Origin of the sequence: Enterobacter chinensis (genome assembly GCF_034008295.1) — a bacterium.
Lineage (GTDB): Bacteria > Pseudomonadota > Gammaproteobacteria > Enterobacterales > Enterobacteriaceae > Enterobacter > Enterobacter chinensis.
In genome coordinates this window covers 344,131-401,801 of the sequence record NZ_JARDVI010000004.1, presented here as the reverse complement: position 1 = coordinate 401,801, position 57,671 = coordinate 344,131, and the positions used below count along the sequence as shown (strand labels likewise).

The window sequence follows — 57,671 nt, the reverse complement described above, 5'->3', positions numbered from 1 at the left end:
GCGAAGAACAAGGCAGGAAAAGATGCGCTGGTGGTCGGCTGGAACGTGCACGATACCACCCGCCTGTGGCTGGAAGCGTGGATTGCGACCCAAAAGGGCTGGCGCGTGGATGTCCTTGCGCACTCGCTGGCGCAGCTTAAGCCTGAGTTTTTTGACGGCCAGACCCTGCTGGTCTGGTGTGGCGAAGTGCCGTCCGCCTCACAGCAACAGCTGCTGGCACAATGGCGTGAGAATGGTTATCCGGTTTATTCCCTTGGGCCGGATGAGCCATAACGGCATTTAATAGTTCATTAACAGCTGCGCTTCACCGTATAATTGCTCCGTTAACAACAGGAGCACATGATGAAGGCAACCAAACTGGCCATTATTACCCTTTTCGTCCTGATGGCCGTGAGCGGTATCGGCGGCGTAATGCTGGCAGGGTACTCGTTTATTGTTCGCGGCGGTGTCGGCTGAGGTACAGTGCCAGCCGCTCAAAAAGGCGATCGACGACGATTGCCGCCAGCGCGACCAGCACAGCCCCCTGCACAATGTAAGCCGTATTAAACCCGCTCAGGCCGATAATAATCGGCGTTCCCAGCGTATTAGCACCGACCGTAGACGCAATGGCTGCCGTTCCGATGTTAACGATCACCGACGTGCGGATCCCGGCAATGATAACCGGTGCCGCAAGCGGCAGTTCAACCTTGCGCAGCCGCTGCCCGCGGCTCATCCCCATCCCTTCTGCCACGCTCAGCACTGAGGCAGGTACCGCCGCGAGACCCGCCAGCGTGCCCTGCAGCACCGGCAATACGCCATACAGAATCAGCGCAATAATGGCAGGCTGCTGGCCAAAGCCCATCACCGGAACCGCTATCGCCAGTACCGCCACCGGCGGAAACGTCTGTCCAATGGCCGCAATTGTCTCTACCAGCGGACGAAACTCCCGGCCCGCCGGCCGCGTGACCGCGATGCCAGCACCTGTGCCCAGCACAACCGCAATGGCGCTTGAGAGCGCCACCAGCCAGAGATGCGCCAGGGCGAGATTAATAAAGCTCTCCTGCTGATACACCGGCCGCGGCAGCCCCGGGAAAAGGGCGTTAAACAGCGCCGCGCTGTGCGGCATCAGAAACAGTAAGGCGATAAAGAGCGCTACCAGCCAGAGGAGCGGATCACGCAGTGCCTTCACGCGTCACCTCCCCTGCCAGCAGATCGCGAAAATGTAAGGTTCCGCACGGCGTCCCGCGGGCGTCCGAAACGGGCAATACCTCGCACTGGCGCGCGACAAACGCGGAGAGGGCATCCCGCAGGCTCATTTGCTCCTGCAACGGCTCACCGCTGCTCACCTGCACCGTCTCCCGACGCATATAATCGCCGACCGTCCGCAGAGAGAGCAGCCTGACGCCCAGCTCGCTGCGGCCAAAAAACTCACGCACAAAGTCGTTCTTCGGCCATGTTAACAGCTCAAGCGGCGAGCCCTGCTGCACCACTTCGCCATGATCCATCAGCACCAGATGGTCGGCCAGGCGCAGAGCTTCATCAATATCGTGCGTCACGAGAACGATCGTGCGTCCAAGAATGCGGTGAATGCGGGTCATCTCCGCCTGAAGCGCCCCGCGCGTAACCGGGTCCAGCGCGCCGAAGGGTTCATCCATCAGCAGCACCTGCGGGTTGGCCGCCAGCGCGCGCGCCACGCCCACTCGCTGCTGTTGGCCACCGGAAAGCTGGTGCGGATAGCGGTCACGCAACGCGGGCTCCAGCCCCAGCAGAGACATCAGTTCATCAACACGGTCAGTGATTTTAGCCCGCGACCATTTCTCCAGCTGCAGCACGGTGGCAATGTTCTGCGCCACCGTCCAGTGCGGAAACAGGCCGATAGACTGAATGGCATACCCCATCCGGCGACGCAGCTCCAGCACCGGCAGGCTGCGGATCTCTTCTCCGGCAAAGCGAATCAGGCCGCTGTCATGCTCAACCAGACGGTTGATCATCTTCAGCGTGGTGGATTTTCCCGACCCGGAGGTGCCAATCAGCACGGAAAACGCGCCCTCGGCAAAGTTCAGGTTCAGATGGCTCGCCGCCGGGCGGCCGGCAAAGGTTTTACTGACATCATGAAATTCAATCATTGGCTCTTCTCCTGAGCAGCGCGAGCCATAAGGCAAACAGCGCGTCGACGACAACCGCCAGCGCAATAGTGGGAACCACGCCTAATAACACCAGATCCAGGGCGCTGCTCAGCAGCCCCTGGAACACCAGCGCGCCAAAGCCACCCGCGCCAATCAGCGCCGCGATTACCGCCATGCCAACGGTTTGTACCGCCACCACCCGCAGGCTGCGCAGCAGCAGGGGCAGCGCCAGCGGCAGCTGAATCTTCCAGAAACACTGCCGCGCGCTCATGCCCATCGCATGGGCGCTTTCCAGCACATCCGGCGCGACCTGGCTTAGGCCCGCGACCACGCCGCGCACCAGCGGCAACAGCGCGTACAGCACCAGCGCGATAAGAGCAGGCGTTAACCCCGTCCCGGCTATTCCCAGCACTCCCAGGACAGGAAACGACTTCACCAGCCCGGCAAGGGGCGCAATCAGCAGACCAAACAGAGCGACGGAAGGAATGGTCTGGATAACGTTGAGCACGGCGAAGACCCCGCCCTGACGTGAAGGATGGCGATAGCACCACATGCCCAGGGGTATCCCGAGCAGAAGCGCCGGAACGAGCGTGCCGAAGAGGATCGTCAGGTGTTGCGCCAGGGCATCATCAAACACCTCCTGACGGTTGGCATACTCTTTTAACAGCGAGAGATTGTTCAGCTCACCGCTGAACAGCAGGAACAATGGAATACACCATATCTGTGCGTTGAGCACCCAGCGCCAGACGGCGCTGGAGATGAGTCGACGAATGGCATCGCTGCAGGCCAGCAGACACAGCGCCAGCCACAGCCAGAGGCCGCTGCCCACCGTGGTTCTCGCCAGCGGGCTTTCCGCCGACACCATATGCGTCGCCGCCTGCCCGGCCCCCCAGAACAGGATGATAAACAGCCCTTCAGCGAGGAGCAGCGTCAGCCACTGCGCCGTGCGGCCTTGCCAGAGCGTTAGCGCGACCCACGCGCCCAGCACCGCCGCCAGACACCACGGCGTAAACGCCCACACTTCCCAGAGAGAGCGTCCTTCCCCTGACATCAGGCGGTTAGGGGCGACATTTACAAACGGCAGCGCGACTGCCGCGATGGCCACGCAGGCCAACAGCAGCAGTACGCGGTTATGACATTTTATTGGCACAGCCCTTTCCCGTTACTTCACAAGCCCTTGTTGTTTCAGGAAGTCGGCGGCCACTTTTTTGGCATCCAGCCCCTCGACGGCAATGCTGGCATTCAGCTGTTGCAGCGTTTTTTCATCCAGCTTCTCGAAGACCGGCTTAAGCCAGTCGGCAATCTGCGGATACGCTTTCAGCACCGCCTCACGCACAACCGGAGCTGGGGCGTAAATCGGCTGTACGCCTTTTGGATCGGTCAGGGTTTGCAGGCCAAGCGCCGCCACCGGGCCGTCGGTACCGTAGGCCATGGCCGCGTTAACGCCAGAGGTTTGCTGCGCCGCCGCTTTGATGGTCACCGCGGTATCCCCACCCGCCAGAGAGAGCAACTGCGGCTGATCGAGCTTGAAGCCGTAGGCTTTTTCAAACGCGGGCAGTGCGTCAGGACGCTCGATAAATTCCGCGGACGCTGCAAGCTTAAAGTCGCCCTTCTCTTTCAGATAGCGGCTGAGATCCGCAAGCGAGGTCAGCTTCCCTTTCTCCGCCACGTCCTTGCGCACCGCGATAGTCCAGGTATTGTTGGCCGGGGCCGGGGTCAGCCAGACCAGTTTGTTCTGCTCCGCGTCGAGTTTTTTGACTTTCTCATACCCGGCTTTGGCATTTTTCCATGCCGGATCGTTTTCCTGTTTGAAGAAGAACGCGCCGTTGCCGGTGTATTCCGGGTAGATATCCAGCTCGCCGGAGGTAATCGCGCCGCGCACGACAGGCGTGGTGCCGAGCTGGACTTTATTGACGGTTTTCACACCGTGGCTTTCCAGCACCTGCAAAATAATATTGCCGAGCAGCGCGCCTTCGGTATCGATCTTTGAGCCCACTTTTACCGGCTCCGCCGCCTGTAGCGGCAGACTCAGCGCCGCCAGCAGCACCGCAGATCCCAACATCCCCTTTGCAATCGTCATTCCACTATCCTCATTTTTTTTGCTGCCTTTTTCAGAGGCTTGAGAGAAAAGCGTAGCTTAAAACGGCGGAATTAACCGTCAAAATGCCTTTTTAGCATAAGGTAAGACGCCTCCCCGCAGGACGGGGGAGGCAAAGGAAGGAAAGGTTACAGCAGCTCGAACTCGCCTTTATTCACGCGGGCGGAATCCACGCCGATAAAGACGTTAAACTTGCCCGGTTCCGCATCGTATTTCATCTGCTGGTTCCAGAACTTCAGCGCATCCACGTCAATCGGGAAGCTGATGGTTTTGGTTTCGCCAGGTTTCAGAGTGACCTTCTCAAAGCCGCGCAGCTGTTTCACCGGACGGCTCATGGAGGCAGTCACATCCTGAACGTACATCTGGATAACCGTCGCCCCTTCGCGCTTGCCGGTGTTGGTCACCTCGACGCTGGCGGTGACGTTGCCATCACGCTTCAGGGTTGGCGCAGACATTTTCACCTCAGAGACCTTAAAGGTGGTGTAGCTCAGGCCGTAACCAAACGGATACAGCGGGCCGTTGGCTTCGTCGAAGTAGCGCGAGGTGTACTTGTTCGGCTTGTCGGCGTTGTACGGACGACCGGTGTTCAGGTGGCTGTAGTAGACCGGGATCTGTCCGACGGAGCGCGGGAAGGACATCGGCAGCTTGCCCGACGGGTTGTAATCACCAAACAGCACGTCGGCGATGGCGTTACCGCCTTCGGTACCGGCAAACCAGGTTTCCAGAATAGCGTCAGCCTGCTGATCTTCTTTCACCAGCGCCAGCGGACGACCGTTCATCAGCACCAGCACCAGCGGCTTGCCGGTCGCTTTCAGGGCGGCGATCAGATCGCGCTGGCTCTGCGGAATTGTAATATCGGTACGGCTGGAGGCTTCGTGCGCCATCCCCTGCGCTTCACCCACGACCGCGACAACGACGTCAGACTGTTTCGCGGTATTCACCGCCTCGTCGATCATCTCCTTCGAAGTGCGCGGATCGACCTTCACCGCTTCCTCGTACTGGTTGAGGAAAGTCACGATGTCTTTATCGTTGGTGACGTTCGCGCCTTTGGCATACAGCACTTTGGCGTTTTCACCGACCGCACTCTTGATACCGGTCAGCACGGTCACGGACTGGTCAGCCACGCCTGCGGCAGACCAGCTGCCCATGACATCGCGCTTGCTGTCGGCCAGCGGGCCCACCACGGCAATGGTGCCGGATTTTTTCAGCGGCAGCGTGTCGAGGCGGTTCTTCAGCAGCACCAGACTTTCGCGCGCCACGTCACGGGCCTCTTTACGGTGCAGACGGGTTTCGGCATTGGTATCTGCCGGGTCAGAATCTTTCGGGCCCAGATGGCTGTACGGATCGTTAAACAGACCCATGTCGTATTTCACGTTCAGCACGTGGCGCGCGGCATCGTCCAGCTCCGCCATGGTCACCTTGCCGCTCTTCACCAGCCCCGGCAGGTATTTGCTGTAGTACTCGTCGCTCATGCTCATGTTAATGCCGGACTTGAGCGCGACGCGCACCGCGTCTTCCGGGTCGGAAGCCGTGCCGTGTTTGATCAGCTCTTTAATCGCCCCGTGGTCAGAAACGGTAATGCCCTTGAAGCCCCACCGATCGCGCAGCACGTCTTTCAGCAGCCAGGAATCAGAGGTCGCAGGCGTGCCGTTCAGCGAGTTCAGCGCCACCATCACCGCGCCGCTGCCCGCATCCAGCCCTGCCTTGTACGGCGGCATGTAGTCGTTAAACAGGCGCTGCGGGCTCATGTCGACGGTGTTGTACTCTTTACCGCCTTCAACCGCGCCGTAGGCCGCAAAGTGCTTAACGCTGGTCATCACCGAGTAGCGTTCCGCCGGGCTTTTGCCCTGCATCGCTTCCACCATGGTTTTACCCATCATGGAGGTTAAAAAGGTGTCTTCACCAAAGCCTTCCGATGCACGCCCCCAGCGCGGATCGCGCGAGACGTCCACCATTGGTGCCCAGGTCATGTTCAGGCCATCGTCCGCGGCTTCATAAGCAGACACACGCCCGACGGTTTTCACCGCGTCGAGGTTAAAGGAGGAGGCTAAGCCGAGGCTGATGGGGAAAACGGTACGCTGGCCGTGCACCACATCATAGGCGAAGAACAGAGGAATTTTCAGACGGCTGAGATCCATCGCCTGATCCTGCATCTTGCGGATATCCTGGCGGGTGACGGTATTAAAGATGGCCCCTACCTGCCCGTCTTTGATCATCTCGCGGATGGCCTCTTTCGGGTTATCCGGGCCGACGCTGATAAGACGCAGCTGGCCGATCTTCTCATCGACCGTCATTTTCTTGAGCAATTCCGTGACAAACGCGTCCCGTGCTTCAGGCGTGAGCGGGTGATTGCCAAACAAATCCTCTGCCAGCGCAGGTTGCAGTGCCAGGCTGACGGCGACACCTACAGAACATAGCCATTTCATGTCGTTTTACTCTCTCATCAATAACCGCCGGAAGATCTCGGCCAAACCGTGCGAAAAGCGCAGTGTGCCATAAACCCTCGGAACGTTGCAGGGTTATTCTCTGATTTTTCTCTGATTATCTTCGTGAATACTCGACCGCTTAACAGTTAATCGCGCTATGCTTTACAGCGAGAAATTTGCCCCACCACAAGGAGTGGAAGATGTCTTCTGTTCGAACAAACGATAACACGACTTTTATTAACGAACTGTCGCGCCTGGTTGGCTCCTCTCACCTGCTTACCGACCCGGCCAAAACCGCCCGCTACCGCAAGGGCTTCCGCTCCGGCCAGGGCGAGGCGCTGGCGGTGGTTTTCCCCGGCACGCTCCTGGAACTGTGGCGCGTGCTAAGCGCCTGCGTCGCCGCAGACAAGATTATTTTAATGCAGGCGGCCAACACCGGCCTGACCGAAGGTTCAACGCCGAACGGCAACGATTACGATCGTGACATCGTGATCATCAGCACCCTGCGCCTCGACAAGCTGCACCTGCTGGATAAAGGCGAGCAGGTGCTCGCGTTCCCCGGCACGACGCTCTACTCCCTGGAAAAAGCGCTTAAGCCGCTGGGCCGTGAACCGCACTCGGTGATCGGTTCCTCCTGCATTGGCGCCTCGGTGGTTGGTGGGATCTGCAATAACTCCGGCGGCTCGCTGGTGCAGCGCGGCCCGGCCTACACCGAGATGTCGCTGTTTGCCCGTATTGATGAAAACGGCAAGCTGACGCTGGTTAACCATCTGGGCATCGATCTGGGCGTGACGCCGGAACAGATCCTCAGCAAGCTCGACGACGATCGCGTGAAGGATGAAGACGTTCAGCACGACGGGCGTCATGCGCACGATCACGATTACGTGACCCGCGTACGGAATATCGAAGCCGATACGCCGGCGCGTTACAACGCCGATCCGGATCGCCTGTTTGAAGCCTCCGGCTGCGCGGGCAAGCTGGCCGTTTTTGCGGTGCGTCTCGACACCTTCCCGGCAGAGAAAAAACAGCAGGTGTTTTACATCGGTACCAATCAGCCTGAGGTCCTGACGGAGATCCGCCGTCATATTCTGGGCGAATTCACCCACCTGCCGGTGGCGGGTGAGTACATGCACCGGGACATTTACGACATCGCCGAGCGCTACGGCAAAGATACCTTCCTGATGATCGACAAGCTCGGCACCGACAAAATGCCGTTCTTCTTCACCATGAAGGGCCGTACCGATGCGATGCTGGAGAAAGTGTCGCTGTTTAAGCCCCACTTCACCGACCGCTTTATGCAGAAGCTGGGTAACGTTTTCCCGGCGCATTTACCCCAGAGAATGAAAACCTGGCGCGATAAATATGAGCATCATCTGCTGCTGAAAATGGCCGGGGACGGCATTGCCGAAGCGCAGACCTGGCTGAGCGAATTCTTCAAAACCGCCGAAGGGGATTTCTTTGCCTGTACGCCTGAAGAAGGCAGCAAAGCGTTCCTGCACCGTTTTGCCGCCGCTGGAGCCGCCATTCGTTATCAGGCGGTACATTCAGAAGAGGTGGAAGATATTCTGGCGCTGGATATCGCCCTGCGACGTAACGACACCGAGTGGTTTGAACACCTGCCGCCGGAAATCGACAGCAAGCTGGTGCACAAACTCTATTACGGCCACTTTATGTGTTACGTCTTCCATCAGGACTACATTGTCAAAAAAGGGGTCGATGCGCACGCGCTGAAGGAGCAGATGCTCGCCCTGTTGCGTGAACGTGGCGCACAATATCCTGCGGAACACAACGTCGGGCATCTTTATAAAGCCCCTGACGCACTTAAGCAGTTTTATCGCGAGAATGACCCTACAAACAGCATGAATCCCGGCATTGGTAAAACAACGCGGAATAAATACTGGAAAGAGAGTGCCGATACGGAGCAGCAGATTACGCAAGCGTCTGATTAATTCCTACAGCCAAATTTGAGAGATTGTTAAGCGCTCCTTAATCGTAATAGAGTAACTGTCTGTCGCCGGAGAAACGTTTCTCCGGCTTTCTATAACGAGGAGCAGGCACATCATGTCGGCTGTTGATGTTTTATCCGAGACCGAACTGGAAGTGCGCGATGCCCTTCCCGATGATGTGCATGCCATCGCCGCCATCTATGCCTGGCATGTGCTTCACGGACGCGCGTCATTTGAAGAGGTCCCCCCCACCGTCGATGAAATGCGTCATCGTATGAAAAGCGTGGCTGAGAACGGTTTACCGTGGCTTATCGCGCTGTATCGCGGCATTGTCGTGGGCTATTGCTACGCCACCCCGTACCGTCCGCGACAGGCCTACCGCTATACCCTTGAAGAGTCTATTTACGTGGATGCCAGCATTACCGGGCGCGGTTTTGGCTCGGCATTAATGTCTGCGCTGATTGAACGCTGCGAACAAGGCCCGTGGCGCCAGATGGTTGCCGTGGTGGGAGATGGCAATAATAATGCCGGCTCGTTGCGGCTGCATAAAAAACACGGCTTCGAGATTGTCGGCCAGATGCGCAGCGTGGGATATAAGAAAGGCGACTGGCGGGATACGGTGATTATGCAGCGCCCGCTCAACGATGGAGACTGGACGCTGCCAGAGTAGGCGCTTTCGCCCGGTGGCGCTTCGCTTACCGGGCCTACGTATCGAGGTCTTTGTAGGCCGGGTAAGGCGAAGCCGCCACCCGGCACTGACAGATGGCTCAGTCGTTCTGCGCCGTTGCCATCTGTTCCGCTTTTTGCTTTTTATACGTCAATGCCGCAGCCGGGACTGGCTGCACTTTCCCTGTCTCAATCCAGGTGCGCAGACGGCTGGCATCGGCAAAGTGGGTATATTTGCCAAAGGCATCCATCACCACCAGCGCCACGGGCTTACCGTTAAATACCGTGCGCATCACCAGACAGTGTCCTGCCGCGTTGGTAAAGCCAGTTTTCGTTAACTGAATATTCCAGTTATCCCGGTAAACCAGATGGTTAGTATTGCGGAACGGCAGCGTGTAGGCCGGGTTCGCAAAGGTCGCCATCTCTTCACGGGTGGTACTGAGCTGTCCAATCAGCGGGTACTGTTTGCTGGCGATCAGCAGTTTCGTCAGATCGCGGGCCGTGGAGACGTTGCTGATCGACAGACCCGTCGGCTCAACATAATGCGTATTGGTCATCCCCAGTGATTTGGCTTTTGCGTTCATCGCGCGAATAAACGCGTCGTAGCCGCCCGGATAGTGGTGCGCCAGGCTCGCCGCAGCGCGGTTTTCAGACGACATCAGCGCCAGCAGCAGCATATTCTTACGGCTGATTTCACTGTTCAGTCGCACGCGGGAGTAGATCCCTTTCATCTCCGGCGTGTGGCTGATATCCACTTTCAGCTTTTCGTCCAGCGGCAGACGGGCATCAAGCACCACCATCGCGGTCATTAATTTGGTAATCGAGGCGATCGGGCGCACCAGGTCCGGATGGCTGGCGTAAATCACCTTATTGGTGTTGAGATCAACAATCATCGCGCTGCCGGACGCAATTTGCGGCTGGGCAGCAGCGGCGGTCACCGCGGGCGTTTTGGCGACGGCTGGCACGGCAGCGGACGCGCCCAGCAGCAGCGCCAGGCTAAGTAAAGAAACTCGGAATTTCAGCATGGTGAGACTTCTGATAATTATTCACGCACGTTATGACGTACACCGCCTGCGTCGACGGATAAACACAGGCTGGCTTCGGCATCATAGCGGTCACCGGGCGTTGTCGCCAGCGGATAATCGTGAACAGATGCTGCATTGCTGGCATTTACGCCAGCAATGCAGTGAGCTTAGAAGAGACGGTATCCATAACCCCAAAGGATGACCGTCAGCGCCAGTAGCGCCTCCAGGACCAGCACGCCGATGGCGAGCGTTGAGCTGGAGAAGCTCAGGCCCTCTTCTTTATTGATATTCAGGAAGGTAGGGACCCCCAGATACAGCAGATAACCGGTGTAAAAGAGGGCAATAGTACCGATCAGCGCGCACAGCCAGACCAGTGGATAGAGCGCGACAATACCGCTTAAGAACAGCGGGGTCGCGACATACCCGGCGAAGACCATACAGTGCGCCAGCGATGGACGTTGCGGGTAGTTTCGCGCCATCCAGTGTATGACGCGCCCCATGACCGCCACACCCGCCAGCATCAGGCCATAAAAAACGATGGCCAGATAAAGCCCGGTAAACCATGAAAGCTGAACCACGGTGCCATCACCGAAGTTCCAGCCGATTTGTGTTGTTCCAATAAAGGCGCATATTACCGGCACCGCAGCCATCAGCAGTACATGGTGCGTGTAATGATGCGAGACCGTTTCGTTCTCACTTTTAATGACATGCATCTCACGATCGGGATGGGAGAAAAGTCCCCAGACATGGTTCATAGCGCCCCCTTGTTGTCGGCCCGTCAGCGATACCTTAAGTATAATGCAGGCTTTAGATTATTTTATGTACAGTGGGAAATTTCCGTTGATTTCCCCGCTGTTGATTCATGGGGTATATGATTAACGAGGGAATGCAGAGGGAGATAACGTTCACGTAATGGATATCAACAGTCTTATTGAACAATATGGATACGCCGCGCTGGTCATCGGTAGCGTGGCAGAAGGTGAAACGGTCACGTTGTTGGGCGGTGTCGCCGCGCATCAGGGGTTGCTGAAATTCCCGCTGGTCGTCGCCGCGGTCGCGCTCGGGGGCATGATTGGCGATCAGCTGCTCTATTTTCTGGGGCTGCGTTTCGGGCCAACGCTGCTCAGGCGTTTCGCAAAGCATCAGAAGAAAATCCGGCGCGCTCAGCGGCTCATTCAACGCCATCCCTATCTGTTCGTTATTGGCACGCGCTTTATGTATGGCTTTCGCATTATTGGTCCGATACTGATCGGCGCCAGCCATCTGCCGCCAAAAATTTTCCTGCCGCTCAATATTGTTGGCGCGATTGCCTGGGCGCTGATTTTCACGACGCTCGGTTACGTGGGTGGCGAAGTGATTGCCCCGTGGCTGCATAATCTCGATCAGCACCTGAAGCACTGGGCGTGGTTGATCCTGGTGGTTGTGGCGGTGATCGGGGTCAGGCTGTGGCTGAAGCATCGGGAAAAAACGCGGGATGAAGAGTGAGTGCAGCCTGCTGCCCTCACTCCGGTCCTCTCCCACAGGGGTGAGGGGAAACTTACCTCTCCGGCTTAAACTGCGGGTTCGCCAGCATAAATCCCCCGTCAACAATAAACGATTGCCCCGTTGTATAGCTGGCGTCGCTGTCGCACAGCCACGCCACCAGGCTGGCGATCTCTTTCGTGTGGCCCGGCCTTGCCAGCGGGATTTCCGGCATTGAACCTTCCTTCACTTCGCTGTCATCCATGTCATTCATCGGTGTGGCAATGGCGCCCGGGGCGACGGCGTTCACCAGAATGTTGTGCTTAACCAGTTCCATTGCCATGGATTTGGTTAACCCGCCGAGGGCATGTTTTGCCGCCGTGTAGGCGCTGGCCTCCGGCAGCGGCGTGTGCTCATGTACCGAGGTGATATTGACAATCCGCCCCCCTTCCCCCTGCTTCACCATCTGACGTGCGGCAATTTGCGAACAGAGAAACGCGCCGTCCACGTCGACGGTGAAAATGTTCCGCCAGTCGCCAAACGGCATCTCCAGGAAAGGCGCTTTGGTCATCGCCCCTGCATTGTTAACCAGCACGTCCAGCCGACCAAAACGCGCAATCAGCGTTTCAATGGCCTCTGCACCTTCCGGCAGCGTGCTTAAATCAAGATGGATGGCCTCTGCGCGCTGCCCCTGCGCTTCGACCTCACGACAGGTTTCCAGCGCCCCTTGCTCATCCGAGTGCCAGGTGACGCCAATATCAAACCCGCGCCCGGCCAGCATCAGGGCCGTAGTTTTACCAATCCCGGAATCCGATGCGGTAACAATCGCTACTCTGGTCATACTCACCTCCTGAAAAACTACAAAGAGGTAAGTATAGATAATGGCCATTTTTAGCCATGATGATAACCACCGCCCAGCGCCGACGTCAGCTGCAGCGTGGCGTCGATATACTGGCCTTTCAGCATCACGCCGGCGAGATGTTCTTTGAGGGCCGGTATTCTGGCTTCACTGACCCGGGAGCCCGCAATAATACCTGCGCTAAAACGCGCCTGCGCCAGCGCCACCACCCGTGCCGCATCTTTTTCAACCTGCTGCTGCTGGCGGTTCTTCGCCGTCAGGGTTTCAACTTCACTGGCCGTACGAGCCACCTGATTGACAGCCTCTACCACCGCTTTGTTGTAGTTCGCCACCGAGAGATTGTTCTGCGCCTGAGCGATATCCAGGCTCGCATTCAGCCTGCCGCTGTCGAAAATCGGCAGCGTCAGCCCGGCGGTCACGCCCATCTGCTGCGCTGAAGCGCGAAACAGATCGCTCAGGTGGAGCGCGTCCTGCTGTAAGAAAGCCATCAGGTTCACGTCAGGATAGAAAGCCGCTCTGGCGGCCTCTACCTCGCTCATGGAGGCTTCGATATACCAGTGCGCCTCCTGAAGATCCGGGCGGCGTGCCAGCAGTTCATATCCCAGCGTCGTCGGTAACGCAGCCTCAACCGTCGGCAGCGCGTGCCGCGTAAGCGTCATGGAGGAGGAATTGGTCAGCGCGACCAGACGCGCCTCTACGGCTTTCATCTTCCCGTTGACTTCCGCCAGTTGCTCTTCGGTTTTGCTGGCGTTGATATCGGTTTCGACCCCTTCCACGGAGGAGGTGATCCCGTGCTGATACAGCTCGCGGTCGGCGCCAATAATGTTGCCCTGCTCGCGTTTAATCTGCGCGAGGACCTCCCCCGCGGCGGCCTGAGTTTGCCACTCCCAGTAGAGCCGCGCCACGCTGCTGGCCAGCAGCTGTCGGGTCTGCTCCAGCTCCGCTTTTTGCGCATTCACTTTGCCAATTCGGGCTTCGACCTGCGCACGATTTTTTCCCCACAGATCGAGATCCCAGCCTGCAGTCAGGCCAAAGGTGCCGTTGGTGTACCACGGCCCGGTGGTGCCTGCAGCCGGGTCGGTAATGGCAAAGGGCCCCATCAGCCCTTCCGCGGACATTTTCTGACGTTCGGCATCCGCTGAAAAATCAATCTGCGGACCGTCGGTGGCCATAGCGGCTTTTGCCTGGGCTTCAGCAAGCGTAATGCGCTGACGGGCAATCTGCATATCCGGCGCATCGTTCAGTGCTTTCGCAATAAGCCCGGTTAGCTGAGGATCGTTATACGTTTTCCACCACTCATTTTTCGGCCAGTCCTGATGATTCAGAACCGTATTCACCGATGTCGTGACCGGCTGGGTTTGAATAGCGGATACCGTGGCATGTTGCGGCGCACAGCCGAAAAGAATAAATGTCAGTGGAGCACTCAGAGATAAAACAAGAAAACGTTTCATTACGCCATTCACGCAAAAAATAAAGGCGCAAATTACGCCTGATGCTGTTTATTTTTTTAGTAATGCGTGGCAAAGCGCAAATTGTCATATATTTAAATATACGGAAAAATATTCACCAAAATTATTATTTGGATTTAATTATGCAAATAAAAAATAATCAACCCGACAACGTTCACTTCCCCTGTCAGGTTGATCTCTTCATTACGCTTTCAGCGAAGCGCCTTTCGTGGCAATAACCTCTTTATACCAGTAGAAACTTTTCTTACGGCTGCGCGCCAGCGTGCCTTTTCCGCTGTCATCGCGTTCGACGTAAATAAAGCCGTAGCGCTTAGAGAGTTCAGCTTTAGACGCGCTCACCAGGTCGATTGGCCCCCAGCTGGTATAGCCCATCACCTCAACGCCGTCTTCAATCGCTTCACGCACCTGTACCAGATGGTCGTTGAGGTAGCTGATGCGGTAATCATCCTGCACCACGCCGTCAGCATCCGGTTTATCCTTCGCCCCCAGACCATTTTCCACAATAAACAACGGCTTCTGGTAGCGATCCCAGAGCACGTTTAACAGGGTACGCAGGCCGATCGGGTCAATCTGCCAGCCCCATTCGGAACTTGCCAGATGCGGGTTGGGTACCATGCTCAGGATATTGCCGCGCGCCTGCTGGTTGAGAGCCTCATCTGCGGTGACGCAGCCCGTCATGTAGTAGCTGAATGAGATAAAATCAACGGTCGATTTCAGCGCCTCGCGGTCGGCATCCGTGACCTCAAGCTGAATTCCGTTGTCGCGGAAGAAGCGCTGCATATACCCCGGGTAGGCGCCGCGGCACTGCACGTCGCCAAAGAATTGCCACGCGCGGTTTTCCTGCAGCGTCTCCAGAACATCTTCCGGCTTGCAGGTCAGCGGATACATCAGGCCGCCCAGCAGCATGTTGCCGATTCTGGCATCCGGGATGATTTCGTGGCAGGCCTTCACAGCCAGCGCGCTGGCCACCAGCTGGTGGTGGATTGCCTGGTACACCTCCCCTTTGCTGCTGGTTTCCGGCAGACCCACGCCGGTCATCGGCGCGTGCAGAGACATATTGATCTCGTTGAAGGTCAGCCAGAGCTTCACCTTCTCTTTGTAGCGCGCAAACACGGTGCGGGCGTAGCGCTCGAAGAACCCAATGGCCTGACGGCTGCCCCACCCGCCGTACTGCTTCACCAGCCCCCACGGCATTTCGTAGTGGGACAGCGTCACCAGCGGAGTAATGCTGTGCGCGGCCAGCTCGTCAAACAGACGGTCGTAAAACGCCAGCCCCGCTTCGTTCGGCTGCTGCTCGTCACCGTTCGGGAAGATACGCGTCCAGGCAATGGAGACGCGCAGGCAGCTGAAGCCCATCTCAGCGAACAGCTTGATGTCTTCCGGGTAGCGATGATAGAAGTCGATGGCGACATCCTTGATGCCGCTGTCCCCTGGGACGCGTTCAACCACCGGGCCGAAGACCCCCTGCGGCTGAACGTCTGAGGTGGACAGCCCTTTTCCATCCTCCAGATACGCGCCTTCTACCTGATTCGCGGCAACCGCGCCGCCCCATAAAAAATCGTCCGGGAAAGTTTTCATCACGTTCTCCTGTTATTGATGGCTTACGCTGAGTAACGGCGCACCGGCGTTAACGGACGTTGCCGCCACGGTCACCACCTCGCGATACTCGTCGCTGTTACTGATAATAATCGGGGTCGCCAGGTCGTATCCGGCATCGATAATCGCCTGACGGTCAAACTCCAGCAGCAGGTCGCCCGGCTGAACTTTGTCGCCCACCTTCACGTGGGCGGTAAACGGCTTACCGTCGAGCTTCACGGTGTCGATACCCACGTGGATCAACACTTCAATGCCGCTGTCGCTGAGCAGGCCGATGGCGTGTTTGGTCTGGAACAGCGAGGCCACCACGCCGGCAAACGGGGCAATCACTTTGTTATCGGAAGGAATAATGGCGGCACCGCTGCCCAGCAGGCCGCTGGCAAACGTGGTATCTGGCACCTGTTCAAGCGCCAGAACGGTGCCGGTCATCGGGGATAAGACCCCGTTTTCCCCTGCCGTAACCGCAACTTCCGGCGCTGTGCGACCCGGCATTCCGGCCAGAAGCGTCAGGCCGCAGCTGAGTACCAGCGCCACCACGGTGCCGATCACGCCCCCCCACAGCGTAGCGTTCACCCCACCCGGCGGGATCATCTGGGCGATGGTAAAGATATTAGCGAAGCCGAAAGAGTAAACGTGGGTATCGCTGAAGCCGACAATGGCACCGCCGATAGCGCCCGCCACGCAGCCAAAGATAAACGGACGGCGTAGCGGCAGGTTCACACCGTAGACCGCCGGTTCGGTGATACCAAATATCCCCGCCGTGACGGACGAACCGGCCAGCATCTTCTGGCGGGCATCGCGGGTGCGCAGGAAGATCCCGAGCGCTGCGCCCACCTGGCCAAACACTGCGGGCAAGAGCATTGGCAGCATGGAATCATGTCCCAGCACCGCGAGGTTGTTAATCATCAGCGGTACCAGCCCCCAGTGCAGGCCAAAAATGACACAGACCTGCCACAGCGCCCCCATTGCCGCTCCCGCCAGCCACGGCGCCAGAACGTAGATGCTCTGATAGCCGTTCGCCAGCATCTGGCTCAGCCAGGTCGCAAGTGGCCCGATAACGAGGAAAGTCAGCGGCACGGTCACGCCCAGACAGATCAGCGGCGCGAAGAAGTTTTTCATAGAGGAAGGCAGCAGCTTCGTGCTCTGCTTTTCCAGCCAGCAGCTCACCCACGAGGCGAGAATAATCGGGATCACCGATGAACTGTAGTTGAACCAGGTGACAGGGATGCCCAAAAAGACTTCGGATACCGCGCCCGGCTGCTGGCTGGCGTTAAACGCCGCAATCATCATCGGATGGGTGAGCGCTCCGCCGATCACCATGGTAATAAACGGGTTGCCGCCGAATTTTTTCCCGGCGGTATAGCCCAGCACCAGCGGGAAGAAGAAGAACAGCGCGTCGCTGGCGGCGAACCAGATTTTATAGGTACCGCTTTCGGTGGTGAGCCAGCCGCAGACCACGGCCAGCGCCAGCAATCCTTTCAGAATACCGGACGCCGCCAGAATGCCGATAAACGGCGTGAAAATCCCGGAGACGATGTCAATCAGCCGGCCCAGCAGATTGCCTTTTTCACCCTTCTCTTCCACGACGGGCGCATCATCGCTCAGCCCCGCTTCATTGCGCACCGCCTGCCAGACGTCGTGAACGTGGTTACCAATCACTACCTGAAACTGGCCGCCGCTTTCGACCACCATGATCACGCCCGGGTTTTTCTTGAGCCCTTCCGCATCCGCTTTTTGATTCTCTTTCAGTTTGAAGCGAAGCCGGGTGGCGCAGTGTACAAGACTGACGATGTTCTCTTTTCCGCCAACGTGGCCGAGAATATCCTTCGCTAAAGCCTGGTATTCCATCTCGATTTCCTTACATCCGATGCCCGCAGGCACCTGTTGACTGAGTACAAAAAATAAAAAAACCCGAGAACGGCCTCCTTGCGAAGGCCGCGCTCGGGTTTTGCCTGCGTGATGCAGTAACAATCCCGTTTTGAGGCTTAACGCCCCTCTTTTCTCACCCGCTCAATATGAATGGCGAGGAACATAATTTCTTCGGTTGTCAGCTCGCGCTGATAGCTTTTATGCAAATGCTGGGCGATTTTCTCGGCGCATTTCCACGCTTTCGCGTAGTTGTCCTTTACCGCCGTATGCAGCGAGATATCGTCGTCTTCCACCACCGTGCGGGTGAGCATCCGCTGGGCAAAAAACTTCAGGTGAGTGACAAAACGCTGATAGCTGATCGACTCTTCGTCATACTCAAGCTGCAGTTGATACTTCACCAGCTGCAGGATCTCCTGCATCACCCGCGTCACGTGCATCACGTCCGGCATTTCGCTGTTCAGCTGCGCGGTCACCAGGTGCAGGGCGATAAACCCGGCCTCATCCTCCTCCAGTTCGACGTTCAGGCGTCTGGCGATAATGGCCCGCGCCTCCTGCCCTAATTCGAACTCCTTCGGATACAGCCGCTTGATATCCCACAGCAGCACGTTCTTGATGGCCAGTCCTTTCTTCTGGCGCTCAATCGCAAAGTAGCAGTGGTCCGTTAGCGTGATATACAAACTGTCCTGCAATTTACCCAGCCGCTGCGCCGCCATCCCAATGATGCGATCGCAGGTGGTCATCACGTCCAGCGGGATCTGGTTCAGCAGCTCCCCGAGTCGACGCACCAGCTCATCGCTTTGTAGCGCAAACACCTTTTCAATCATCGCGGTATCCAGGTCATCACCGACGCGTTTCTGGAAAGCCAGCCCGCGCCCCATCACCACCTGTTCACATCCGCGTTCATCCTGAACAACCACCACATTGTTATTAAGAATTTTGGCGATTTTCATCGGAACCCCAGAAACAAAAAAACCTGACCTCCGGCAGATGCCAGAAAATCAGGTTTTGCCTGCCGAAGCAGTAACAATCCAGTTCTGGCACTCTATCAGTTTCATTCGTAGCCTCAATGCCTCACGCGTCAGAAACGTGACGCGGATCGAACTTGCTACGGTGATATCAGAAGCTCACCACCGTTTTCAGCTCCGTTACCCAGGCATCCTGCGTGCGGGAAACACCTCCCGGATGGTGCCAGTACTGAATGCCCGGCTGCAGCTCAAGCCATGACACCGGGCGGAAGCGATAGTAAAACTCGCCGTTCAGGGAATGGCCCGGCACCGGGTGATATGCCGGATTGTTATAGTCCGCGACGCCGCTCAGGCTGTTCTGGTAGCGCTGGTTGCGCGCGTACTGGCTGCTCATATCAATCCAGGTTAAGCCGAAGCCAATCCAGTCTTCCGGCCGCGCATCAAACAGCCCGCGGTAGCGCAGCGAGGCGGCGTAAACCTGGTGCATATAGTTGGTACTTTGATCAGCAAGGCTCATGCTGAACGAGGTGCTCAACCCGCGATTCGGGTCATCCTGATGCTGCGTTATCTGCTGGTTAAGACCGGCGTACATAAACCAGGTGCGGTTGTGCGTGTCATAACCGGCCGGGTCGGAGGCGCCCGCGCCGCCGGATTTGCCGCGATAGAGATCGGTTTGCGGCGCGTTGGTAAACACCACGCCCAGGTTGTACGCGCCAGGCAGGCCGTTAATCAGCGGGCGCGCTTCGATTTCAACCGGCAGTAAGACCCCTTTGCTGCCCTTTGTTGACCAGCTCCATGCGTGGCTGCGGCTGGAGGCATTCGGGTTCTGCTCCATCACCCCGCCTTTTAAGGTGACTACTGGCGTGACCTTGTACTCCAGCGTGGTGCCCCAGGTGTGCACGTTCCAGTTGTTCCATGTCAGCGAGTTGGCAGACTTCCCGCCGCACTGCGACAGCAGCTGGAAATCACAGGGGATGATCTGGTCAAAAGTCTGCACCTTGTTCATCATCCCGATGCGCCAGGTCAGACGCCGGTCGTCAAAGCTGCGGGCAAAAGTGAGCCAGCCCAGGCGGGTAATCGACTGCCCGCCCCAACTCTCCTGGGTCAGGTCGTTAAAGTTAACGCGCGGGTCCTGCACCCGTTTGGTGGTGAGATCGTCATTGTGGTTGCGGTTGACGATGTTCCCCTCAATGCGGGCATCGGGAATGCCGGTCCAGCGCTCCAGATCCTGGTTAAAGGTCAGCGCAAACTGGTCGATATACGCCACGTGGGGATCGTGGTTATAGCCCCCGCCGCCGTTCCAGCCGATCTCATTCAAATAGCCGAGATTGTACGTAAAGCCGTTATCGTTGAGGATTTGACGGACGCCGAGCATTTCGCCGAGAAGGGGAGCCGGTGGAGCCTCAAAGCCTAATACCGTTCCGTTCCAGTCTTGCGCCATCGACAGTGGGGATATGGTCAATAAGGCGAACGCATAGAGTTTATTTTTATATGCCATTATAACAACCTGTGTTTGAGTATTTAGTGCGTAACCGGTCGCAGGAAATTTTTCTATTTCCTGTCGATATTTCATTTTTTAAAATCAGTGAAAAGCGCTAAGCCAAATTTCTCTCCTGCGTAAATGACAGGCAAAAAAAAAACCTAAGCGCTCCACAGCGAGAATGCTGTGAAACGCTTAGGTTTTGCCTGTTAACCAGTAACAATCCTGCGTTAAAAACAGTGGCACCTTAACACCGTCGTGCCACGTTGAAAACCTGAACTGTTTTCCGGTTTATAAAAGTGTGAGCGATTTAACGCTTATTATTTAGACTGGATCACCCGGGCAATATCCGTAGAAGTTTGTAATGTCCGGATCTCCTGAAATAATCCCAGCGCTTCATCGTACTCTTTGCGTAAATAACTCAGCCACTGTTTAATGCGCGCCACGTGATACAAACCGGTGTCGCCCTGCTTTTCCAGACGGCTGTATTTTTGCAGCAGCGTGACGACGTCTGGCCACGGCATACGCGGCTCGTTATATTTTACCACCCGGCTGAGGTTGGGCACATTCAGCGCGCCGCGACCAATCATCACCGCATCACAGCCGGTGGCGTTCAGACAGGCCTGTGCGCTCTCGTAATCCCAGATTTCGCCGTTAGCGATCACCGGAATGGTGAGGCGTTTGCGGATCTCACCGATCGCCTGCCAGTTAATGCGCTCGGCTTTATAGCCATCGTCTTTGGTGCGGCCATGCACCACCAGCTCGGTGGCCCCGGCCTGCTGTACCGCATCGGCGATTTCAAACTGCCGCGCGTCGCTGTCCCATCCCAGGCGTACCTTAACCGTCACCGGCAACTGCGAGGGCACGGCCTCACGCATCGCTTTCGCGCCACGGTAAATCAGCTCAGGATCTTTCAGCAGCGTCGCCCCGCCGCCGCTGCCGTTCACCAGCTTCGACGGACAGCCGCAGTTGAGATCCACGCCGTAAGAGCCCAGTTCAACCGCGCGGGCGGCGTTTTCCGCCAGCCATTCCGGATACTGGCCGAGCAGCTGTATACGCACCAGCGTGCCGGAAGAGGTGCGGCTCTGGTTGTGCAGCTCGGGACACAGGCGGAAGAAGGATTTTACCGGCAACAACATATCGACCACGCGCAGAAATTCCGTCACGCAGAGATCGTAATCGTTCACCTCGGTCAGAAGCTCGCGCACGAGGGAGTCGAGCACGCCTTCCATTGGGGCCAGTAAAACACGCATTCAGAGTACCTGTGAAAAAAGACGCGCTATAGTAGCCGCTCTGCAGGTATGTGGAAAGCCCGGGCGTTATTCCGGGATCGTCTCTTCCGGACGCAGCGTCAACACCTCGAAGCCATCGGCCGTCACGGCAATAGTATGCTCCCACTGTGCGGACAGTTTTTTATCGCGGGTGACCACCGTCCAGCCATCTTTTTTGGTTTTGAGCCGGCTGTCGCCCTGATTCACCATCGGCTCAATGGTAAACACCATCCCTTCCTGCAGAACTGCCCCTTCACCCGGCTTACCGTAGTGCAGCACCTGCGGATCTTCGTGCATCTCTTTACCTACGCCGTGTCCGCAATATTCGCGCACCACGCTGTAACCGTTACCTTCGACGTGCGTCTGGATGGCGTGACCAATGTCCCCCAGCGTCGCGCCGGGCTTCACGACCTTGATCCCTTTCCACATGGCTTCATAGGTCTTTTTCACCAGTCGACGCGCCAGCGGTGATACCTCACCAATCAGGTACATTTTACTGGAGTCGGCAATCATGCCGTCTTTCTCAAGAGTGATATCCACATTCACGATTGAGCCCGATTTCAGGTGCTCGGACGCTTTGGGAATACCGTGGCATACCACCTCGTTAATAGAAGTATTCAGCACATAGGGGAAATCATACTGACCTTTGCTGGCCGGACGGGAATGGAGTTGATTCACAATAAAATCTTCAACCTGATTGTTAATCGCCATCGTCGTGACGCCGGGTGCGATAAAGCCGTCTAACATGGTAAAGACGGAGGCCAGCAGCTCCCCGGCATGCCGTTGCCGGGCAAGCTCATCGGCGGTTTTAATGATGATTGACGACATTGAGTATCTCCTGCGTCGTGATGCTTAATCACTTGATTCATAAATAAAACAAATACTGGCATTTAAACGGGAGGCTGTCCATTTGTCGAAATGCCGGACGTTCCATTCTGGAATGTCTGGTATGCTCAAAATTCATGATGTGATCCGTGGCACATTTCTAGGTTTAATTGTATGATGAATGCGTTTCAGCAAGGACTATCACCATGAGTAAATCATTGAACATTATCTGGCAATATCTGCGCGCATTCGTCCTGATTTACGCCTGTCTGTATGCCGGGATTTTCATCGCTTCGCTGCTGCCCATCACCATTCCCGGCAGCATTATCGGTATGCTGATCCTCTTTGTTTTGCTGGCATTGCAAATCCTGCCCGCAAAGTGGGTCAACCCCGGCTGCTTCGTACTCATTCGCTATATGGCGCTGCTTTTCGTGCCTATCGGTGTTGGGGTCATGCAGTATTTTGATCTGCTCAAAGCCCAGTTCGGCCCGATTGTGGTCTCCTGCGCGGTCAGTACGCTGGTGGTTTTCCTGGTGGTGAGCTGGAGTTCACATCTGGTGCATGGCGAACGTAACGTGATTGGGGAGAAAACAAAGAAATGATGGCCAATATCTGGTGGTCGCTGCCGTTAACCCTGGCGGTGTTCTTCGCCGCTCGCAAACTTGCCGCACGCTTCAAAATGCCCTTGCTGAACCCGCTTCTGGTGGCGATGGTGGTGATTATTCCGTTCCTGCTGCTCACCGGCATTCCTTATGAACGCTACTTTGCCGGCAGCAAAATTTTAAACGACCTGCTGCAGCCCGCCGTTGTCGCGCTGGCCTTTCCGCTTTATGAGCAGCTGCACCAGATCCGCGCTCGCTGGAAATCCATCATTACGATCTGTTTTGTGGGCAGCCTTGTGGCGATGATCACCGGGACGTCGGTGGCACTGTTGATGGGGGCCTCCCCGCAGATTGCGGCCTCTATCCTGCCTAAATCGGTGACCACGCCTATTGCGATGGCGGTTGGCGGCAGCCTCGGCGGTATTCCGGCCATCAGCGCGATGTGCGTTATTTTCGTCGGTATTCTCGGCGCGGTGTTTGGTCACACCCTGCTGAACGCGATGCGTATTCATACTAAGGCGGCACGGGGACTGTCGATGGGCACCGCCTCGCACGCGCTGGGCACCGCCCGCTGTGCGGAGCTGGATTATCAGGAAGGGGCGTTTAGCTCCCTGGCGCTGGTGATCTGCGGGATTATCACCTCCCTGCTGGCCCCGTTCATTTTCCCGCTAATTCTGGCGGTAATGGGCTAAAATTTGCGATGCGTCGCGCAAATTTCATTTTGATTTCATAAGTTGCATACATAATGAGAAGTGGATCACATATAAAGCCCTGACGGCTCCGTAAACTACCGATCCATTAACCTTTATGAGGCAAACGCCATGCACCCACGTTTTCAAGCTGCTTTCGCCCAGCTTGCAGAGAATTTGCAGTCAGCCCTGGCTCCCGTTCTGGCAGATGCACACTTCCCCGCCCTGCTGACGGCTGAGCAGGTCACGATGCTGAAACAGGCAACGGGACTGGACGAAGACGCGCTGGCTTTCGCACTGCTCCCCCTGGCCGCCGCCTGCGCGCGTGCCGATCTCTCCCACTTCAACGTCGGGGCCATCGCGCGTGGCGTCAGCGGCAGCTGGTACTTCGGCGGCAATATGGAGTTCCTGGGCGCAACCATGCAGCAAACCGTTCACGCCGAGCAGAGCGCCATCAGTCACGCCTGGCTGCGCGGTGAAAAAGCGCTGAGCGCCATTACCGTGAACTACACCCCCTGCGGCCACTGCCGTCAGTTCATGAACGAGCTGAACAGCGGGCTGCAGCTGCGCATCAACCTGCCGGGTCGCGCGCCGCACACGCTGGCGGATTACCTGCCAGACGCGTTTGGCCCGAAAGATCTGGAGATCAAAACGCTGCTGATGGACGAGCAGGACCACGGTTTCGCCCTGTCCGGCGATGACCTGAGCCAGGCGGCCATTCGCGCTGCCAACAAGAGCCACACGCCGTACAGCAAGGCCCCTAGCGGCGTAGCGCTGCAGTGCCGCGATGGCCGTATCTTTAGCGGCAGCTATGCAGAAAACGCCGCGTTTAACCCAACGCTGCCGCCGCTGCAGGGCGCACTCAACCTGCTGAGCCTGAACGGCTATGACTATCCTGACATTCAGCGCGCCATTCTGGCAGAAATTGCCGATGCTCCGCTGATTCAGTGGGATGCGACCGCCGCGACGCTTAAAGCGCTGGGCTGCACGACGATTGACCGCGTACTGCTTGCGTAATCCTTCCGGCGGGCAGAAATGCCCGCCCGTTTGCTGAAAAACCCCTCAGTTGAGTCGCTGTTTCTTGCGCTAACCAGGCGGGTAAAGTAGCCTGAGTTAAATTTCACCTTCGGTACGAGCCATCTGCATGTTAAAGCGCGTTTTTTACAGCCTGTCTGTCCTGGTCGGCATACTGCTGTTGATCGTGCTGGGCCTCGATCGCTGGATGAGCTGGAAAACCGCCCCCTACATCTTTGATGACCTGCAGGACCTGCCTTATCGTCAGGTTGGCGTGGTGCTCGGCACCGCCAAGTATTACCGCACCGGCGTCATTAACCAGTATTACCGTTACCGCATTCAGGGCGCGCTGAACGCCTACAACAGCGGCAAGGTGAACTACCTGCTGTTAAGCGGGGATAACGCCCTGCAAAGCTACAACGAACCGGTGACGATGCGTAAGGACTTGATTGCCGCGGGCGTGGATCCTGCCGATATCGTGCTCGACTACGCCGGGTTCCGCACTTTGGATTCCATCGTGCGCACGCGCAAAGTCTTCGACACCAATGACTTCATCATCATTACCCAGCGCTTCCACTGCGAGCGCGCTCTGTTTATCGCCCTGCATATGGGCATTCAGGCGCAGTGCTACGCGGTGCCGTCGCCAAAAGATATGCTGAGCGTGCGCGTCCGCGAGTTTGGTGCTCGTTTTGGCGCCCTGGCTGACCTCTATATCTTCAAACGCGAACCGCGCTTTTTAGGCCCGCTGGTGCCGATTCCGGCGATGCATGAAGTGCCGGAAGACGCCCAGGGTTACCCTGCCGTCACGCCAGAACAGCTGCTTGATATGCAGAAAAAAGAGAAAAAATAGGTTCGCCTTTATACTTTCTTTACGCCGGTCCTGACGCTTTTTATCCCCCCTTTACGCCGGCTCTTTTAAGCTGAGTTCACTGCCGCTACGGCTTCATTGAAGAATGACTATGAACTCGATAATGAATGCGTTTTTCCTGAAAAGTCTCCGTCCGTATTTTAACTTTCCCGGTTTATCACTCCCTGGCGCACTCAATTCTGGCCTCTGGCTTGATCAAAAAATTGACGCCCTGCAGCACAACATTGCAGTGGAGGTGGCAGATTATCTGGAACGCTACCCGCAGACGAAACACGTTGACGTTTACCTGAACGATATCAACGGCACGATGCGCGGCAAGCGCCTCTCGGTAGAGAGCATGCTATCTCTGGAAAACGGCTGTTATTTTCCCCTTTCCGTCTACTCGATGGACCAGAAAGGCAAAATCGCCGCCCCGCTTCATGATGAACCCGACCGACTCTGCGTCCCCGTTGCCGGCTCCCTGCGCCCCTGTCCGCAGGATCCGCAGCACAACGCACAGATCCTGCTGACGATGAAAGACAGCGATAATAAACCCTGCCCGCTTGAGCCGCGCGCGATCCTGCAGAACGTCCTTGCCCGCTTCCACCAGCACGGCCTCTTCCCGGTCATTGCCCCGGAAATCGAATTTTATCTGACGGGAAATGAACGCCAGGATGCGCAAAATCAGGGCTGTTTTCATATGGATACCACAACAGCCCACGCGGCGCTGTTTGACGAGCTGGAACAGCTGGCACACCTTCAGCGCATCCCGCTGACCGGGATCGTGGCGGAAGCCGAGTCCGGCCAGTACGAATTAAACCTGAAACATAGCCACCGCGTAGTTGAGGTCTGTGATAACGTGCTGGCGCTGCGCCGCCTGACCCGATACGTTGCCGAAAAGCACGGCCTGCAGGCCAACTTTATGGCCAAGCCTTTCAGTGAGCTTTCCGGCAGCGGTTTGCACTTCCATTTCAGCCTCAATGACAGCCGCGGTGAGAACGTCTTTTCCTCACCGGTGAACGCGCTTAACAGCATGATGCGTTTATGCATCGCGGGCCAGCTGGCGCTGATGCCCGCCTCCGTCGCCATTCTTGCGCCAGGCGTTAACGCGTTTCGTCGCTTGCGTAAAAACCTGACGGAACCCGTGTTTAACTCCTGGGGCTATAACACCCGCGCCGCCGCATTGCGTATTCCCTGCTCGGATGACAGCAACCGTCGTATCGAGTATCGGCTGGCCGGGGCTGATGCGAATCCGTATCTGGTGGCCGCAACCATCCTGACCGGCATGCTGTACGGGCTGGAAAATATCGACGTGGAGGAGTTACCTGAACCGCAGCAGGATCAACCCGAACTGCCGCTGTTTCAGCAGGAAGCGATTGAAACCTTTGCCCGCTGTCAGTATCTCACCGACAGCCTGGGTGAGGCCTTTTCCGCACAATGGGTCGCCTGCAAGCTCTCTGAACTCGACTGGTTTGAGCGCATTGTGACCCGAGAGGAGGCAAATCTTGCATAGGGCATAAAAAAAGCCCGCTCGTTGAGCGGGCCGGATAATGCGAGAGAATCTTACTTCTTACGCGCGTATTTCAGTGAATCCAGCGCGACCGCGAAGATAATGATGGCGCCTTTGATGATGTACTGCCAGTACGGGTTCACGCCGATGTAGGTCAACCCGTAGTTGATGACGGTGAAGATGATCACACCGGTCACGACGCCGAGTACGGTACCCACACCACCGCTGAAGGAAACGCCGCCCACCACGCAGGCTGCGATCGCATCCAGCTCGTACATGAAGCCAAGGTTGTTCGTTGCAGAGCCGATACGGCCCGCTTCCAGCATCCCACCGAAAGCGTAGAACACACCGGACAAGGCATAGATGAAGAGCAGGTTCAGGGCAACGTTTACGCCGGAGACTTTCGCCGCTTCCGGGTTACCGCCGATAGCGAAGATGTTTTTACCAAAGCGCGTTTTGTTCCACAGGATCCAGACGAAGGCCACCGCAATCAGCGCATAGAAGGTGATATACGACAGGCGGAAGCTGCCCAGCGCGATAAACCCTTGCGTAAAGGTCGAGAAGCCGCTGTCAAAGCCAGAGATAGGAGAAGCACCGACAAAGTCGTAATACAGGGAGTTGATGCCGTAAACGATGATCATCGTACCCAACGTGGTGATAAATGGCGTCACGTTCAGGTAAGCAATGATAATACCGTTGATCAGACCAATCACCGCGCCGATGGCGCAGACAATCAGGATCACCACGAAAATTGGCATGGTAGCCATTTCCGGGAAGACCTTGTTGGCGTTTTCCATCGACTGCAGCAGGGTTGCCGCGATAACCGCCGCCAGACCAACCTGTCGCCCCGCGGAGAGGTCCGTCCCCTGGGTCACGATCAGGCCCGCCACGCCCAGCGCAATGATAATACGCACGGAAGACTGGGTCAGAATGTTACTCAGGTTCAACAGGCTTAAGAACGTAGGGTCCTGGAAAATGATAATAGCCAGCAGTACTAAAAGAACAACGTAAATACCGCCTTCTTTCAGGTAAGTGAGAAAACTTTTCTTATTTAACGCACTCATGAGGAGCCCCTGATCTTAAAGGTGCAAAGACGCAAGACGCAAAATTTCGTTTTGCGTTGTCGTTTTGGTGTCAACAATACCGGCAACGAGACCATTGCTCATAACCAGAATACGATCTGTGATCCCTAACAATTCCGGCATTTCGGAAGAAATAATAATGATCCCTTTATTCTTTTTCGCCAGCTCGGCAATCAGCTGATAGATTTCAAACTTCGCGCCGACGTCAATACCGCGGGTCGGTTCATCCAGCATCAGAATTTCTGGCTGGGTTAATAACCAACGGCCGATAATGACTTTCTGCTGGTTACCGCCCGAAAGCGAACCAATCTGGGTGCGGTGTCCTGGCGTTTTCACGCGCATGGAGTCAATAACCCATTGGGTATCGCTCTTCATGCGGGAGTTATCCAGCAGACCAATTTTGTTTTTGTAATTGCGAATATTAGAAATTAACGAGTTAAAGTTAATATCCAGATAGGCATAAATACCGGTCGAACGACGCTCTTCCGTCACCAGCGCAAAACCATTATTAATGGCTTCGTTGGCGTTGTGGTTGTTAATTTTCTTACCGTGCAGCGTAATCGTGCCTTGAGCTTTCTCACGGATGCCAAACAGGGTTTCCACGATGTCGGTACGTTTTGCCCCCACCAGGCCGGCAATCCCCAGGATTTCACCCTTGTGCAGGTCGAAGGAAACGTCGCGGATAGACGGCTGGCGTAACGAGGTCAGGTTGCGTACTTCCAGGATCACTTCACCCGGCTTGTTTTCTTTGTCCGGGAAGCGCTGATTCAGGGAACGGCCGACCATCATGGCGATGATCTTGTCCATGTCCAGCCCTTCCAGCGGCTGCGTGGCAATCCACTGGCCGTCGCGCAGGATGGTTATCTCATCACACAGCTGGAAGATCTCTTCCATTTTGTGCGAGATATACACAATGCCGCAGCCGCGATCTTTCAGCTTACGAATAATGGTAAAAAGGTGATTAACCTCTTTTTCCGTTAATGACGATGTGGGTTCGTCCATGATGACGATTTTCGCATCATAGGAGAACGCCTTAGCAATTTCGATCATCTGCATTTGGGATACGGATAATGTTCCCACGCGGGCGCGCGGGTCAATATCAATATCCAGCTCATCGAAAATCGCTTTGGTATCGCGATACATTTTTTCCTGATCGACAAAGACACCTTTGGTTGGATAACGCCCCAACCACATGTTATCCATGACCGAACGCTGCAGTACCAGGTTTAATTCCTGGTGAACCATCGAGATACCGTTTTCCAGTGCTTCTTTCGCTGAATGGAAATCGATCTCTTTCCCCTGAAAAAGAATGCTGCCAGAATCTTTTTGATAGATCCCAAAAAGACATTTTAATAATGTTGATTTACCCGCACCGTTCTCACCCATCAACGCATGAATAGAGTGAGGACGAACTTTTAAATTAACATTATCGAGTGCCTTAACACCGGGAAATGACTTGTTGATACCGCTCATTTCCAACAGGTATTCACCGGATGACTGAGTAGTTGTGCTGACCATAATTATACCTTGTTGGCCTCGCATATCGCGTTATAAAAGGGCGCAACGAATTGCGCCCAGTGGAGACAGTACCGCTAACTTATTTACCGATAAACTCAGCCAGGTTGGACTGGTCTACGCCCACGTAAGGTACGCGAACGATTTTGTTTTCAATTTTCCAGCTGGTGCCATCTGCCGCGCCCTTGCCATCGGCCAGGTTTTTCGCCAGATCGAAGGTCGCTTTCGCCTGGTTGTTGGCATCGTTCAGCACGGTACCGGCCATCGCACCGGATTTAACCAGCGCCAGCGCTTCTGGCAGCGCATCCACACCAAATACCGGGATGGACGATTTATTGTGTGCTTTCAGCGCTTCTACCGCACCCATTGCCATCGCATCGTTGTTGGCAATAACCACTTCGATTTTGTTCGCGTTAGGGCCGGACAGCCACGCGTCCATCTTATCTTTTGCCTGAGCGGTATCCCACATTGCGGTATCTAACGCCAGCTGCTGGGTTTTCAGACCCTTGTCGTTCAGCTCTTTGATAACGTAAGTGGTACGCGCTTCAGCATCCGGGTGGCCAGGCTCGCCTTTCAGCAGAACGAACTGGATCTGACCATCTTTGTTCAGGTCCCAGTTCGGGTTCGCCGCCCAGTGTTTCGCGATCAGATCGCCCTGAATAATACCGGACTCTTTGGAGTCGGTACCCACGTAGAACGCTTTGTCATAGCTATCCAGCGCTTTACGGGAAGGTTCTTTGTTGAAGAAGACGATTGGCACATTCTGGCCGCGCGCTTTCTCAATAACCGTGCCTGCTGCAGCCGGGTCAACCAGGTTGATAGCCAGGGCTTTCACGCCTTTCGCCAGCAGAACGTCGATCTGGTCGTTCTGTTTGGACTGGTCATTCTGGGAGTCATTCATCAGCAGCTGAACGTCTGGCGCTGCTTTAGCATCTTTCTCAATTGCTTTACGCACAACAGACATGAAGTTGTCGTCGTATTTATAGATGGTCACACCAATACGGGTATCTGCAGCGTGCGCTGCTGCACCAAAAAGCATGCTTGCCATTACAGCAGACAGGGTCAACACCTTCTTATTCATGGTATCTCCGGTTTTTTTTATGCAGGGTAGTTCTTGTGAATAACGATCGGCGGGCAGGTGTTAATAAAACGTTACTGACAGCCGAAGTTCACTTATAAAATTTCTATCTTCCGTGTTCGGTAACGCTCCAGAAATGCGTTTTATTCGTTGTTTGCGGCACATTGGCTATAGTGAAAGTGAATAATCACTGTTACATAGCGTTTCAGCCCCTAAAACGCTGACATCATAGTCAGCGCCTTGTTAAGATACTGTGAATTTACTCACAGATTGAAAACGGTTACATCACCTCATGTAATCAGTTAGTGATCGGAACCACAATTTGCCGGGCCGCGACGGAGTGACGACGTACTAAAGTCGGCATGAAACAATGTGTTGCCCCCGGATCCAGCAGCCCTGCCGCCCCCTGTAACGCCAGCTCAGTCGCCAGTTTAGCCATAGAGGCTATGGGGTAACGCACCGTTGTCAGCTGCGGGTCGGTGTAACGGGCAATTGGAATATCGTCAAAGCCGATGAGTGATAAATGCTGTGGCACCGCAATGCCGTTATCTTTCAATGCCGTCAGGGCGCCAGCCGCCATGCTGTCGTTATAGGCAAACACCGCGGTAAGCTGCAGATTGCGGCCCAGCAACTCCACCATGGCCGCCTCACCGCCCTGCATGTCCGGCGTGCCGGTCCCAGTCCAGCTGTCTGATGGCGTAATGCCGTGCTCTTTCAGGGCGTTTTGCCACCCCTCGCGCCGCAGTTCGTCATCTTCAATCTGATGGCTGGAGGCCAGATAACCGATCCGCTGATGCCCGTTGTTAATGAGCATTTTCGTGGCCATCATTGCGCCACTGACGTTATCCAGCCCGACGCAGCGATGGGCGTAGCCCGGGACGATGCGGTTGATCAGCACCATGCCCGGGATCTGATCCATAAACCCGATTAACTCTTCGTCGCTCAGGGCTTTTGAGTGGACAATCAAAGCGTTACAGCGCTGGCGGATCAGCACTTCGATGGCATAGCGTTCTTTTTCCGCCTCATGATAGCTATTGCCGATCAGGACGTATTTCTGGTGCTGCTGGGCGACCACATCAACCGCTTTCACCAGCGCGCCGAAAAAGGCATCGGAGACATCCATCACCACCACGCCGATGGTGTCGCTGACCTGCGTCGCAAGCGCCTGGGCATTGGCATTTGGCCGGTACCCAAGCTGGGTCACGGCTTTCATTACTGTTTCACGGGTTTCAGGGCTGACCAGCGCGCTGTTGTTCAGCACGCGCGAAACGGTAGCCACAGAAACGCCCGCCTGACGGGCGACGTCACGAATGGTGATCATATTCACCATCCTTCAAAGGATTGCAGCAACTCACAGACACCCCCTGTGTTTAGCAAGGTGGCTATTTTGGCAGTGAGAGAAAGGGGACTACGTGAAGAAGCTCACACTCATGAAAACGCTTACATCCGTTTTGTTAATGATTGTGATCCAGATCGTTATCTGGATGTGTTTTTCAATGATACCCCTGAAGCATGTGCGGTTAACTGACGCCACACCCACTCCAGCGGCCCCTGGCGAAAATAACGTAGCCAGAGAACAGAAAACGCCAGGTTCACTACCCAGACCGGGATAACAAACGCCAGCAGCGCGAGGCGGTCGAATTTCATAAACAGACCAAAGCGATAGAAAAGCGTGGTGCATATCAGCGTTTGCAGGAGGTAATTGCTTAACGCCATGCGACCCACGCAGGCGATAGCGCTGACAATCCACAGGCGAGAAAGCGTTGGCCAGAAGCCATAGATCAGCGCTGCGTAGCCGATAGTCTGGAACGGTGCGCTCAGTTCGCGCGGCACCTGCAGCAGGAAAGCGCACCAGCGGTAATCCCAGTGGAGGTGCCACTGAGCAATCACCGCCGGGAGGTTAATCAACACGCCAAGCAGCACCAGGCCCGCGCCCGTGCGGCGATAGTGGCGCAGGCTGAATTCGCCTTTCAGCCAGCCGGTGCGCATCAGTGACGCGCCCATCAGCATCATTCCCGCCAGCTGCCAGCCGTATTGCGCGCCCAGCGCAAGGAGGTTATCTCCCAGCATATCCGCACGATTGCTTATCGCTTCCGTACCGCCTTTCAGCTTCCAGTATTGCTCGTACTGCAGGTTAGCGGCATCCGGGATCCAGGAACGGCTTGTCGCCTCGCCAGAGATCATTCCTAACAGCAGCAGTACCCCAAGCCCCATGACATAAAGCATCACACCGGTGTTAAACAGGCTTTTTACGCTGTTCGCGTCGCGAATGAGGCGCCAGCAGATGAGCCCGACTAACCCATAAGCGAGAAGAATATCGCCGTCCCAGAAGAACAGGCCGTGGATAAAGCCGAGGAGAACCAGCAGCGTCAGGCGCGACTGTATCCAGCGCGTTCCGCGTTTGAGGAGCAACTGCAGGCCTGCGCCAAACAGCAGGGCAAAGAGCGTGAGGAATTTGACCTGTGCGAAGAGATCGAGGACTGCCCATGTCCAGGCATCACTGCGTGTGATGTCGCCATACCACGCAGGATTGAGATAAGCCGCCTTCGGCAGACCGAAGGCGCTAATATTAAGCAGCAGGATACCGAGAATGGCGACGCCGCGAACAAAATCGAGCGTGACGTTTCGCTCCATGGTCCCTGCCCTGTCCGATTAGTTGTGGTGACGTACAGCGCGCAGGAACTCCTGGCGGGTATTCTGGCTCGATTTAAACAGACCACCCAGCGAGGTTGTTGTGGTCGCGCTGGTGGCATCACGCACGCCGCGCGCTTTCACGCAGTAGTGAACCGCGTCGATAGAGACAGCCACGTTATTGGTGCCCAGCAGCGTTTGCAGCGCGGTCAGGATCTGCTGCGTCAGACGCTCCTGCACCTGCGGACGCTGAGCAAAGAACTGCACGATGCGGTTGATCTTCGACAGGCCAATCACCGTATCTTTTGGGATATACGCCACGGTCGCTTTACCGTCGATGGTGACGAAATGGTGTTCGCAGGTGCTGGTCAGCGTGATATCGCGTACCGTGACCATCTCGTCCACCTTCATCTTATTTTCGATGACGGTGATTTTCGGGAAGTTGGCGTAATCCAGGCCGGAGAAAATTTCGTCGACGTACATTTTTGCGATACGGTGCGGCGTCTCCATCAGACTGTCGTCACTCAGATCGAGATTCAGCAGCTCCATGATATCGGTCATATGACCGGCAATCAGACGCTTGCGGGTTTCATTGTCCAGATCCTGAACGGGTGGACGCAGTGGCGTTTCAAGACCGCGCGCAACCAGGGCTTCGTGGACCAGGGCAGCTTCTTTACTGAGTGATGACATTTTGTTCTCCTGCAGGTGTGGCGTCTTTTGCCCTCGTTGTGGCAAAAGTATGCGCTCATTGTGCGTGAGGCCGCGCACATAATCCAGTATTCACGACGATAATTATTGCAATTGCTGTTGCCTTTCAGCGTGACGATTCCAGACCAGGGCCCCCCCGACGAACAGTGCAACACCCGCGAGGCCCAGCGCAGGCTCCAGCCGGTGGGTAAGCCAGGTCGAAAACGCCGAGGTCACCGGCCCCACCAGTTGCCCAATCGCATACCCGGTGGTAAGCAGTCCAGCCATGTACCGCGTGTGGTTCGGTGCCAGCTCGCGACCGTATAAAAGCGAGAGCTGAACGGCGCAGAGGAACCCACCGCCAACCAGTAGCCCCCCCGTCAGCAATCCGCCTATTCCCGGCAGCAGCCAGGCCGCCAGTACCCCAGCCCCCTGTAACCACAACACAATAGCCAGCCTGCGGTTAGCCGTTGAGGTGTGGCGCAACAGAATGCTGAGCGCAATCCCCACCACGGCGGCGATACCAAAAATAGGCCAGACAAACTGGGCAAACAGGCTGCCGGGAAAACGTACGGCCGCCATCTGCGATAAGAAGGTCGCCGGCAGAATATAACCAAACCCGGCCAGGCTGTAGCTCCAGACCAGACGCTTTAAATCCGCCGTCAGCACCAGCGGCTCCGGCGCGGTCCCTGGTCGATGGAGTTGACCGGCTCGCGGCAGGTAGCGCGCCACCAGCACAATCAGCACCAGCGCCAGCACGCCGTAGATTTGCCATGCCGCCCCGGCCGAAAGGGATTTCGCCTGGATATACACGGCGAGCAACCCGCTCAGGGCAATTCCCGCGCCCGGGCCGGCAAACACGGCAGCGCTCAGACCCGGTTTACCCAGTTGCCCCAGCCGCTCGTTAGTCCATGCGGCAATAAGCACCATTGACCAGCCGCTCATGCAGCCAATCACAAAGCGCAGCAGGCCGTGCACGATGGCGTTATCCGCCGCGGCGGAGAGCAGCGTCAGCGCCACCGCGCCAGTGATGCCAAGCCAGAGGCGCGTTTCAACAAAGCGGTGGGCGCGCATCGCATCCCATGCGCCCACCAGATAGCCCAGATAATTCATCGCCGCGACCAGACCCGCGCTGGTCAACGTAAGCTGCCCGGCAGCAATCATTAGCGGCACCTGAGGCGTAAAGGCAAAACGCCCGATTCCCATTGCCACCACCAGAACGACAAACCCACTGAGCGCAATACGCAGCGCCATGACGGCTCCAAATGTTAAAGAAAAGTAAATTTATGATGCAGCATCTCGCCGTCCGGCGAAAGTGAAAGTTACTCACAGGTCAATGAAAACGCTGTATTATGGATGTTATGAATGCGCATTCTCATTAAGGAGCCCTGCATGGAACTGCTCGAAGAGCACCGTTGTTTTGAAGGTCGACAGCAGCGCTGGCGGCACGACTCCACCGTTCTGAACTGTGCGATGACGTTCAGCATTTTTCTGCCCCCGACGGAAAACCCTCCGGTTCTGTTCTGGCTTTCAGGCCTGACCTGCAACGACGAAAACTTCACCACTAAAGCAGGTGCACAGCGTATTGCCGCCGAGCTGGGCATTGCACTGGTGATGCCAGACACCAGCCCGCGTGGCGATGATGTGGCCGACGATGCAGGATACGATCTGGGTAAAGGTGCCGGCTTTTATCTGAATGCGACCGTGCAGCCCTGGGCGCGCCACTACCGCATGTATGACTACATTCGTGACGAGCTGCCTGCGCTGATTCAGGCGGAGTTTGCTGTGAATGACCGTTGCGCCATCAGCGGGCACTCAATGGGGGGGCACGGGGCGCTGATAATGGCCCTGAAAAACCCGGGTAAATACACCAGCGTGTCGGCATTTGCGCCTATTGTGAACCCCTCTCAGGTACCGTGGGGGCAAAAAGCCTTTACCCATTATCTGGGTGAAGAGGCGGAAAAATGGCTGGCGTGGGACAGCTGCGCGCTGATGCTGAACAGCAACGCTGAAGAGGCCATTCCCACTCTCATCGATCAGGGTGATGCGGATCAATTCCTCGCCGGACAGCTACAGCCTGCGGTGCTGGCAGAAGCTGCACGCCAGAAGGACTGGCCGCTGACGCTGCGCATTCAACCGGGATACGATCACAGCTATTACTTCATTGCGTCCTTTATTGAGGACCATCTCCGCTTCCATGCGGAGCATTTGTTCAGGTAAGTGCCCTTCTCGCCCGGTGACGCTCTGCTTACCGGGCAAGCTTCCCTATCTTATTTTTTTGAATGTGCATCATTAGTCTGAATCCAACATCAAACACAAATGATTTCGATTATCATTTGTGTTTACAAATCTACATTCTTTTGTACAATTCCAGGCTCTTCTCCATCACAAAGCGTTCTTACAAGACAAAGACATAGCGTTATCAGGGTTATCCCGATGGAGTTTTTTTATTTTTATACGGAATGTACAAATGACTATACCTCGCGTTAAGGCACTGGCTATCGCCGTTGGCGTCGCCACACTTCCACCATTCGTTCATGCAGCCGATCAAGACACCGTTGTCGTCACCGCCACGGGTTTTGAACAAAAGATCCAGAATGCTCCCGCCTCCATCTCCGTCATTTCGAAACAGCAAATTGAAGACAAAGCCTATCGCGACGTCACCGATGCGCTGAAAGATGTGCCCGGCGTGGTCGTCACCGGCGGGGGCAGCAGCAGCGATATCAGTATTCGCGGCATGGCATCCCAGTACACGCTGTTCCTGGTCAACGGCAAGCGTATCAGCACGCGCAGCACGCGCCCTAACAGCGACAACGCGGGTATTGAACAAGGCTGGCTACCGCCGCTGGAATCCATTGAGCGCATTGAAGTGATCCGCGGTCCTATGTCATCGCTGTATGGCTCAGACGCCATGGGCGGCGTGATTAACGTCATCACCAAAAAAGTGTCGAATACTAAAGCCTGGACCGGTTCCCTGCACGGAGATGGTACGTTCCAGGAAAACAGTGATTCCGGCGATATCTTCCAGACCAACGCTTATGCCTCTGGCCCTCTGATTGACGGCCTGCTTGGCGCAAAAGTGACGGGCCTGCTGTCACGCCGCGCGGAAGATAAAATCGTAAACGGTTATAACGAGCAGAAAATGCGTAACGGCGGCGTTACGCTGAACTTTACCCCGGACGAGCAAAATGATATCGACCTCGATTTTGCCCGTGAACTTCAGGACAGAAACAGTACGCCAGGCATGTCTAAAGCGGCTGAAACCTGCCGCGGTAATACCTGTAAGCCGAATACCAAAAGTGAGACACGCTACGAGCATACAACGTACTCATTAACCCACAGCGGCTATTACAGCGACTTCAATACCACCAGCTACATCCAGCAGGAAGAGACGAACAACCCGGATCGTGACATGCGCTCCTGGAACACTACGTTCAACAACCAAAACCAGATCTTCCTGGGCGATCACACCCTGACCCTCGGCGGGCAGTATCGTTATGAGAAACTGCGCGACAACGGCAACCAGCTGGAAGCCGCTGATGGGCTGAACAAACTGACGCGCTGGAGCTGGGCACTGTTTGCCGAAGATGAATGGGCAATGACCGACAGCTTTACGCTGACCGGCGGTCTGCGAATGGATAAAGACCAAAACTACGGTACCAACTGGACGCCACGCGGCTATGGCGTATGGCATCTGGCAGAACAGTGGACGCTGAAGGGCGGAGTCTCTGCTGGCTACCGTGCGCCGGACCTGCGCCAGTCTTCTGCCAGCTGGGGCCAGGCAACGGGCGGTGGACGCCTTGACGGTATCATCGTAGGGAACCCGGACCTGAAACCGGAGAAAAGCCTGAGTGAAGAGATCGCCCTGCTCTGGGACAACAGCGACAACCTTAATGCTGGAGTGACGCTGTTCAATACCGACTTCAAGGACAAAATCACTGAAGTGCGGCGCTGCAACAGCAGTGCGGATCCCGCCTGTACCATCGGCAATCATACCTATGATTTCGTCAGCGATCGCGTCAACGTCGACAAGGCTAACATGCGCGGCGTGGAATCCACCTTCGGCTGGAAAATCACGCGCGATCTTAACTGGACCGCTAACTACACCTACACCGAATCTGAGCAAAAAAGTGGCCAATTTTCCGGTAAGCCGCTGAACAAAATGCCGAAGCACATGTTCAACACCACGCTGGACTGGCAGGCCACGCCGGATGTTGGATTCTGGAGCCGTCTGAATCTGCGCGGTAAAACCTCTGAATACCTGAGCCGCACGTCAATGTCTCAGGGCACACCGTCTTATACCCAGGTTGATGTGGGCCTGCGCTATAACGCGAATAAGAACCTGCTGCTTACCGCCGGTGTTTATAACGTGCTTGATAAGCAGATTGATTACGAGACCTACGACACCGTACTTGACGGCCGCCGCTATACCGTCGGTATGACTTATAGTTTCTAAGCGACCATAAAAAAGCCCGCTCGAATGAGCGGGCTAAATAGAGAGGAAGTGCGGTTATTATTTAAATCGTTCCGGGAATTCCATTTCACTGTAGCGAACGAAGCGTGTTCCTTTGGTCAGTTTGTAACCCAACCAGATGACAAGGAACAGCGGAATACCAATATAGGTTGCCGTGACGGCGCCCCAGTCAATGGTGTCCGCCAGGAAGGCTTCATAGTTCTGTCCCAGCGTAATGATCAGGCACAGAATGAAGGCAAAAATAGGCCCCAGCGGGAAGAATCCTGAGCGATACGGCAGGTTGTTAAGATCGTGCCCCTGCATGACGTAGCCACGGCGGAAACGGTAGTGGCTAATGGCAATGCCCAGCCAGGCAATAAAGCCCGTCATCCCGGACGTGTTAAGCAGCCACAGGTATACCGTCTGGTTGCCAAACATAGAGGTCAGGAAACACATACCGGCAATCACCGTTGTCGCGTACAGCGCATTACGCGGGACACCGCCACGGGACAGTTTAGCGAAGATACGCGGTGCTTTACCGTCGCACGCCAGCGTGTAGAGCATGCGGGTGGACGCGTACATCCCGGAGTTACCGGCTGAAAGCACGGCGGTCAGGATCACGGCGTTCATCACTGCCGCGGCAGAAAGCAGACCGGCGTGCTGGAAGACCAGCGTGAACGGGCTGACGCTAATGTCTTTTACGTCATTACGCAGCAGGCTTGGATCGGTGTACGGAATGATCAGGCTGATAATCAGGATTGCGAACACATAGAACAGCAGGATACGCCAGAAGACCTGACGGACCGCACGCGGAATATTTTTCTCCGGGTTCTCTGACTCACCGGCGGCGATACCAATCAGCTCGGTCCCCTGGAAGGAGAAGCCGACAATCATTGCCACGCCAATCATCGCCGAAAAGCCACCGGCAAACGGCGCATCGCCTATTGTCCAGTTACTCCAGCCCACAGGTTCAGCGCCTTTGAAAATACCAACGATCATCGCCACACCGACGACGATAAAGATGATGACGGTTGCCACTTTGATCAAAGAGAACCAGTATTCCGCTTCGCCGAAACCGCGCACGGAGATGTAGTTCAGCAGGAAGATGACGGCCAGGAACAGCGCGCTCCAGATCCAGCCCGGCGTATCCGGGAACCACCAGTTCATCACCAGCTGTGCGGCGACAAGGTCAACGGCGATGGTCACCGCCCAGTTGTACCAGTAGTTCCAGCCCAGCGCGAAGCCGAAGCCTTCTTCAACGTATTTTTGACCGTATGTCGAAAACGAACCGGATACCGGCATGTACGCGGCCAGTTCGCCCAGGCTGGTCATCAGGAAATACACCATCAGGCCAATCAGGATATAAGAGAAAAGTGCCCCACCCGGGCCTGCTGCCGAAATTGTTGCGCCAGAGGCAACGAAAAGACCTGTACCGATTGAACCGCCAATGGCGATCATCGTCAGGTGACGCGCCTTAAGTTCACGACGTAGCGTGGGCGCTTCTGTGGTTTTAATTTCTGAAACCATGTGAAAATGCTGTCCATTTAATAAATGAGGCGCGATTGTAGCAGACGATCCGCGTTCCTTCCGGCAGAAATACTCAGTTATAAGAGAGCTTCATGACTCGGCCAGGATTATAAGTAAAGCAGAAATCGGGGCTTTCCCCTCTCCCATTTGGGGAGAGGGTCAGGGTGAGGAGAAGATTACATCTCGCAATAGCGCAGAAAACGCTGTAGCGAGCTGGAAAGGTGTTTCTGACGATGGTGAATACACCACAGCGTGCGTACCAGTTTCGGGAGCGGAACAGGAATTTCCACCAGCGAGCCCGTCTCAAGCTGTTCCGCAATGACCCGCCGGGAAAGACAGCTGATGCCCAGCCCGTGGCGCACCGCATGCTTGATGGCCTCCGAGTTACCCAGCTCCATCCCCAGCTGGAATTGCGGCAGATGGGAAAGCAGCAGGTAATCGACAATTTCCCGCGTGCCGGAGCCCTGCTCACGCAGGATCCACTGCGCCTGCGCGAGGCGTTCCAGCGTCACTTCCCCCTGCAGTAAAGACGAGGCCGGGGAAGCAAACACCACCAGTTCATCCTCCAGCCAGGGCTCGGCAATGATATCGACGTTATGGCAGGGTCCTTCGATGAGGCCGATATCCACGCGAAAATCGATCACCGCGTTGATGACGTCCTGGCTGTTCCCCACGCTCATCTCCAGCGGCAGGGTCGGGAAATCACGGCGGTAGCGGGCAATCACTTCCGGCAGGATGTAATTCCCGATCGTGCTGCTGGCGTAGACGCGGATCGCACCGTTTTCTTCACGGAACAGCTGTTCGATTTCGATAGCCTGTTCCAGCAATGCCAGCGCGCGCGGGTAGAGCAGACGGCCATGTTCGTTGACCACCAGACGCTTCCCTACCCTGTCGAAAAGCTGAACGCCCAGCTGCCCTTCGAGATCGGTCAACGCCGCGCTAACCGCAGATTGAGAGAGCGCCAGCATCTGCGAGGCTTGTGTTGTCGATCCGCTTTTCAGCACTTCGGCAAAGACCTCCAGCTGACGCAATGTAATGTGCATGGTTGCTTACCACTTATATAGATTGATTATAAGTATATAATCAATTTTATTTTTAAGCCAGAGCGCCGTAACCTTTAGCCAGACAAAGGAGAAGGTTATGTCAGAACTCACCTTACAGCATCATCGTACATTGTGGCACTTCGTGCCGGGTCTTGCGCTCAGCGCAGCGGTTACCGGCGTGGCACTATGGGGCGGAAGTATTCCGGCCATCGCGGGAGCAGGTTTTAGCGCGTTAACCCTGGCAATATTGCTCGGTATGGTCGTGGGCAATACCGTTTACCCGCATATCTGGAAATCCTGCGACGGCGGCGTGATCTTTGCCAAACAGCATCTGCTGCGTCTCGGGATCATTCTTTACGGCTTTCGTCTCACCTTTTCGCAGATTGCGGATGTGGGCGTGAGCGGGATCGCCATCGACGTCCTGACCCTGACCAGCACCTTTTTACTGGCCTGTTTTATCGGTCAGAAAGTCTTTGGCCTGGATAAGCAAACCAGCTGGCTGATCGGTGCCGGGAGCAGTATCTGCGGGGCCGCGGCGGTGCTGGCAACGGAACCCGTCGTTAAAGCCGAAGCCAGCAAGGTGACGGTGGCGGTGGCGACGGTGGTGATCTTCGGTACGCTGGCGATCTTCCTCTACCCGGCGATGTATCCTCTGGTTGCTCACTGGTTTAGCCCGGAAACGTACGGCATTTATATCGGTTCGACGATGCACGAAGTGGCCCAGGTGGTCGCTGCAGGGCACGCCATTAACCCGGAAGCTGAAAACGCGGCGGTGATTGCCAAAATGCTGCGCGTAATGATGCTCGCGCCATTCCTGATTTTCCTGGCCGCGCGGGTTAAACAGCTGGCTCCGGCGGGCGGTAGCGAGAAAAGCAAAATAACCATTCCGTGGTTTGCGATCCTGTTTATCGTGGTGGCGATTTTCAACTCCTTCCACCTGCTGCCGAAAGCCGTTGTCGATATGCTGGTGACGCTGGATACGGTGCTGCTGGCAATGGCCATGGCGGCGCTGGGGGTGACCACGCACGTCAGCGCGCTGAAAAAAGCCGGTGCGAAACCGCTGCTGATGGCGCTGGTGCTCTTCATCTGGCTGATTGTCGGCGGCGGCGCGATTAACCTCGTGGTCCATAGCCTGATGGCATAAACCACTACATCCTTCTCCTGTTAACCCGCTATCATAGGCATTTCGGGTTAACAGGAGTCCCTTTATGAAATATGTTGGAGCGCACGTTAGCGCTGCAGGTGGCCTTGCGAATGCCGCCATTCGCGCCGCCGAAATTGAGGCGACCGCTTTCGCCCTGTTCACCAAAAATCAGCGCCAGTGGCGCGCCGCGCCGCTTACCGCTGACGTAATTGATGATTTCAAAGCCGCCTGTGAGAAATACCGCTACGGGCCCGGCCAGATCCTCCCCCACGACAGCTACCTGATTAACCTCGGGCATCCGGTTCAGGAAGCGCTGGATAAGTCCCGCGAGGCGTTTCTGGATGAAGTACAGCGCTGCGAACAGCTGGGGCTGACGCTGCTGAACTTCCATCCGGGTAGCCATCTGATGCAAATCGATGAAGATGCCTGCCTGGCGCGCATTGCCGAGTCCATCAACATCACTCTGGATAAAACCCAGGGCGTGACGGCGGTGATTGAGAACACCGCCGGTCAGGGCAGCAACCTCGGCTTTAAGTTCGAACATCTGGCGGCCATTATTGACGGTGTGGAAGATAAATCCCGCGTGGGCGTGTGCATTGATACCTGCCACGCGTTTGCGGCCGGTTATGACCTGCGCACGACCGAGGCAACGAAAAACACGTTCGAGGAGTTCGAGCGGATTGTTGGCTTTAAGTACCTGCGCGGAATGCACCTAAACGATGCGAAAAGCGCCTTTGGCAGCCGCGTTGACCGTCACCACAGCCTGGGCGAAGGCAACATCGGCCATGATGCGTTTCGCTTTATTATGCAGGATGCCCGCTTCGACGGTATTCCAATGGTGCTCGAAACCATCAATCCGGATATCTGGGCAGAAGAAATCGCCTGGCTCAAAGCGCAGCAAACCGCTGAACAGGCGGCATAAAAAAAGCCGGGCTGCTTACGCACCCGGCTTTTTTATTACGTTAACGCTTAGGCCACTTTCGCAACCACTTCTGCTTCAGGGCGCTTCAGCACCGCATAAGACAGACCCGCCACCAGCGTACCCGCGATAATCGCCAGCAGGTAACCCAGCACCGGAGTGATTGCGCCAGGGATCAGCAGAACAAATAGACCGCCGTGTGGTGCCATCAGTTTTGCACCAATCGCCATGGAGATAGCCCCCGTCACAGCACCACCCGCGATACAGCATGGCAGCACACGCATTGGGTCGCGGGCCGCGAACGGAATCGCTCCTTCGGTGATGAAGCACAGACCCAGCACCAGCGCGGCTTTACCGCCTTCCTGCTGCGCTTTATCGAACTTACGACGCGCAATAATCGTCGCCAGACCGAGCGCCAGAGGAGGCACCATACCGGCCGCCATGATGGCTGCCATTGGCGCATACGTCTGGGTACTCAGCAGGCCAACGCCAAAGGCGTACGCCGCTTTGTTCACCGGACCACCCATATCGGTACACATCATGCCACCGAGGATAGCACCCAGCAGAACCGCGTTCGCGGTGCCCATGGTTTGCAGCCAGTGGGTCAGACCCGCCAGGATGCCCGCAACAGGTTTACCAATCAGGTAAATCATCGCCAGGCCGACCACCAGGCTGGAAATCAGCGGGATGATCAGAATCGGCTTCAGCGCTTCCATACTTTGCGGCAGCTTCAGCTTCGAACTAATAAGCTTCGCAACGTAACCGGCCAGGAAACCGGCAATGATGCCGCCAATGAAGCCAGAACCGGTGCTCACGGCCAGCATACCGCCGATAAGACCCGGCGTCAGGCCAGGACGGTCAGCGATGGAGAAGGCAATAAAGCCAGCCAGCACAGGCACCATCAGCGCGAACGCGGATCCACCGCCAATCTGCATTAACGCAGCGGCCAGCGTCCCTTGTTCTTTAAACGCGGTAATACCAAATGCGAACGAGAGGGCGATACACAGACCACCCGCAACCACCATCGGCAGCATGTAAGACACGCCGGTCAGCAGATGGCGGTAGGCGCCTGCAGACTCTTTCTTACCTTCCGTTGCGGTTTGGCTCGCTCCGGTTGCCTGATACGGTTTCGCTTCCACCAGCGCTTTATCAAACTCCTGCGCGGTTTTTTTCAGCGCCAGGCCGGTAGAGGTACGGTACATTGGCTTACCGGCAAATTTCGCCAGATCCACTTCGATATCCGCAGCCACGATCACCAGATCGGCCTCAGCCACTTCTTCAGGGGTGATAGCGTTGCCGGCACCAACGGAGCCGCGCGTTTCAACTTTTACCCACCAGCCGCGTTTTTTCGCTTCGGTTTCAATGGCTTCAGCCGCCATAAAGGTGTGAGCCACGCCCGTCGGGCAGGCCGTCACCGCCACAATGCGTTTCGGCCCTGCGGCCGCCGCCGGCGCCGTCGCGACAGGCGCGCTGTAGACAGACGCGTGACCTTTCGCTTCACTCAGGAACAGTTCAGGGTGTGCCACTGCACGATTGATATCGCCCAGCCACACTTTTTTGCCGTTCAGCGCACTGTCAGCCGGGATTTTATCGCCCAGTACAATGGCCAGTTCTGCATCGCCTGGATTATCGATAATATCCAGATGTGCTTTTTGTGCCGCCGCGCCCAGCAAGGTCTTCGCCATATAGGCGCGAGCCTGTCCGAGACCGGAGTCAATGATCAGCAGCGTTTTCATTATTCCTCTCCTGCTGTTAGTTAAAAGGTTTTAAGTCAACGCGCGCCATCATCGCGGCTAACTGGGTACGATCGGTAATTCCGACATTGCTCTGGCTTACGGCCAGGGCAGCAACGGCGGTGGCAAGACGTAAAGTATGTTCACTGGATTCACGCATCAGCAGACCATAAATCAGGCCGCCAACCATGGAATCCCCTGCGCCAACGGTGCTGACAACGTCAACCGACGGCGGTTTGGCGATCCATTCGCCAGACGCGTTAACCCACAACGCGCCTTCTGCACCAAGAGAGATAACCACGTGAGCGATACCCTGCTCGCGCAGCGCATGGGCAGCGTCAATCACATCTTTTAATTCTGGCAGCTTACGGCCCGCCCAGATCTCCAGCTCGCGGCGATTCGGCTTCACCAGCCACGGAGAGGCTTTCAGACCCGCAACCAGCGCGTCGCGGCTGCTGTCAAAAATAATGCACGGGCACTGGCTGCGCAGGCGCGTCATCCAGTCGGTAAACGCTTCCGGGCTCACGCCGGACGGCAGGCTGCCGCTAACGCAGACCATGTCAAACTGACCAAGCCAGGTCAGCGAGTCGTTCACAAAACGTTCCCAGTCTGACGGCGTCACTTCGAAACCGGAGAAGTTCAGATCGGTCACTTCACCGTCTTTCTCCGTCAGCTTAACGTTGATACGGGTACGGCCCTGAACAATCTGAAAACGGTTAGCTATGCCCAGCTCGCTGAACAGCTGCTGGAAACCATCCTGGTTGTCTTTTCCGAGGAACCCACCTACCGTGACATCGATACCGAGATCCTTGAGCACTTTCGCGACGTTAATCCCTTTACCCGCGGCATGCAGGCCAGTGGTACGCACGAGGTTGACTTCGCCGCGCTCAATTTCCGGGCAAAATCCCACCAGGTCATAAGCCGGGTTCAGCGTAATAGTCGCAACACGTCTGCTCATTATGCGCCCTCCCCCAGACCCGCTGCGATGGCGTCGCCAATCGCTTTCAGCGCCTGTTCAGCATCCGCACCCTGCGCGGTGAAACGCAGACGGTGGCCTTTCTTCACGCCCAGCGCGACAACTTTCATCAGACTACGGCCGTTGGCCGGTTTGCCCGTGCCATCAAGATTCGCCACGGTGATCTCACTCTCGAATTGTTTAATGGTATTCACCAGCATGGTGCCAGGACGGGCATGCAGGCCGTGTTCGTTGCGCACAACGAACTCCGCAGTCTGCACGTCATCCGTCAGCACATCATCACTGGTCAGCAGTGCCAGCACGGTGGAGGCATCAGCGTTCAGCAGTTTTTCAGCTTTGTTGTTCAGCAGCAGGTCGCCCAGACGCTTCAGCACGGAAACTGGCTGTTCATCGTTCATCGCCACGGTCACCAGCATCGCTGCTGGCTCGCCTTCTACGTCAAACGCATTGGTCGCGCGGCTCACGGCGATAGCACTGCGCAGGTTGCCTTCAGCACTGTCGTTCAGCCAGATACCCTGTCCCAGATTCAACGGCTTATCGTTGATCGCGCGGGTGACAAAGGTGGCATCCGCCGCGCCGGCTTCTTTCAGACGACCTGCGTTCAGCGCCTGCAGCGTCACCAGATCGGAGGCAGCCACGTCAAGCGTCAGCGTTTCATTATCCAGTTTCAGCGCTTCACTCTGTTTTTCGCCCATCAGCAAGGCGCGCAGTTCTTCCGCTGTCGTGGCGGACTTAAGCTGTTCAGCTACCGCGTCATCGCTCAGGACATGCGTCAGCTGACGCAGCAGGCCTAAGTGTTCGTCGCTGCTGGCCGCGATACCGATAGCCACGTAAGCCACCTGACCGTCACCCCAAAGCACGCCCTGCGGGAACTGATAAACCTTAACGCCGGTTTTCAGCACCTGATCGCGGGTGTCGGTTGTGCCGTGCGGAATGGCAATGCCATTGCCGAGGAAGGTTGAGGTCTGCTGCTCGCGGGCCAGCATGCCGTTTACATAGCCGTCCGCGACGTTGCCCGCCTGCACAAGCGCAGCGGCAACCTGGCGAATAGCCTCTTCTTTATCCCCGGCCTGAGCGCCCGGGTGGATATCCTGAACAGATAACTGGAACATGGTTCTCCACTCCTGCTGAACTTGAATCGTTTCAGCTTTAATGAGAAAAAATGCGCTAGCCTGCTCCGTTTGTAAAAACAAGATAGCGCTGAAACGTTTCAAAAAGTCTTGCGCTTTCTGCAATACCTTGCAAGTAAACTCGTATTTCTGATGTCAGAATTTAGAGATACAGCACATTTCTTCTTCGTTGAGCTGAATTTTGCTGAAGTTCAGCAAATCAGTTTCAGCTAAGGTCAGCCAGACTGTTCATAAGTTGAAATGCCATTTTGATTTTTCGTGGCATCATTGACCGCACCCACTGTTTATTTTTTAGCTGACGGCGTAAACTCCGCCTCCTCTCTGCTACTCGCTAATTATAAAACATGCATAACACCCCTGCGGCCGCCTCGCCGAAGCCCTTTGATTTGACCTCTGCGGCATTCCTGGTTGTTGCCTTTTTCACAGGCATTGCCGGTGCGTTACAGACGCCGACGCTGAGTTTATTTCTGACAAATGAGGTCCACGCCCGTCCGGCCATGGTTGGCTTCTTTTTTACCGGAAGCGCCATCATCGGCATCCTGGTCAGTCAGTTTCTGGCGGGGCGATCCGACAGAAAAGGCGATCGTAAGAGCCTGATCGTTTTCTGCTGTCTGCTGGGTGTAATGGCCTGCGTTCTGTTTGCCTGGAACCGCAACTACTTCATTCTGCTCTTCGTTGGGGTATTTCTGAGCAGCTTTGGCTCGACGGCGAACCCGCAGATGTTCGCCCTTGCCCGCGAACACGCCGACCATACCGGGCGTGAAGCGGTGATGTTCAGCTCTGTCATGCGTGCTCAGGTGTCGCTGGCATGGGTGATTGGCCCGCCGCTGGCTTACGCGCTGGCGATGGGTTTTGGCTTTACGGTGATGTACCTGAGCGCGGCTGTCGCGTTTGTGGCGTGCGGCGCGCTGGTGTGGTTCTTCCTGCCGTCCATGCGCAAAGAGCCCAAAGTGGCAACGGGTGTGCTGGAAGCGCCGCGCCGCAACCGCCGCGATGCCCTGCTCCTGTTTGTTGTCTGCACGCTGATGTGGGGCACCAACAGCCTGTATATCATCAATATGCCGCTGTTTATTATTGATGAACTGCACCTGTCGGAGAAGCTGGCGGGCATTATGATGGGCACCGCAGCCGGGCTTGAGATCCCAACTATGCTCATCGCGGGATATTACGCAAAGCGTTTCGGAAAGCGTTTTTTAATGCGCATCGCCGCCGTCGCCGGCCTGCTGTTTTATATGGGTATGTTGACGGTTCATACGCCGGGGCTGTTGCTGGCTTTACAGCTGCTGAATGCCATTTATATCGGCATTCTCGCCGGGATAGGCATGCTCTACTTTCAGGATCTGATGCCGGGTCAGGCAGGCTCAGCCACCACTCTTTATACCAATACCACCCGCGTGGGCTGGATTATCGCTGGTTCAATGGCCGGCGTTGTGGCTGAAATCTGGAACTACCACACGGTGTTCTGGATTGCGCTGGTGATGTGTACGCTGACGATTGGCTGTTTGACGCGGATTAAAGACGTTTAAGGCGCGGTGAGCGCTTCCAATTCAAGAAGGTACGTCATCGCCTGCCCGCGCGTGCTGCCACACATTTCGGCAGTGGGCTGAAGCCCGGAGCAGACCTTCGGGCGCAAAGGCGAACCAAAGATCATACACAGATTCGTTTCCGAGAGCTGAACGCAGCGGGTATTGGCAGGCTTACCCTCGGGCATTCCTGGAATGGGACTTGAAATGGACGGTGCTGTACAGCACGCGCCACAGTCTGGACGGCAATCCATAAATGCTCTCTTTCGCTGGCGGACGCCCGCGTAGTCGGGCATCGCGCGCACAGTAACACCTTTTGCGTATTGATAGCAAAAGCCACGAATTCCACTTGCCTGAAAGGCCGCGCGCGAGTAATTTGGCGCGATATTTTTTACCTCCCGTAAACAGGATTACTGCAATGCCAAGAGCGAACGAAATTAAGAAAGGTATGGTGCTAAATTACAACGGCAAACTGCTGATTGTGAAAGATATCGACATTCAGGCCCCGAGCGCCCGTGGTGCAGCAACGCTGTACAAAATGCGTTTCGCCGATGTGCGTACCGGCCTGAAAGTGGAAGAGCGCTTTAAAGGTGACGATATCGTCGATACCGTGACCCTGACCCGTCGCTATGTCGATTTCTCCTACATCGACGGCAACGAATACGTGTTCATGGACAAAGAAGATTACACTCCATACATCTTCACCAAAGATCAGATTGAAGAAGAGCTGCTGTTCATCCCTGAAGGCGGTATGCCTGACATGCAGGTCCTGACCTGGGACGGCGTGCTGCTGGCGCTGGAACTGCCTCAGACCGTCGATCTGGAAATCGTTGAAACGGCGCCAGGCATCAAAGGCGCGTCCGCAAGTGCGCGCAACAAACCGGCTACCCTGACGACCGGCCTGGTTGTGCAGGTTCCGGAATATCTCTCTGCTGGCGAGAAAATCCGCATCCATATCGAAGAAAAACGCTATATGGGTCGCGCTGACTGATTGCGGCATTTGTCGGGTGGCGGCTTCGCCTTACCCGACCTACAAAAACACAAAAACCGGCTCTCAGGCCGGTTTTTTTGTAGGCCCGGTAAGCGTAGCGCCACCGGGCAACAGAGCTTACAGAAGCTCCGGATACTTCGTCATCTTCAGCGCCAGCTCAACGCCGCGCACTTCCGCCATCCCTTTAAGACGGCCAATCGCCGAATAGCCTGGGTTAGTTTTCTTACGCAGATCGTCCAGCATCTGGTGTCCGTGATCGGGGCGGAATGGAATAGGACGCACATCGCCCGCCTGCTTACGACGCGCCTCTTCCGCCAGAATAGCGTCCACCACCGCGACCATATTCACATCACCGCCAAGGTGCGCCGCCTCGTGGAAGGTTTTCGGGTTCTCTTCACGACAGGTCGCGCGCAGATGCGTGAAGTGGATACGATCGCCGAAGGTTTCAATCATCCGTACCAGATCGTTATCCGCGCGCACGCCGTAGGAGCCGGTACACATGGTAAAGCCGTTATAGATGCTATTTACCGTCTCTTTCAGCCACTGCATATCTTCAAGGGTGGAAACGATACGCGGCAGGCCCAGGATAGGACGCGGTGGATCGTCCGGGTGCACAGCCAGGCGTACTCCTGCCTCTTCAGCTACCGGCACGATAGCACGCAGGAAATACGCCATATTTTCACGCAGCTGGTGCTTATCAATATCGCCGTACTCCGCCAGACGCGCGCGGAACTGATCCAGCGTATAACCCTCTTCTGCACCCGGCAGGCCAGCAATAATATTACGGGTCAGTTTTTCGATGTCTGCGTCACTGGCGGCGTTAAACCACGCCAGCGCCTGCTGCTGCTCTTCTGCGGTGTAATCCGCTTCGGCGCCAGGACGTTTAAGAATGTGCAGTTCGAATGCCGCAAAGGCAATCTGATCGAAACGCAGCGCTTTTGAACCGTCCGGCATCTGATATTCAAGGTCGGTCCGCGTCCAGTCCAGAATGGGCATGAAGTTATAGCAGACTGTATCAATACCGCAGGCCGCCAGGTTGCGAATGCTCTGCTGGTAGTTAGCAATCCAGGTCTGGTACTCCCCTGAATGGGTTTTGATATCTTCATGAACCGGAATACTTTCCACCACAGACCAGGTTAATCCCTTCTCTGCCAGCAGCGCCTGACGCTGTTGAATTTCTTCAACCGGCCATACCTGACCGTTAGGAATATGATGCAGCGCCGTGACGACACCCGTTGCGCCAGCCTGACGCACATCATCAAGAGAAACCGGATCGTTCGGCCCGTACCAACGCCAGGTTTGTTCCATTGCCTCACCCTCTTAAGTTGTTATACCAATATGCGTTACTGCAATGACGACTACCATACATGTTTGCCGCTAAGGGTCAACATACCGCCACACATTGATTGATCAAACTCACATAACGGGGATATTTACGGCTCACCAATTTTATTTGCTGTCATATAACTTTACACTGGCATTGTTAATTAATGGTTAATCAGGTGTGTATTTCATGAAGACAATTGCCTCCACCTCGCTTCCTGCCCACGTTCAGCAACCTCGCTACGATCGCGCGCAATTACGCTCCCGCATCGTCCATTTTGGCTTTGGTGCATTTCACCGCGCGCACCAGGCCTTGTTAACAAACCGCGTGCTGAATGAAAAAGGCGGCGACTGGGGTATTTGTGAGATTAGCCTTTTCAGCGGCGATGTGCTGATGAGTCAGCTGCGCGCGCAGGATCATCTGTTTACCGTGCTGGAGAAAGGCGCTGAAGGTAATCAGCCGATCATCATTGGTGCCGTCCATGAATGCCTGAACGCAAAGCTGGACTCTCTGTCGGCGATTATTGAGAAGTTTTGTGAGCCTCAGGTCGCTATTGTGTCGCTCACCATCACGGAGAAAGGCTATTGCATCGATCCCGCCACCGGTAAACTTGATCTGCACAACGCGCGGATCGTCCACGACCTTGAAAACCCCTCCGCGCCGCATTCCGCTCCAGGGATACTGGTCGAAGCGCTCCACCGTCGCCGTGAGCGCGGCTTGCCCGCATTTACCGTGCTTTCCTGCGACAATATCCCTGATAACGGGCACGTGGTAAAAAATGCGGTGCTGGGCATGGCGCAGAAACGTTCCGCAGCGCTGTCAGAATGGATTGATAGCCATGTGAGTTTCCCGGGAACGATGGTCGACAGGATTGTTCCCGCCGCGACTGAAGCCTCGCTGGCGGAAATCACCGACGCGCTCGGCGTTGAAGATCCGTGTGCCATCAGCTGCGAACCGTTTATTCAGTGGGTAGTGGAAGATAACTTTGTCGCCGGCCGTCCAGCGTGGGAAGTTGCAGGTGTCCAGATGGTGCAGGATGTTCTGCCATGGGAGCAGATGAAATTACGCATGCTCAACGGCAGCCACTCTTTCCTGGCGTATCTGGGATACCTCGCGGGCTACGCGCATATCAATGAATGCATGGAGGACGCTGCATTCCGTGCTGCCGCCCGGCGGCTCATGCTGGATGAACAGGCTCCCACATTACGTATTAAAGATGTCGACCTCACCGCATATGCCGATAGCCTGCTCGAACGCTTTGCCAACCCGGCGCTACAGCATCGTACGTGGCAAATCGCAATGGACGGTAGCCAGAAGCTTCCGCAAAGAATGCTGGATGGGATCCGCGTTCATCTTGAGCGAAAAACGCCATGGCCGCTGCTGGCCCTGGGCGTGGCCGGCTGGCTACGCTACGTCAGCGGTACCGATGACCGTGGCAATGCGATTGATGTTCGCGATCCCCTCAGCGATAAAATCCGCGCGATGGTCAACGCCAGCAGCGAGGATGACCGCGTCAACGCGCTGCTGGGGCTGAGTGAGGTCTTTGGACACGATCTCGCGCAAAATAGCGTTTTTATTGAGGCTGTCAGCGAGGCCTGGCAGCGCATTACCCGCCATGGCGCACGCCAGGCTGTTATCGAAACGTTAAATATTTAACGATTATTGCGCTTAACGCGAACGGATGAGGCCTCCGTTCGCCCTTTCCCTTCTCACAGGTCACGTTTTTCGCCAGGATAGAGAGAACAGAGTTATAGCATCACACTTCTCTTGCGGAGCACACGTGACCAAAACCAACCTCATCACCGGTTTTCTCGGCAGCGGTAAAACCACCTCCATTCTCCACCTGCTGGCGAATAAAGATCCGGCCGAGAAATGGGCCGTGCTGGTCAATGAATTTGGCGAGGTGGGCATTGATGGCGCATTGCTGTCCTCCAGCGGCGCGATGATTAAAGAGATCCCAGGCGGATGCATGTGCTGCGTCAATGGCCTGCCGATGCAGGTGGGGCTCAATACGCTGCTGCGTCAGGGCAAACCCGACCGACTTCTGATTGAACCCACCGGGCTGGGTCACCCAAAGCAGATTCTCGATTTACTGACCGCCCCGGTTTATGAGCCGTGGATCGATCTGCGCGCCACCCTGTGCCTGCTCGATCCTCGTCAGCTTCTGGATGACAAAGCGGTGGCCAACGAGAACTTCCGCGATCAGCTCGCCTCAGCAGACGTTATCGTTGCCAACAAAGAAGATCGCGCTACGGCTGAAAGCCAGGCCGCGCTGGACGCGTGGTGGCAGCATTTCGGCGGCAATCGCACGCGGGTGCAGACCACGCAGGGAAAAATTGACACTGCCCTGCTTGACTTTCCCCGTCTGAACCTCACCGAGCTACCTGCCAGCGCGGCTCATGCGCACAGTCATCCGGTTAAGCAGGGTCTGGCTGCCCTGAGTCTGCCAGAGCACCAGCGCTGGCGTCGTAATCTGAACAGCGGTCAGGGATATCAGGCCTGCGGATGGATTTTTGATGCTGAAACCGTTTTCGACACCATCGGGATCCTGGAGTGGGCCCGACTTGCGCCCGTCGATCGCGTGAAAGGGATCATGCGCACGCCGGACGGGCTGGTGCGGATCAACCGCCAGGGTGACGATTTCTTTATTGAAACGCAAAATGTGGCACCACCGGACAGCCGTATAGAGTTAATTAGTGCGGTTAACGCCGACTGGAATGCCCTGCAGTCCAGCCTGTTGAGTATTCGTTTAAGTTCGGGCGGCTAACGTTGCCCCAGTTTTCACTCTATGCAGAACGTTATGACAACTCGATTTTCCCTGATATTACTGCTTAATGTCGCCGGTCTGGCGCTTTTCTTCTCCTGGTATATCCCGGCGAGTCATGGTTTCTGGTTCCCGCTGGATTCTGCCATTTTTCACTTCTTCAACCAGGAGCTGGTGAAGAGCAACGCGTTCCTGTGGCTGGTGGCTATCACCAACAACCGTGCCTTTGACGGCTTCTCACTGCTGGCCATGGGCTGCCTGATGCTCTCTTTCTGGCTGAAAGAGGATAAAAGCGGACGCCGGCGTATTCTGATTATCGGTCTGGTGATGCTGCTGTTTGCGGTGATAATTAACCAGCTGGCCACCGCGATTATTCCGGTTAAGCGTTCAAGCCCAACGCTATTCTTCACCGATATTTATCGCGTCAGCGAGTTGCTGCATATTCCTACAAAAGATGCGTCGAAGGACAGTTTCCCGGGCGATCACGGTATGATGCTGCTTATTTTTTCCGCAATTATGCTTCGCTATTTCGGCAGAAAAGCCTTTGCGATAGCCCTGATTATTTTTGTGGTTTTTGCCTTCCCGCGCGTAATGATTGGCGCACACTGGTTCACCGATATTGCCGTCGGCTCGCTCTCCGTTGCGCTGATTGCGCTGCCGTGGTGTCTGATGACTCCCCTGAGCGACAGGATAATAGCCCTCTTCGATCGCTATCTTCCCGGCAAAACGCAACAATAATTAAACAAATAACTAACCAAAATTAACGTTAAGCATCATGGATCGACATGATCCCTGATGCTGCTCTCAGCGCGATCTTTCCCCACTGTCATATTCTCGTCATCATATTCATGATAAAAATGAAGCAATTGCGCAATTAAACGTCGGATCTGACTGCAATTTAAGCAATTACGGATTTTTACTTTCTGTATCACAATTTCTTATAAAAAAAAGGCTTTTTTTACTCGCAATACCCCTGGCAATCGGTTAATCTCGAACTCGTTTTGCCCCATAGAGATAATTATTTCGCTGGTGAATAATTTTGTGCGCTGTGCCACAAATGTGACCAGAAAGAATTGTCTCAATGTGAACAGATAATTAGTCTCGTCACGTTTGGCATTTTTATAACGATATTTGTCGTTAAGGACTTCAAGGGAAAATAAACAAAATGGTCAAATCTCAACCGTTTCTGAGATATATCTTACGGGGGATCCCGGCGATAGCAGTCGCGGTACTGTTGTCTGCATGTAGTACATCGAACACCGCAAAGAATATGCATCCTGAGACGCGTGTTGTGGGAATGGAAGATTCCTCGTCACTGCAAGCCTCTCAGGATGAATTTGAAAATATGGTACGTAATCTGGATGTGAAGTCCCGCATTATGGACCAGTATGCTAGCTGGAAAGGCGTGCGCTATCGTCTTGGTGGCAGCACAAAAACAGGTATCGATTGTTCCGGTTTTGTGCAGCGTACGTTCCGCGAGCAATTTGGGTTAGATCTTCCGCGTTCAACATATGAGCAGCAGGAGATGGGCAAGTCGATTTCGCGCACTAAACTTCGCACCGGTGACTTAGTTCTGTTCCGTGCAGGTTCCACAGGTCGACACGTTGGCATCTACATTGGTAATGACCAGTTTGTACATGCCTCCACCAGCAGCGGTGTGACCATTTCCAGCATGAACGAACCGTACTGGAAGAAGCGTTATAACGAAGCGCGCCGTGTACTGACCCGCAGTTAATATGACAATTGTATCGTTGGTTATCCCTTGGCTGGCGATACGATGAAAGAAAGCACTGCTTCGGCAGTGTTTTTTTTTGCCCATTACACTGAATACATCCAGCGGCATTTCAGGAATCACGACGTCTATGTTCACCCGCTACTTCTCCAGTAATCGCAAGATACTGATCCTCAGTATTATCACAGGCCTCATCGCCGCCCTGCTCCTGGGTTCGTTGCAATTTTTCTGGAGCTACCACAAGCGAGAAGCCAAACTCGACACCCTGATCCACGATGTGAGCATCTACATGGCGAGCTATTTCGATGAGTTAAAAAACGCTATCGATACGCTCCAGCCACTCACGCTGGACAATTGCCATGACGTCAACCAGGAACTCACCTCGCGCGCCGCCTTTAGCATTAACGTTCGCGCATTCCTGCTGGTCAGAGACAAAATGGCGTTCTGCTCGTCTGCCACAGGCCCGATGAATGCCCCGATGGAGGAGCTGATACCTGAGCTGCACGTCAACAAACAGATCGATATGGCATTGCTTCCAGGCACACCCATGCTGCCCAATAAGCCCGCTATTGCCATCTGGTACCGTAATCCCTTAGTGAAGGATGGCGGTGTGTTCACCTCGGTGAATATCAATCTGACCCCTTACCTGCTCTATACCGCGCGCCAGGATGAATTCACGGGCATCGCCATCATCATTGGCGATCATGCGTTGTCAACGCGGTCCAGCACGCTGGTCGATGCGCACGACTTACATGAAATCCCGGCCCGCACCGCGACGCTGAAAGACGTCCCCCTGACCATTAAGCTGTATGCGGATGCATGGACCAGCGATGAAATTCTCTACGCCCTGTTCTTCGGGCTGGTCTGCGGGATTTGTGCCGGATCGCTCAACTACTATATCCTCAACATACGGTTGAATCCGGGCAAAGAGATTTTAAGCGCCATTAAGCGCGGTCAGTTTTACGTGGTCTATCAGCCCGTCGTTGATTCCACATCGCTCAGGATGACCGGGCTCGAAGTACTGATGCGCTGGAAACACCCGACAATGGGGGAAATTCCGCCGGACGCGTTTATCAATTTTGCCGAAGCGCAGAAGCTGATTGTCCCGCTGACGCTGCATCTCTTTGATCTTATTATTCGCGATGCCCCCGTGTTACAAACACTGTTACCCCCGGGGGCAAAAGTGGGCATCAACATTGCGCCGGGGCATCTGCATGCGGAAAGCTTCAAAGACGATATGCGCACCTTCAAAGCCCTGCTGCCGCCGGATTACTTCCAGATCGTGCTGGAAATCACCGAGCGCGACATGCTTAACCATCGGGAAGCCAATAGCCTCTTCGAATGGCTGCACAACGAAGGCTTTGAGATAGCCATAGATGATTTTGGTACTGGCCACAGCGCGCTGATCTATCTTGAGCATTTCACCATGGACTACCTCAAAATCGACCGTGGTTTTGTTAATGCGATTGGCACTGAGACGGTGACGTCGCCGGTGCTGGATGCCGTACTGACGCTGGCAAGACGACTGAATATGTCGACCGTCGCCGAAGGGGTGGAAACGCCGGAACAGGCCGCCTGGCTACGCGAGCACGGCGTTAATTACCTGCAAGGATACTGGATTAGCCGCCCGATGCCGCTGGAGCAGTTCCGCAACTGGCGGCCTGACGTTTCACCCGACGGTGAATAATTTCACATTGCCCGTGACGTCACTTATTATTCAGCTTAACTGAGCAGGTCTGTAAAAGAGGGAGCCGCCACGTGATGTTTATGCGCTTCATGTTGCTGATGTTGGCATTAACGAGCCTGTCCAGCCAGGCGCAAACCATCAAAGAAAATATCGCCTTCGCGGTAATTGGCGAGCCGAAATACGCGGTTAATTTTACGCACTTCGATTACGTCAACCCTGCCGCGCCAAAGGGCGGAAAGGTCACGCTTTCCGCCACGGGAACCTTCGATAACTTCAACCGCTTCGCCCTGCGCGGCGTGGCGGCGGCGCGAACGGAATCGCTCTACGATACTCTCTTTGTCACGTCTGATGATGAACCCGGCAGCTACTATCCACTCATTGCCGATAACGTGCGCTACGCGGATAACTTCGCCTGGGCCGAAATCTCGCTGAACCCGCGGGCACGTTTTCATGACGGTACGCCGGTTAAGGCCAGCGACGTCGCATTCACCTTCCATAAATTCATGACCGAAGGCGTTCCCCAGTTCCGCATCGTCTATAAAGGCGCATCCGTCAGAGCCATTGCGCCGCTCACCGTGCGCATTGAGCTGAGCGAACCGAACAAAGAGAATATGCTCAGCCTGTTCTCGCTGCCCGTGATGCCGGAATCGTTCTGGAAAAATCATAAGCTAAGCGACCCGCTCTCAACCCCACCGCTGGCAGGCGGCCCCTATCGCATTACCGACTGGCGCATGGGGCAGTATGTGGTCTATTCCCGCGTCAAAGACTACTGGGCGGCCAACCTGCCGGTGAACCGCGGACGCTGGAATTTCGACACCCTTCGCTATGATTACTACCTTGACGATAACGTGGCGTTTGAAGCCTTCAAAGCCGGAGCCTTTGATTTACGCGTCGAGAGCAGTGCCAAAAACTGGGCGACCCGCTATATCGGGAAAAATTTCGCCAAAGGCTATATCGTCAAAGACGAACATAAAAATGAATCTGCCCAGGACACCCGCTGGCTGGCGTT

At 55.7% G+C, this 57,671-nt stretch carries 50 protein-coding genes and 1 pseudogene (2 of these 51 only partly in view); 22 read left to right on the top strand and 29 right to left on the bottom strand.

The features are described from left to right. Both mlrA and PYW49_RS14565 read left to right on the top strand, forming a co-directional pair. Positions 1-273, top strand: the 3' portion of a protein-coding gene (gene mlrA, locus PYW49_RS14570; RefSeq protein WP_320386870.1) for an HTH-type transcriptional regulator MlrA. The gene continues 468 nt to the left of window position 1, outside the view; the window shows 273 of its 741 coding nt (coding positions 469-741); the start codon falls outside the window, past its left edge; the stop codon is at positions 271-273. Positions 274-342: 69 nt separating this feature from the next. Continuing rightward, positions 343-456, top strand: a complete 114-nt coding sequence (locus PYW49_RS14565; protein WP_008500895.1) for a protein YohO — start codon at positions 343-345, stop codon at positions 454-456. Here PYW49_RS14565 and PYW49_RS14560 read toward each other — a convergent pair. The 5 genes from PYW49_RS14560 to bglX form a co-directional block, all read right to left on the bottom strand. Beyond that, positions 431-1,168 (bottom strand): ABC transporter permease subunit, encoded by a 738-nt coding sequence (locus PYW49_RS14560; RefSeq protein ID WP_320386801.1) that lies wholly within the window; start codon positions 1,166-1,168, stop codon positions 431-433. The genes PYW49_RS14565 and PYW49_RS14560 overlap by 26 nt on opposite strands. Next, on the bottom strand, positions 1,152-2,105 hold the full coding sequence (locus tag PYW49_RS14555; protein ID WP_320386800.1) for an ATP-binding cassette domain-containing protein: 954 nt from the start codon (positions 2,103-2,105) through the stop codon (positions 1,152-1,154). Before PYW49_RS14555 ends, PYW49_RS14560 begins: the two co-directional genes overlap by 17 nt. After that, entirely contained in the window at positions 2,098-3,255 is a 1,158-nt protein-coding gene (locus PYW49_RS14550) for an ABC transporter permease (RefSeq protein WP_320386799.1), read from the bottom strand. The genes PYW49_RS14555 and PYW49_RS14550 overlap by 8 nt, the downstream gene beginning before the upstream one ends. Before the next feature lie 12 nt (positions 3,256-3,267). Next, complete coding sequence (gene osmF, locus PYW49_RS14545) at positions 3,268-4,185, bottom strand: glycine betaine ABC transporter substrate-binding protein OsmF (RefSeq protein WP_320386798.1); 918 nt, start codon at positions 4,183-4,185, stop codon at positions 3,268-3,270. Between the two features lie 146 nt (positions 4,186-4,331). Further along, a complete protein-coding gene (gene bglX / locus PYW49_RS14540) occupies positions 4,332-6,629 on the bottom strand; it encodes a beta-glucosidase BglX (protein WP_320386797.1) in 2,298 nt (765 codons plus the stop codon). Positions 6,630-6,829: 200 nt separating this feature from the next. Between bglX and dld the strand changes: the two genes are divergently transcribed. Together dld and PYW49_RS14530 are read left to right on the top strand one after the other, a co-directional pair. Continuing rightward, positions 6,830-8,578 carry a D-lactate dehydrogenase gene (gene dld, locus PYW49_RS14535; RefSeq protein ID WP_320386796.1) on the top strand — a complete coding sequence of 583 codons (1,749 nt, stop codon included), beginning with the start codon at positions 6,830-6,832 and terminating at the stop codon, positions 8,576-8,578. Between the two features lie 112 nt (positions 8,579-8,690). Next, the gene (locus PYW49_RS14530) at positions 8,691-9,245 is read left to right on the top strand and encodes a GNAT family N-acetyltransferase (protein WP_134347870.1); all 555 of its coding nucleotides are present in this window, start codon (positions 8,691-8,693) and stop codon (positions 9,243-9,245) included. 97 nt (positions 9,246-9,342) lie between these two features. Here the strand turns inward: PYW49_RS14530 and pbpG are convergent, their stop codons facing one another. Both pbpG and PYW49_RS14520 read right to left on the bottom strand, forming a co-directional pair. Continuing rightward, the gene (pbpG, locus tag PYW49_RS14525; protein ID WP_320386795.1) at positions 9,343-10,266 is read right to left on the bottom strand and encodes a D-alanyl-D-alanine endopeptidase; all 924 of its coding nucleotides are present in this window, start codon (positions 10,264-10,266) and stop codon (positions 9,343-9,345) included. Positions 10,267-10,433: 167 nt separating this feature from the next. Further along, positions 10,434-11,021 (bottom strand): Yip1 family protein, encoded by a 588-nt coding sequence (locus tag PYW49_RS14520; protein WP_023312454.1) that lies wholly within the window; start codon positions 11,019-11,021, stop codon positions 10,434-10,436. Between the two features lie 157 nt (positions 11,022-11,178). On the opposite strand from PYW49_RS14520, the gene PYW49_RS14515 reads away from it, so the two are divergent. Next, positions 11,179-11,751, top strand: a complete 573-nt coding sequence (locus PYW49_RS14515; RefSeq protein ID WP_134347868.1) for a DedA family protein — start codon at positions 11,179-11,181, stop codon at positions 11,749-11,751. A 52-nt stretch (positions 11,752-11,803) separates the two neighbouring features. Here the strand turns inward: PYW49_RS14515 and PYW49_RS14510 are convergent, their stop codons facing one another. From PYW49_RS14510 to map, 8 genes and pseudogenes are all read right to left on the bottom strand, one after another. After that, positions 11,804-12,568 (bottom strand): SDR family oxidoreductase, encoded by a 765-nt coding sequence (locus PYW49_RS14510; protein WP_320386794.1) that lies wholly within the window; start codon positions 12,566-12,568, stop codon positions 11,804-11,806. Positions 12,569-12,618: 50 nt separating this feature from the next. Next, complete coding sequence (mdtQ, locus tag PYW49_RS14505; RefSeq protein WP_320386793.1) at positions 12,619-14,037, bottom strand: multidrug resistance outer membrane protein MdtQ; 1,419 nt, start codon at positions 14,035-14,037, stop codon at positions 12,619-12,621. A gap of 201 nt (positions 14,038-14,238) precedes the next feature. After that, positions 14,239-15,633, bottom strand: coding sequence for a glycoside hydrolase family 1 protein (locus tag PYW49_RS14500; RefSeq protein ID WP_320386792.1), 1,395 nt, complete (start codon positions 15,631-15,633; stop codon positions 14,239-14,241). 12 nt (positions 15,634-15,645) lie between these two features. Continuing rightward, positions 15,646-17,612 (bottom strand): annotated as a pseudogene (gene bglF / locus PYW49_RS14495) (PTS beta-glucoside transporter subunit IIABC). Positions 17,613-17,636: 24 nt separating this feature from the next. Then, a complete protein-coding gene (gene licT / locus PYW49_RS14490) occupies positions 17,637-18,470 on the bottom strand; it encodes a BglG family transcription antiterminator LicT (RefSeq protein ID WP_134347863.1) in 834 nt (277 codons plus the stop codon). Positions 18,471-18,636: 166 nt separating this feature from the next. Beyond that, entirely contained in the window at positions 18,637-19,926 is a 1,290-nt protein-coding gene (locus PYW49_RS14485; protein WP_407057613.1) for a carbohydrate porin, read from the bottom strand. Positions 19,927-20,285: 359 nt separating this feature from the next. After that, positions 20,286-21,218 (bottom strand): tRNA dihydrouridine(16) synthase DusC, encoded by a 933-nt coding sequence (gene dusC / locus PYW49_RS14480; protein WP_134347861.1) that lies wholly within the window; start codon positions 21,216-21,218, stop codon positions 20,286-20,288. Between the two features lie 66 nt (positions 21,219-21,284). Next, positions 21,285-22,064 carry a type I methionyl aminopeptidase gene (gene map, locus PYW49_RS14475; protein ID WP_134347860.1) on the bottom strand — a complete coding sequence of 260 codons (780 nt, stop codon included), beginning with the start codon at positions 22,062-22,064 and terminating at the stop codon, positions 21,285-21,287. 203 nt (positions 22,065-22,267) lie between these two features. Between map and PYW49_RS14470 the strand changes: the two genes are divergently transcribed. From PYW49_RS14470 to PYW49_RS14450, 5 genes are all read left to right on the top strand, one after another. Further along, positions 22,268-22,663, top strand: coding sequence for a CidA/LrgA family protein (locus tag PYW49_RS14470; protein WP_014884558.1), 396 nt, complete (start codon positions 22,268-22,270; stop codon positions 22,661-22,663). Beyond that, positions 22,660-23,355, top strand: a complete 696-nt coding sequence (locus PYW49_RS14465) for a CidB/LrgB family autolysis modulator (protein WP_024908161.1) — start codon at positions 22,660-22,662, stop codon at positions 23,353-23,355. Before PYW49_RS14470 ends, PYW49_RS14465 begins: the two co-directional genes overlap by 4 nt. 129 nt (positions 23,356-23,484) lie before the next feature. Beyond that, entirely contained in the window at positions 23,485-24,369 is an 885-nt protein-coding gene (cdd, locus tag PYW49_RS14460) for a cytidine deaminase (RefSeq protein WP_320386791.1), read from the top strand. Positions 24,370-24,496: 127 nt separating this feature from the next. Beyond that, positions 24,497-25,216 (top strand): outer membrane permeability protein SanA, encoded by a 720-nt coding sequence (sanA, locus tag PYW49_RS14455; protein ID WP_014884561.1) that lies wholly within the window; start codon positions 24,497-24,499, stop codon positions 25,214-25,216. A 121-nt stretch (positions 25,217-25,337) separates the two neighbouring features. Next, the gene (locus PYW49_RS14450) at positions 25,338-26,726 is read left to right on the top strand and encodes a glutamine synthetase family protein (protein WP_320386869.1); all 1,389 of its coding nucleotides are present in this window, start codon (positions 25,338-25,340) and stop codon (positions 26,724-26,726) included. 50 nt (positions 26,727-26,776) lie between these two features. Here PYW49_RS14450 and mglC read toward each other — a convergent pair whose 3' ends face one another. From mglC to PYW49_RS14415, 7 genes are all read right to left on the bottom strand, one after another. Further along, positions 26,777-27,787: a galactose/methyl galactoside ABC transporter permease MglC gene (gene mglC, locus PYW49_RS14445; RefSeq protein WP_029740401.1), complete on the bottom strand. Its 1,011-nt coding sequence runs from the start codon at positions 27,785-27,787 to the stop codon at positions 26,777-26,779. A gap of 15 nt (positions 27,788-27,802) precedes the next feature. Continuing rightward, complete coding sequence (gene mglA, locus PYW49_RS14440; RefSeq protein WP_320386790.1) at positions 27,803-29,323, bottom strand: galactose/methyl galactoside ABC transporter ATP-binding protein MglA; 1,521 nt, start codon at positions 29,321-29,323, stop codon at positions 27,803-27,805. 79 nt (positions 29,324-29,402) lie between these two features. Beyond that, positions 29,403-30,401, bottom strand: a complete 999-nt coding sequence (gene mglB / locus PYW49_RS14435) for a galactose/glucose ABC transporter substrate-binding protein MglB (protein WP_134347857.1) — start codon at positions 30,399-30,401, stop codon at positions 29,403-29,405. A gap of 295 nt (positions 30,402-30,696) precedes the next feature. Continuing rightward, on the bottom strand, positions 30,697-31,719 hold the full coding sequence (galS, locus tag PYW49_RS14430; protein ID WP_134347856.1) for an HTH-type transcriptional regulator GalS: 1,023 nt from the start codon (positions 31,717-31,719) through the stop codon (positions 30,697-30,699). Positions 31,720-31,874: 155 nt separating this feature from the next. Next, on the bottom strand, positions 31,875-33,032 hold the full coding sequence (yeiB, locus tag PYW49_RS14425) for a DUF418 domain-containing protein YeiB (protein WP_320386789.1): 1,158 nt from the start codon (positions 33,030-33,032) through the stop codon (positions 31,875-31,877). Positions 33,033-33,050: 18 nt separating this feature from the next. Further along, positions 33,051-33,719, bottom strand: a complete 669-nt coding sequence (gene folE / locus PYW49_RS14420; protein WP_008500927.1) for a GTP cyclohydrolase I FolE — start codon at positions 33,717-33,719, stop codon at positions 33,051-33,053. 102 nt (positions 33,720-33,821) lie between these two features. Next, entirely contained in the window at positions 33,822-34,970 is a 1,149-nt protein-coding gene (locus PYW49_RS14415) for a YbfB/YjiJ family MFS transporter (protein ID WP_320386788.1), read from the bottom strand. Positions 34,971-35,108: 138 nt separating this feature from the next. On the opposite strand from PYW49_RS14415, the gene fghA reads away from it, so the two are divergent. Together fghA and PYW49_RS14405 are read left to right on the top strand one after the other, a co-directional pair. After that, the gene (fghA, locus tag PYW49_RS14410; RefSeq protein WP_320386787.1) at positions 35,109-35,936 is read left to right on the top strand and encodes an S-formylglutathione hydrolase; all 828 of its coding nucleotides are present in this window, start codon (positions 35,109-35,111) and stop codon (positions 35,934-35,936) included. A 250-nt stretch (positions 35,937-36,186) separates the two neighbouring features. Next, a complete protein-coding gene (locus PYW49_RS14405; protein WP_320386786.1) occupies positions 36,187-38,172 on the top strand; it encodes a ligand-gated channel protein in 1,986 nt (661 codons plus the stop codon). A gap of 57 nt (positions 38,173-38,229) precedes the next feature. Here PYW49_RS14405 and PYW49_RS14400 read toward each other — a convergent pair whose 3' ends face one another. Together PYW49_RS14400 and yieE are read right to left on the bottom strand one after the other, a co-directional pair. Next, positions 38,230-39,696, bottom strand: a complete 1,467-nt coding sequence (locus PYW49_RS14400; RefSeq protein WP_134347851.1) for an amino acid permease — start codon at positions 39,694-39,696, stop codon at positions 38,230-38,232. A gap of 176 nt (positions 39,697-39,872) precedes the next feature. After that, positions 39,873-40,739, bottom strand: coding sequence for a DNA-binding transcriptional regulator YeiE (yieE, locus tag PYW49_RS14395; protein WP_320386785.1), 867 nt, complete (start codon positions 40,737-40,739; stop codon positions 39,873-39,875). 97 nt (positions 40,740-40,836) lie between these two features. Between yieE and PYW49_RS14390 the strand changes: the two genes are divergently transcribed. Together PYW49_RS14390 and nfo are read left to right on the top strand one after the other, a co-directional pair. Next, positions 40,837-41,883 carry a YeiH family protein gene (locus PYW49_RS14390; RefSeq protein ID WP_134347849.1) on the top strand — a complete coding sequence of 349 codons (1,047 nt, stop codon included), beginning with the start codon at positions 40,837-40,839 and terminating at the stop codon, positions 41,881-41,883. A gap of 64 nt (positions 41,884-41,947) precedes the next feature. Next, positions 41,948-42,805: a deoxyribonuclease IV gene (gene nfo, locus PYW49_RS14385; protein ID WP_134347848.1), complete on the top strand. Its 858-nt coding sequence runs from the start codon at positions 41,948-41,950 to the stop codon at positions 42,803-42,805. Positions 42,806-42,852: 47 nt separating this feature from the next. Here nfo and fruA read toward each other — a convergent pair whose 3' ends face one another. From fruA to fruB, 3 genes are read right to left on the bottom strand one after another with little or no spacing between them, the layout of a single operon-like run. Further along, on the bottom strand, positions 42,853-44,538 hold the full coding sequence (gene fruA, locus PYW49_RS14380) for a PTS fructose transporter subunit IIBC (protein ID WP_320386784.1): 1,686 nt from the start codon (positions 44,536-44,538) through the stop codon (positions 42,853-42,855). Between the two features lie 16 nt (positions 44,539-44,554). Next, positions 44,555-45,493 carry a 1-phosphofructokinase gene (fruK, locus tag PYW49_RS14375; protein ID WP_047346570.1) on the bottom strand — a complete coding sequence of 313 codons (939 nt, stop codon included), beginning with the start codon at positions 45,491-45,493 and terminating at the stop codon, positions 44,555-44,557. Continuing rightward, the gene (fruB, locus tag PYW49_RS14370; protein WP_320386783.1) at positions 45,493-46,623 is read right to left on the bottom strand and encodes a fused PTS fructose transporter subunit IIA/HPr protein; all 1,131 of its coding nucleotides are present in this window, start codon (positions 46,621-46,623) and stop codon (positions 45,493-45,495) included. The genes fruK and fruB overlap by 1 nt, the downstream gene beginning before the upstream one ends. Before the next feature lie 362 nt (positions 46,624-46,985). On the opposite strand from fruB, the gene setB reads away from it, so the two are divergent. Further along, positions 46,986-48,167, top strand: a complete 1,182-nt coding sequence (gene setB / locus PYW49_RS14365) for a sugar efflux transporter SetB (RefSeq protein ID WP_134347846.1) — start codon at positions 46,986-46,988, stop codon at positions 48,165-48,167. On the opposite strand, the gene PYW49_RS14360 is transcribed toward setB, so the two are convergent. Continuing rightward, positions 48,164-48,418, bottom strand: coding sequence for a YkgJ family cysteine cluster protein (locus PYW49_RS14360; protein ID WP_023312483.1), 255 nt, complete (start codon positions 48,416-48,418; stop codon positions 48,164-48,166). The two genes, setB and PYW49_RS14360, sit on opposite strands and share 4 nt — an antisense overlap. 164 nt (positions 48,419-48,582) lie before the next feature. Between PYW49_RS14360 and yeiP the strand changes: the two genes are divergently transcribed. Beyond that, positions 48,583-49,155, top strand: a complete 573-nt coding sequence (gene yeiP, locus PYW49_RS14355) for an elongation factor P-like protein YeiP (RefSeq protein WP_008500940.1) — start codon at positions 48,583-48,585, stop codon at positions 49,153-49,155. Between the two features lie 117 nt (positions 49,156-49,272). Here yeiP and uxuA read toward each other — a convergent pair whose 3' ends face one another. Then, on the bottom strand, positions 49,273-50,463 hold the full coding sequence (gene uxuA, locus PYW49_RS14350; protein WP_320386782.1) for a mannonate dehydratase: 1,191 nt from the start codon (positions 50,461-50,463) through the stop codon (positions 49,273-49,275). Between the two features lie 205 nt (positions 50,464-50,668). Between uxuA and PYW49_RS14345 the strand changes: the two genes are divergently transcribed. The 6 genes from PYW49_RS14345 to PYW49_RS14320 all read left to right on the top strand — a co-directional run. After that, the gene (locus tag PYW49_RS14345) at positions 50,669-52,135 is read left to right on the top strand and encodes a mannitol dehydrogenase family protein (protein ID WP_320386781.1); all 1,467 of its coding nucleotides are present in this window, start codon (positions 50,669-50,671) and stop codon (positions 52,133-52,135) included. A 124-nt stretch (positions 52,136-52,259) separates the two neighbouring features. Then, positions 52,260-53,246 carry a CobW family GTP-binding protein gene (locus tag PYW49_RS14340; RefSeq protein WP_320386780.1) on the top strand — a complete coding sequence of 329 codons (987 nt, stop codon included), beginning with the start codon at positions 52,260-52,262 and terminating at the stop codon, positions 53,244-53,246. 33 nt (positions 53,247-53,279) lie between these two features. Further along, positions 53,280-53,981: a phosphatase PAP2 family protein gene (locus PYW49_RS14335; protein ID WP_320386779.1), complete on the top strand. Its 702-nt coding sequence runs from the start codon at positions 53,280-53,282 to the stop codon at positions 53,979-53,981. A gap of 427 nt (positions 53,982-54,408) precedes the next feature. After that, entirely contained in the window at positions 54,409-54,978 is a 570-nt protein-coding gene (mepS, locus tag PYW49_RS14330) for a bifunctional murein DD-endopeptidase/murein LD-carboxypeptidase (protein WP_047346578.1), read from the top strand. A gap of 127 nt (positions 54,979-55,105) precedes the next feature. Continuing rightward, positions 55,106-56,662, top strand: a complete 1,557-nt coding sequence (locus tag PYW49_RS14325; protein WP_320386778.1) for a cyclic di-GMP phosphodiesterase — start codon at positions 55,106-55,108, stop codon at positions 56,660-56,662. Between the two features lie 74 nt (positions 56,663-56,736). Further along, positions 56,737-57,671, top strand: partial view of an extracellular solute-binding protein gene (locus tag PYW49_RS14320; protein ID WP_320386777.1) — the 5' portion only. 874 nt of this gene lie beyond the right edge of the window; the window shows 935 of its 1,809 coding nt (coding positions 1-935); its start codon is at positions 56,737-56,739; the stop codon falls past the right edge of the window.

Coding starts and splice junctions, on each gene's coding strand:
- fruB (WP_320386783.1), bottom strand. CDS start 46,623: ATGTTCCAGTTATCTGTTCAGGATATCCACCCGGGCGCTCAGGCCGGG.
- setB (WP_134347846.1), top strand. CDS start 46,986: ATGCATAACACCCCTGCGGCCGCCTCGCCGAAGCCCTTTGATTTGACC.
- sanA (WP_014884561.1), top strand. CDS start 24,497: ATGTTAAAGCGCGTTTTTTACAGCCTGTCTGTCCTGGTCGGCATACTG.
- fruA (WP_320386784.1), bottom strand. CDS start 44,538: ATGAAAACGCTGCTGATCATTGACTCCGGTCTCGGACAGGCTCGCGCC.
- PYW49_RS14510 (WP_320386794.1), bottom strand. CDS start 12,568: ATGACCAGAGTAGCGATTGTTACCGCATCGGATTCCGGGATTGGTAAA.
- pbpG (WP_320386795.1), bottom strand. CDS start 10,266: ATGCTGAAATTCCGAGTTTCTTTACTTAGCCTGGCGCTGCTGCTGGGC.
- nfo (WP_134347848.1), top strand. CDS start 41,948: ATGAAATATGTTGGAGCGCACGTTAGCGCTGCAGGTGGCCTTGCGAAT.
- fruK (WP_047346570.1), bottom strand. CDS start 45,493: ATGAGCAGACGTGTTGCGACTATTACGCTGAACCCGGCTTATGACCTG.
- mdtQ (WP_320386793.1), bottom strand. CDS start 14,037: ATGAAACGTTTTCTTGTTTTATCTCTGAGTGCTCCACTGACATTTATT.
- dusC (WP_134347861.1), bottom strand. CDS start 21,218: ATGCGTGTTTTACTGGCCCCAATGGAAGGCGTGCTCGACTCCCTCGTG.
- bglX (WP_320386797.1), bottom strand. CDS start 6,629: ATGAAATGGCTATGTTCTGTAGGTGTCGCCGTCAGCCTGGCACTGCAA.
- PYW49_RS14565 (WP_008500895.1), top strand. CDS start 343: ATGAAGGCAACCAAACTGGCCATTATTACCCTTTTCGTCCTGATGGCC.
- PYW49_RS14450 (WP_320386869.1), top strand. CDS start 25,338: ATGAATGCGTTTTTCCTGAAAAGTCTCCGTCCGTATTTTAACTTTCCC.
- yeiP (WP_008500940.1), top strand. CDS start 48,583: ATGCCAAGAGCGAACGAAATTAAGAAAGGTATGGTGCTAAATTACAAC.
- mglA (WP_320386790.1), bottom strand. CDS start 29,323: ATGGTCAGCACAACTACTCAGTCATCCGGTGAATACCTGTTGGAAATG.
- mglB (WP_134347857.1), bottom strand. CDS start 30,401: ATGAATAAGAAGGTGTTGACCCTGTCTGCTGTAATGGCAAGCATGCTT.
- PYW49_RS14335 (WP_320386779.1), top strand. CDS start 53,280: ATGACAACTCGATTTTCCCTGATATTACTGCTTAATGTCGCCGGTCTG.
- PYW49_RS14555 (WP_320386800.1), bottom strand. CDS start 2,105: ATGATTGAATTTCATGATGTCAGTAAAACCTTTGCCGGCCGCCCGGCG.
- PYW49_RS14405 (WP_320386786.1), top strand. CDS start 36,187: ATGACTATACCTCGCGTTAAGGCACTGGCTATCGCCGTTGGCGTCGCC.
- yieE (WP_320386785.1), bottom strand. CDS start 40,739: ATGCACATTACATTGCGTCAGCTGGAGGTCTTTGCCGAAGTGCTGAAA.
- yeiB (WP_320386789.1), bottom strand. CDS start 33,032: ATGGAGCGAAACGTCACGCTCGATTTTGTTCGCGGCGTCGCCATTCTC.
- mglC (WP_029740401.1), bottom strand. CDS start 27,787: ATGAGTGCGTTAAATAAGAAAAGTTTTCTCACTTACCTGAAAGAAGGC.
- PYW49_RS14465 (WP_024908161.1), top strand. CDS start 22,660: ATGATGGCCAATATCTGGTGGTCGCTGCCGTTAACCCTGGCGGTGTTC.
- PYW49_RS14500 (WP_320386792.1), bottom strand. CDS start 15,633: ATGAAAACTTTCCCGGACGATTTTTTATGGGGCGGCGCGGTTGCCGCG.
- mepS (WP_047346578.1), top strand. CDS start 54,409: ATGGTCAAATCTCAACCGTTTCTGAGATATATCTTACGGGGGATCCCG.
- PYW49_RS14325 (WP_320386778.1), top strand. CDS start 55,106: ATGTTCACCCGCTACTTCTCCAGTAATCGCAAGATACTGATCCTCAGT.
- PYW49_RS14485 (WP_407057613.1), bottom strand. CDS start 19,926: ATGGCGCAAGACTGGAACGGAACGGTATTAGGCTTTGAGGCTCCACCG.
- PYW49_RS14470 (WP_014884558.1), top strand. CDS start 22,268: ATGAGTAAATCATTGAACATTATCTGGCAATATCTGCGCGCATTCGTC.
- osmF (WP_320386798.1), bottom strand. CDS start 4,185: ATGACGATTGCAAAGGGGATGTTGGGATCTGCGGTGCTGCTGGCGGCG.
- PYW49_RS14360 (WP_023312483.1), bottom strand. CDS start 48,418: ATGGATTGCCGTCCAGACTGTGGCGCGTGCTGTACAGCACCGTCCATT.
- fghA (WP_320386787.1), top strand. CDS start 35,109: ATGGAACTGCTCGAAGAGCACCGTTGTTTTGAAGGTCGACAGCAGCGC.
- PYW49_RS14520 (WP_023312454.1), bottom strand. CDS start 11,021: ATGAACCATGTCTGGGGACTTTTCTCCCATCCCGATCGTGAGATGCAT.
- PYW49_RS14390 (WP_134347849.1), top strand. CDS start 40,837: ATGTCAGAACTCACCTTACAGCATCATCGTACATTGTGGCACTTCGTG.
- cdd (WP_320386791.1), top strand. CDS start 23,485: ATGCACCCACGTTTTCAAGCTGCTTTCGCCCAGCTTGCAGAGAATTTG.
- PYW49_RS14400 (WP_134347851.1), bottom strand. CDS start 39,696: ATGGTTTCAGAAATTAAAACCACAGAAGCGCCCACGCTACGTCGTGAA.
- PYW49_RS14415 (WP_320386788.1), bottom strand. CDS start 34,970: ATGGCGCTGCGTATTGCGCTCAGTGGGTTTGTCGTTCTGGTGGTGGCA.
- uxuA (WP_320386782.1), bottom strand. CDS start 50,463: ATGGAACAAACCTGGCGTTGGTACGGGCCGAACGATCCGGTTTCTCTT.
- folE (WP_008500927.1), bottom strand. CDS start 33,719: ATGTCATCACTCAGTAAAGAAGCTGCCCTGGTCCACGAAGCCCTGGTT.
- galS (WP_134347856.1), bottom strand. CDS start 31,719: ATGATCACCATTCGTGACGTCGCCCGTCAGGCGGGCGTTTCTGTGGCT.
- licT (WP_134347863.1), bottom strand. CDS start 18,470: ATGAAAATCGCCAAAATTCTTAATAACAATGTGGTGGTTGTTCAGGAT.
- map (WP_134347860.1), bottom strand. CDS start 22,064: ATGTCGTCAATCATCATTAAAACCGCCGATGAGCTTGCCCGGCAACGG.
- PYW49_RS14515 (WP_134347868.1), top strand. CDS start 11,179: ATGGATATCAACAGTCTTATTGAACAATATGGATACGCCGCGCTGGTC.
- PYW49_RS14345 (WP_320386781.1), top strand. CDS start 50,669: ATGAAGACAATTGCCTCCACCTCGCTTCCTGCCCACGTTCAGCAACCT.
- PYW49_RS14530 (WP_134347870.1), top strand. CDS start 8,691: ATGTCGGCTGTTGATGTTTTATCCGAGACCGAACTGGAAGTGCGCGAT.
- dld (WP_320386796.1), top strand. CDS start 6,830: ATGTCTTCTGTTCGAACAAACGATAACACGACTTTTATTAACGAACTG.